The 57671-nt window shown below is 30.0% G+C and carries 59 protein-coding genes and 2 pseudogenes (1 of these 61 running past the window's edge); 23 read left to right on the forward strand and 38 right to left on the reverse strand.

All coding sequences use genetic code 11. The annotated features are described in order from the left end of the window. From CLCOS_RS03450 to CLCOS_RS03510, 16 genes are all read right to left on the reverse strand, one after another. Positions 1-496, reverse strand: a 496-nt coding sequence (locus tag CLCOS_RS03450; protein ID WP_193756602.1) for a PD-(D/E)XK nuclease-like domain-containing protein, incomplete at its 3' end; no start/stop codon positions are given. After that, positions 497-937 carry a YopX family protein gene (locus CLCOS_RS03455; protein WP_063601965.1) on the reverse strand — a complete coding sequence of 147 codons (441 nt, stop codon included), beginning with the start codon at positions 935-937 and terminating at the stop codon, positions 497-499. Then, complete coding sequence (locus CLCOS_RS03460) at positions 924-1724, reverse strand: RecT family recombinase (protein WP_063601966.1); 801 nt, start codon at positions 1722-1724, stop codon at positions 924-926. The genes CLCOS_RS03455 and CLCOS_RS03460 overlap by 14 nt, the downstream gene beginning before the upstream one ends. Before the next feature lie 10 nt (positions 1725-1734). After that, entirely contained in the window at positions 1735-1941 is a 207-nt protein-coding gene (locus CLCOS_RS03465; protein WP_063601967.1) for a hypothetical protein, read from the reverse strand. Between the two features lie 6 nt (positions 1942-1947). Beyond that, positions 1948-2136, reverse strand: a complete 189-nt coding sequence (locus CLCOS_RS03470) for a hypothetical protein (protein WP_063601968.1) — start codon at positions 2134-2136, stop codon at positions 1948-1950. Then, entirely contained in the window at positions 2129-2374 is a 246-nt protein-coding gene (locus CLCOS_RS03475) for a hypothetical protein (protein ID WP_063601969.1), read from the reverse strand. Before CLCOS_RS03475 ends, CLCOS_RS03470 begins: the two co-directional genes overlap by 8 nt. Before the next feature lie 41 nt (positions 2375-2415). Beyond that, entirely contained in the window at positions 2416-2916 is a 501-nt protein-coding gene (locus CLCOS_RS03480) for a helix-turn-helix domain-containing protein (RefSeq protein WP_063601970.1), read from the reverse strand. A 59-nt stretch (positions 2917-2975) separates the two neighbouring features. Continuing rightward, a complete protein-coding gene (locus CLCOS_RS22255) occupies positions 2976-3143 on the reverse strand; it encodes a hypothetical protein (RefSeq protein WP_156496388.1) in 168 nt (55 codons plus the stop codon). Further along, on the reverse strand, positions 3140-3328 hold the full coding sequence (locus CLCOS_RS03485; protein ID WP_063601971.1) for a hypothetical protein: 189 nt from the start codon (positions 3326-3328) through the stop codon (positions 3140-3142). The genes CLCOS_RS22255 and CLCOS_RS03485 overlap by 4 nt, the downstream gene beginning before the upstream one ends. Continuing rightward, positions 3322-3471 carry a hypothetical protein gene (locus tag CLCOS_RS22260; protein ID WP_156496389.1) on the reverse strand — a complete coding sequence of 50 codons (150 nt, stop codon included), beginning with the start codon at positions 3469-3471 and terminating at the stop codon, positions 3322-3324. Before CLCOS_RS22260 ends, CLCOS_RS03485 begins: the two co-directional genes overlap by 7 nt. Continuing rightward, positions 3468-3731, reverse strand: coding sequence for a hypothetical protein (locus CLCOS_RS03490; RefSeq protein ID WP_063601972.1), 264 nt, complete (start codon positions 3729-3731; stop codon positions 3468-3470). Before CLCOS_RS03490 ends, CLCOS_RS22260 begins: the two co-directional genes overlap by 4 nt. Then, positions 3728-3919, reverse strand: coding sequence for a hypothetical protein (locus CLCOS_RS03495; RefSeq protein ID WP_063601973.1), 192 nt, complete (start codon positions 3917-3919; stop codon positions 3728-3730). The genes CLCOS_RS03490 and CLCOS_RS03495 overlap by 4 nt, the downstream gene beginning before the upstream one ends. After that, positions 3912-4130: a hypothetical protein gene (locus tag CLCOS_RS03500; RefSeq protein WP_063601974.1), complete on the reverse strand. Its 219-nt coding sequence runs from the start codon at positions 4128-4130 to the stop codon at positions 3912-3914. The genes CLCOS_RS03495 and CLCOS_RS03500 overlap by 8 nt, the downstream gene beginning before the upstream one ends. After that, positions 4127-4300 carry a hypothetical protein gene (locus CLCOS_RS22265; RefSeq protein WP_156496390.1) on the reverse strand — a complete coding sequence of 58 codons (174 nt, stop codon included), beginning with the start codon at positions 4298-4300 and terminating at the stop codon, positions 4127-4129. The genes CLCOS_RS03500 and CLCOS_RS22265 overlap by 4 nt, the downstream gene beginning before the upstream one ends. A gap of 12 nt (positions 4301-4312) precedes the next feature. Beyond that, positions 4313-4714 carry a hypothetical protein gene (locus CLCOS_RS03505; RefSeq protein WP_063601975.1) on the reverse strand — a complete coding sequence of 134 codons (402 nt, stop codon included), beginning with the start codon at positions 4712-4714 and terminating at the stop codon, positions 4313-4315. Continuing rightward, on the reverse strand, positions 4707-5717 hold the full coding sequence (locus CLCOS_RS03510; protein ID WP_153042903.1) for a hypothetical protein: 1011 nt from the start codon (positions 5715-5717) through the stop codon (positions 4707-4709). The genes CLCOS_RS03505 and CLCOS_RS03510 overlap by 8 nt, the downstream gene beginning before the upstream one ends. A gap of 70 nt (positions 5718-5787) precedes the next feature. Between CLCOS_RS03510 and CLCOS_RS03515 the strand changes: the two genes are divergently transcribed. Beyond that, positions 5788-6189 carry a hypothetical protein gene (locus CLCOS_RS03515; RefSeq protein ID WP_063601977.1) on the forward strand — a complete coding sequence of 134 codons (402 nt, stop codon included), beginning with the start codon at positions 5788-5790 and terminating at the stop codon, positions 6187-6189. A 354-nt stretch (positions 6190-6543) separates the two neighbouring features. Here CLCOS_RS03515 and CLCOS_RS03520 read toward each other — a convergent pair whose 3' ends face one another. Beyond that, positions 6544-6753 (reverse strand): helix-turn-helix transcriptional regulator, encoded by a 210-nt coding sequence (locus CLCOS_RS03520; RefSeq protein WP_063601978.1) that lies wholly within the window; start codon positions 6751-6753, stop codon positions 6544-6546. A gap of 212 nt (positions 6754-6965) precedes the next feature. Between CLCOS_RS03520 and CLCOS_RS03525 the strand changes: the two genes are divergently transcribed. The 5 genes from CLCOS_RS03525 (at position 6966) to CLCOS_RS03545 (ending at position 10801) form a co-directional block, all read left to right on the forward strand. Further along, positions 6966-7409, forward strand: coding sequence for a helix-turn-helix domain-containing protein (locus tag CLCOS_RS03525; protein WP_063601979.1), 444 nt, complete (start codon positions 6966-6968; stop codon positions 7407-7409). 18 nt (positions 7410-7427) lie between these two features. After that, positions 7428-7865, forward strand: a complete 438-nt coding sequence (locus CLCOS_RS03530) for an ImmA/IrrE family metallo-endopeptidase (protein ID WP_063601980.1) — start codon at positions 7428-7430, stop codon at positions 7863-7865. Between the two features lie 80 nt (positions 7866-7945). Beyond that, positions 7946-9484, forward strand: a complete 1539-nt coding sequence (locus tag CLCOS_RS03535) for a recombinase family protein (protein ID WP_063601981.1) — start codon at positions 7946-7948, stop codon at positions 9482-9484. Positions 9485-9870: 386 nt separating this feature from the next. Further along, positions 9871-10233: a helix-turn-helix domain-containing protein gene (locus CLCOS_RS03540; protein WP_063601982.1), complete on the forward strand. Its 363-nt coding sequence runs from the start codon at positions 9871-9873 to the stop codon at positions 10231-10233. A gap of 1 nt (position 10234) precedes the next feature. Beyond that, complete coding sequence (locus CLCOS_RS03545) at positions 10235-10801, forward strand: hypothetical protein (protein ID WP_063601983.1); 567 nt, start codon at positions 10235-10237, stop codon at positions 10799-10801. 144 nt (positions 10802-10945) lie between these two features. On the opposite strand, the gene CLCOS_RS03550 is transcribed toward CLCOS_RS03545, so the two are convergent. Further along, positions 10946-11836: a LysR family transcriptional regulator gene (locus tag CLCOS_RS03550; protein ID WP_063601984.1), complete on the reverse strand. Its 891-nt coding sequence runs from the start codon at positions 11834-11836 to the stop codon at positions 10946-10948. Between the two features lie 511 nt (positions 11837-12347). Here CLCOS_RS03550 and CLCOS_RS03555 point away from each other — a divergent pair. From CLCOS_RS03555 to CLCOS_RS03565, 3 genes are all read left to right on the forward strand, one after another. Next, positions 12348-13535, forward strand: coding sequence for an MFS transporter (locus CLCOS_RS03555; RefSeq protein WP_063601985.1), 1188 nt, complete (start codon positions 12348-12350; stop codon positions 13533-13535). Positions 13536-13615: 80 nt separating this feature from the next. Then, entirely contained in the window at positions 13616-14740 is a 1125-nt protein-coding gene (locus CLCOS_RS03560) for an NAD(P)-dependent alcohol dehydrogenase (RefSeq protein ID WP_063601986.1), read from the forward strand. Positions 14741-14751: 11 nt separating this feature from the next. Further along, positions 14752-16701 carry an FAD-dependent oxidoreductase gene (locus tag CLCOS_RS03565; protein ID WP_063601987.1) on the forward strand — a complete coding sequence of 650 codons (1950 nt, stop codon included), beginning with the start codon at positions 14752-14754 and terminating at the stop codon, positions 16699-16701. A 368-nt stretch (positions 16702-17069) separates the two neighbouring features. Here CLCOS_RS03565 and ppsA read toward each other — a convergent pair whose 3' ends face one another. From ppsA to CLCOS_RS03600, 7 genes are all read right to left on the reverse strand, one after another. After that, positions 17070-19694, reverse strand: a complete 2625-nt coding sequence (gene ppsA / locus CLCOS_RS03570) for a phosphoenolpyruvate synthase (protein ID WP_063601988.1) — start codon at positions 19692-19694, stop codon at positions 17070-17072. Positions 19695-19757: 63 nt separating this feature from the next. Continuing rightward, the gene (locus CLCOS_RS03575) at positions 19758-20372 is read right to left on the reverse strand and encodes a TetR/AcrR family transcriptional regulator (protein ID WP_063601989.1); all 615 of its coding nucleotides are present in this window, start codon (positions 20370-20372) and stop codon (positions 19758-19760) included. Positions 20373-20975: 603 nt separating this feature from the next. Beyond that, complete coding sequence (locus tag CLCOS_RS03580) at positions 20976-22253, reverse strand: FtsX-like permease family protein (protein ID WP_063601990.1); 1278 nt, start codon at positions 22251-22253, stop codon at positions 20976-20978. A gap of 1 nt (position 22254) precedes the next feature. Continuing rightward, positions 22255-23007 (reverse strand): ABC transporter ATP-binding protein, encoded by a 753-nt coding sequence (locus tag CLCOS_RS03585; protein WP_063601991.1) that lies wholly within the window; start codon positions 23005-23007, stop codon positions 22255-22257. Positions 23008-23012: 5 nt separating this feature from the next. Beyond that, positions 23013-24074: a sensor histidine kinase gene (locus CLCOS_RS03590; RefSeq protein ID WP_013240462.1), complete on the reverse strand. Its 1062-nt coding sequence runs from the start codon at positions 24072-24074 to the stop codon at positions 23013-23015. A gap of 1 nt (position 24075) precedes the next feature. Then, positions 24076-24774: a response regulator transcription factor gene (locus CLCOS_RS03595; protein WP_063601992.1), complete on the reverse strand. Its 699-nt coding sequence runs from the start codon at positions 24772-24774 to the stop codon at positions 24076-24078. 96 nt (positions 24775-24870) lie between these two features. Then, complete coding sequence (locus CLCOS_RS03600; protein WP_063601993.1) at positions 24871-26868, reverse strand: serine hydrolase domain-containing protein; 1998 nt, start codon at positions 26866-26868, stop codon at positions 24871-24873. Positions 26869-27141: 273 nt separating this feature from the next. On the opposite strand from CLCOS_RS03600, the gene CLCOS_RS03605 reads away from it, so the two are divergent. The 4 genes and pseudogenes from CLCOS_RS03605 to CLCOS_RS03620 all read left to right on the forward strand — a co-directional run bounded on the left by CLCOS_RS03605 (position 27142) and on the right by CLCOS_RS03620 (position 31550). Beyond that, complete coding sequence (locus CLCOS_RS03605; protein ID WP_430392608.1) at positions 27142-29097, forward strand: serine hydrolase domain-containing protein; 1956 nt, start codon at positions 27142-27144, stop codon at positions 29095-29097. A gap of 149 nt (positions 29098-29246) precedes the next feature. Continuing rightward, a pseudogene (locus tag CLCOS_RS03610) lies at positions 29247-29942 on the forward strand (response regulator transcription factor). Further along, on the forward strand, positions 29932-31023 hold the full coding sequence (locus tag CLCOS_RS03615) for a HAMP domain-containing sensor histidine kinase (RefSeq protein WP_063601995.1): 1092 nt from the start codon (positions 29932-29934) through the stop codon (positions 31021-31023). The pseudogene CLCOS_RS03610 and the gene CLCOS_RS03615 overlap by 11 nt, the downstream one beginning before the upstream one ends. A 323-nt stretch (positions 31024-31346) precedes the next feature. Beyond that, positions 31347-31550, forward strand: a complete 204-nt coding sequence (locus CLCOS_RS03620; RefSeq protein ID WP_063601996.1) for a hypothetical protein — start codon at positions 31347-31349, stop codon at positions 31548-31550. 281 nt (positions 31551-31831) lie between these two features. Here the strand turns inward: CLCOS_RS03620 and CLCOS_RS03625 are convergent, their stop codons facing one another. From CLCOS_RS03625 to CLCOS_RS03635, 3 genes are all read right to left on the reverse strand, one after another. Further along, positions 31832-32596 (reverse strand): GDSL-type esterase/lipase family protein, encoded by a 765-nt coding sequence (locus CLCOS_RS03625; RefSeq protein ID WP_063601997.1) that lies wholly within the window; start codon positions 32594-32596, stop codon positions 31832-31834. Positions 32597-32685: 89 nt separating this feature from the next. Further along, positions 32686-34932: a M56 family metallopeptidase gene (locus CLCOS_RS03630; protein ID WP_063601998.1), complete on the reverse strand. Its 2247-nt coding sequence runs from the start codon at positions 34930-34932 to the stop codon at positions 32686-32688. A gap of 42 nt (positions 34933-34974) precedes the next feature. Continuing rightward, positions 34975-35358, reverse strand: coding sequence for a BlaI/MecI/CopY family transcriptional regulator (locus CLCOS_RS03635; RefSeq protein WP_063601999.1), 384 nt, complete (start codon positions 35356-35358; stop codon positions 34975-34977). A 385-nt stretch (positions 35359-35743) separates the two neighbouring features. On the opposite strand from CLCOS_RS03635, the gene CLCOS_RS03640 reads away from it, so the two are divergent. Then, on the forward strand, positions 35744-36082 hold the full coding sequence (locus CLCOS_RS03640; protein WP_063602000.1) for a PadR family transcriptional regulator: 339 nt from the start codon (positions 35744-35746) through the stop codon (positions 36080-36082). Next, positions 36075-36923, forward strand: a complete 849-nt coding sequence (locus CLCOS_RS03645) for a hypothetical protein (protein ID WP_063602001.1) — start codon at positions 36075-36077, stop codon at positions 36921-36923. The genes CLCOS_RS03640 and CLCOS_RS03645 overlap by 8 nt, the downstream gene beginning before the upstream one ends. 143 nt (positions 36924-37066) lie before the next feature. On the opposite strand, the pseudogene CLCOS_RS22745 reads toward CLCOS_RS03645, so the two are convergent. The 3 genes and pseudogenes from CLCOS_RS22745 to CLCOS_RS03655 form a co-directional block, all read right to left on the reverse strand. Then, a pseudogene (locus CLCOS_RS22745) lies at positions 37067-37183 on the reverse strand (AraC family transcriptional regulator); the annotation flags it as partial. After that, positions 37182-37631, reverse strand: coding sequence for a DUF2889 domain-containing protein (locus CLCOS_RS03650; RefSeq protein ID WP_063602002.1), 450 nt, complete (start codon positions 37629-37631; stop codon positions 37182-37184). The gene CLCOS_RS03650 and the pseudogene CLCOS_RS22745, both read right to left, overlap by 2 nt. A gap of 57 nt (positions 37632-37688) precedes the next feature. Further along, positions 37689-38219: a PadR family transcriptional regulator gene (locus CLCOS_RS03655; protein WP_063602003.1), complete on the reverse strand. Its 531-nt coding sequence runs from the start codon at positions 38217-38219 to the stop codon at positions 37689-37691. A 366-nt stretch (positions 38220-38585) separates the two neighbouring features. On the opposite strand from CLCOS_RS03655, the gene CLCOS_RS03660 reads away from it, so the two are divergent. After that, positions 38586-39527: a tRNA dihydrouridine synthase gene (locus CLCOS_RS03660; protein ID WP_063602004.1), complete on the forward strand. Its 942-nt coding sequence runs from the start codon at positions 38586-38588 to the stop codon at positions 39525-39527. Positions 39528-39716: 189 nt separating this feature from the next. Then, complete coding sequence (locus tag CLCOS_RS03665) at positions 39717-40301, forward strand: cyclodeaminase/cyclohydrolase family protein (protein WP_063602005.1); 585 nt, start codon at positions 39717-39719, stop codon at positions 40299-40301. A gap of 292 nt (positions 40302-40593) precedes the next feature. Here the strand turns inward: CLCOS_RS03665 and CLCOS_RS03670 are convergent, their stop codons facing one another. Beyond that, positions 40594-42372, reverse strand: coding sequence for a penicillin-binding transpeptidase domain-containing protein (locus CLCOS_RS03670; protein WP_063602006.1), 1779 nt, complete (start codon positions 42370-42372; stop codon positions 40594-40596). A gap of 225 nt (positions 42373-42597) precedes the next feature. Between CLCOS_RS03670 and CLCOS_RS03675 the strand changes: the two genes are divergently transcribed. After that, the gene (locus CLCOS_RS03675) at positions 42598-43308 is read left to right on the forward strand and encodes an alpha/beta hydrolase (protein WP_063602007.1); all 711 of its coding nucleotides are present in this window, start codon (positions 42598-42600) and stop codon (positions 43306-43308) included. Between the two features lie 71 nt (positions 43309-43379). Here the strand turns inward: CLCOS_RS03675 and CLCOS_RS03680 are convergent, their stop codons facing one another. From CLCOS_RS03680 to CLCOS_RS03690, 3 genes are all read right to left on the reverse strand, one after another. Then, on the reverse strand, positions 43380-44660 hold the full coding sequence (locus CLCOS_RS03680) for a sensor domain-containing diguanylate cyclase (RefSeq protein WP_063602008.1): 1281 nt from the start codon (positions 44658-44660) through the stop codon (positions 43380-43382). Positions 44661-45078: 418 nt separating this feature from the next. Further along, positions 45079-45468 carry a GtrA family protein gene (locus tag CLCOS_RS03685; RefSeq protein WP_063602009.1) on the reverse strand — a complete coding sequence of 130 codons (390 nt, stop codon included), beginning with the start codon at positions 45466-45468 and terminating at the stop codon, positions 45079-45081. A 26-nt stretch (positions 45469-45494) separates the two neighbouring features. Continuing rightward, the gene (locus tag CLCOS_RS03690) at positions 45495-46544 is read right to left on the reverse strand and encodes a glycosyltransferase family 2 protein (RefSeq protein ID WP_063602010.1); all 1050 of its coding nucleotides are present in this window, start codon (positions 46542-46544) and stop codon (positions 45495-45497) included. A gap of 197 nt (positions 46545-46741) precedes the next feature. On the opposite strand from CLCOS_RS03690, the gene CLCOS_RS03695 reads away from it, so the two are divergent. Next, a complete protein-coding gene (locus tag CLCOS_RS03695; protein WP_063602011.1) occupies positions 46742-48193 on the forward strand; it encodes an ArnT family glycosyltransferase in 1452 nt (483 codons plus the stop codon). On the opposite strand, the gene CLCOS_RS03700 is transcribed toward CLCOS_RS03695, so the two are convergent. Then, positions 48147-49655 (reverse strand): hypothetical protein, encoded by a 1509-nt coding sequence (locus CLCOS_RS03700; RefSeq protein ID WP_063602012.1) that lies wholly within the window; start codon positions 49653-49655, stop codon positions 48147-48149. The genes CLCOS_RS03695 and CLCOS_RS03700 overlap by 47 nt on opposite strands. A 289-nt stretch (positions 49656-49944) precedes the next feature. Here CLCOS_RS03700 and CLCOS_RS03705 point away from each other — a divergent pair, with 289 nt between their 5' ends. Genes CLCOS_RS03705 through CLCOS_RS03715 form a run of 3 tightly spaced genes read left to right on the forward strand, consistent with a single transcriptional unit; the run spans position 49945 to position 53715 of the window. After that, positions 49945-51615 (forward strand): acetolactate synthase large subunit, encoded by a 1671-nt coding sequence (locus tag CLCOS_RS03705; protein WP_063602013.1) that lies wholly within the window; start codon positions 49945-49947, stop codon positions 51613-51615. Positions 51616-51629: 14 nt separating this feature from the next. Next, a complete protein-coding gene (locus CLCOS_RS03710) occupies positions 51630-52745 on the forward strand; it encodes a 4-hydroxybutyrate dehydrogenase (protein WP_063602014.1) in 1116 nt (371 codons plus the stop codon). A gap of 19 nt (positions 52746-52764) precedes the next feature. Continuing rightward, a complete protein-coding gene (locus CLCOS_RS03715; RefSeq protein WP_063602015.1) occupies positions 52765-53715 on the forward strand; it encodes a LysR family transcriptional regulator in 951 nt (316 codons plus the stop codon). A 137-nt stretch (positions 53716-53852) separates the two neighbouring features. On the opposite strand, the gene CLCOS_RS03720 is transcribed toward CLCOS_RS03715, so the two are convergent. After that, positions 53853-54617 carry an SDR family NAD(P)-dependent oxidoreductase gene (locus CLCOS_RS03720; protein ID WP_063602016.1) on the reverse strand — a complete coding sequence of 255 codons (765 nt, stop codon included), beginning with the start codon at positions 54615-54617 and terminating at the stop codon, positions 53853-53855. A gap of 49 nt (positions 54618-54666) precedes the next feature. Next, on the reverse strand, positions 54667-56001 hold the full coding sequence (locus CLCOS_RS03725) for an APC family permease (protein ID WP_063602017.1): 1335 nt from the start codon (positions 55999-56001) through the stop codon (positions 54667-54669). 236 nt (positions 56002-56237) lie between these two features. Between CLCOS_RS03725 and CLCOS_RS03730 the strand changes: the two genes are divergently transcribed. After that, a protein-coding gene (locus CLCOS_RS03730) for a spore germination protein (protein WP_242866986.1) crosses the window boundary here: on the forward strand, positions 56238-57671 show its 5' portion. 243 nt of this gene lie beyond the right edge of the window; the window shows 1434 of its 1677 coding nt (coding positions 1-1434); it begins with the start codon at positions 56238-56240; its stop codon lies off the right edge, out of view.

Here is a 57671-nt window from a genome sequence, read left to right on the forward strand (position 1 = left end):
ATAAATAGTCATAGTGTGTTATGAAATTCTCATTTCCATTAAACTTTGAATGAATATTCCTTGTAGTCTTTAAATCCACGATAACTTTTTTCTGAGGGTTATATATATCAAACATGGCTTTCCATGGAACTCCGAAAAGCTCTGCTGTCTGAATAACTTCCTTTTGGCCTTCTCTTGCTTGTTTAACTAATTCATCATCCTTTAGAGTATTAATCATTTTATCCGCAATTAAAAATGTTGATTTTAGTTGGCCTTTAGTTTTGCCCCTAGAAGAATACATTTCAGGGTGTTTGGTTTTAAACTCTTCTAAAGTTCCTTCACTCCATGCATGAACATAACTACCTAATAAAAGAGCGTCTTTGTTGTCGTCTTCCCATTCACCATTGAGCTTTGCTATTGTTTTGGCTTCACACTTCTTAAAGGACTTAAACAAGCTCACGGACATATATTCTTTGTCATTTTCTGGTGTAAAATAATTTTCTTTAGTTACTGGCATTTACTCACCTACTTCCAAAAGTTCTGGATTTTGAAAGATATTACCTATAACTTCGACATATTTGTGTGGTACATCATTATCAAAGAAACAATCTGTACCATATTCTTCAAATAGGTTATATACTAAATGGAAATTAGAATATAAATATAAATCATTTCTGTTTTGCTTATATAATTCAATAGGAATAAAAGCATATGCTCCTATATCATCAAGGAATATACAAACTGATAACATATTTTGTTCTTTTACTATGTCACCCTCAAAAACCTCTTTACCATTTTTATCTTTTAGCCCTGTATATTGCATTAATTCAAATTCAACGCCATCATGTTCCATATTCCAACCATAAGGCAATATTTTTCCTGTTTTAAAGCTCATTTTCTGAACTCCAAACATCTTATGTTTTTCTTTATGCCATGCTCTAAATTTAATTTCCCTCAACGTTCTCACCTACCTCGGAAACATCTTCTTCAACCTCTGCATTAGCTTCAACTATTTTATCCTCGTCAATATCTTTTTTATCAAAGTTTGAAACCTCGTGTTGTTGATTTTCGAACTCAAAATCGGAAGTTTCATTGTAAACTTTTTTACACTCAACGCTATCAAAATCAAGTTCTATAAGCTTACATAATCTTCGGAGTACGGTTTTCTTGTACATTTCCCCTGGTGTCTTTGTCCATGCTGGGCTGTTTGGAGCTTTAGAAAAGTTCTTCCTTGTATTCTCAATTTCTTGTTTGGCCATTGTTTCATAAAGCATACTTCCATCTTGGAAGAGGCACACTGCAAATGCCCCTATAATCTCACCATTGTTAAATGGTACTGGCGTAAAGTTTATGGTTTGTTGGCCATTAACAATAGCCTCTTGAAAATCGTCACCCTGCCTTACTATTTTGGCGTATATGTCCTTTATTGGACTGAAGCTGTATTTTTTAGCAAGTTTAATTTCACCCTTATAATCTGTTTGAAATTGCAAATTATCTTTATATGGTATTGCGTAACATTCCTTATTAAAGAAGTCTAACCCTAGAAACGCACCCTTTAGCATTGTCCTTGCTACAGTTATAGGTTGACATTGTTCAATCCCCTTAGTATCCTGTAAGACCGTCATACAGTTCTGTAAGAACCTCGCCTTATTAAAATCCTTTGGTAGTGCCTCCTGCTTAGTCTCTAGTAATTTATTTAACATTGTGTGGCTTTCACTTAAAACCACCATTTTTTTATCTGCCATATTATCCCTCCTAAATTATTTCCTCTTCTTTTATGTCCTTTCCAACTGTTTCTAAATAACGATCTTTTAATGTGTTTCTTATAAAATCTCTATCGCCCATAGAAAGAGTTAGCATACTTATTTCAAAAACCTCGCCATCCTTTAGACATTCAGCTGTGATGCAAGTTACATCTGAATGTCTTGTGATGTGTAATATCTTAAATTTCAAATGATCCATGCTATATCAATCCTCCTTACAAGTAAATTTCAATTCATCATCCTGTGGATCATAAGCAACCTTTTCAATATAATATTCAGGATTCTCAACATCATAAAGCTTGTACCCTGCAACATTCAGCATTTGAATTTGGCTATTAATTGTTGCCACTAATGCTGTAAATGGCCTGTTTATCTCATTTGCTGACTTACTCATTTTCTTCAGCTTCTTTGGGCATTTCGTAAGGTATTTCATACCCTGTAGGATCAATTTCCAGTTCTTCATTACCTAAAAGCTCTATAGATAAATTCAACTTTACAGGATAGTCCTTATAATTCTTTAACTTAGGAAGGTTATTCCTAACAAGTTTTCCTAGGTCTATACCGTTTATGCTTGCACCATAATCATTTACTTCTAACAAACAATTTTCTGACTTTATATTTAATTTTTTCATTTTCATTCCTCCATTTAATTTTTAAGTACTTTTTGAATCTTCTATTTTTCAACCTCTTGGTCTTCTTTAAACCTAGGTAACTTATCCTCTAATTCTTGCTTAACTACAGGTACGCCAACTAATTTAACAAAAACTCTAGTTCTTGGAGTACTGAACCATGTGAGTCTTTGATCATTTAGCTTTTTCTCAAGTTTTAAAAAAGCCATTCTTTTGCTACTAGCTCTTGAATATAATTTAAAATTTTCACAATTTTCCATATACACAAGGTACAGACAATCGCCAACTTGACTATCTATTTCTGAATTGATTAAATTATTAACAGTCACATCTAACGTTTTCGCCAAACATTCAATTTCATCAAGCCTTATGCGATATTGAACAGCCTCAATTCTACTCAATCTGCTTAATCTTATTTTTGCTTTTTTAGCTAGTTCTCCTTGAGTTAACCCCAACTCTTTTCTTTTATTAACAATATTTATTGCAATATCACAATAAAAATCGTATCCTATTTTTTCTAAAGTCTCGTCTTCATAAAATTTCATTTCCATTCCTCCATTTGACTTATTTCCAATCCTATATTAAGATTGAACTATCGAATTTTTTATTTTTGACCCTCTGCAAAGGGTTCTTTTTTTACTTCAAAACTAAGATTGCAGGCACTATTTGTGCTCTTACAAGCATTAGGGCAATTTTTATTTTTTGTACAATAAATACAACATAAAGCTTCTTTTAACCCCCTTGGGTATCTTCCAACCTTACAATAAATCAACTTACCACCACCCTCTTTATTACCTTATAAGCTCTTAGAGCTATACGAGATACTTCATTTAAGCTTGTCCTTTTACCAAACTTAATGCGGCTCTCCCTTATATCATCCGTTGTTATTTGTAAAATTTCTTTAAACTCCTGGTCGTTTACTTCAATGCCTCCATTCTCAAATAATTTTCTTAGCATGATCTGACCTCCTTTAGTATTTTGGCTATATAGTTTTGTGGAACTCCTGTTCTTAAGCTTATGTTTCTATATGATTCTCCCTGTTCCTTAAGCTGTATCACTTCCTTTCTCATTATCTTTGTTACTCGACCAAATTTTTTCAATTCCTTTTCACCTTCTTTCTAAATGCCTTTAACCTCCTAAATGTGGCATTCATACTCATTCCATACATTTCACCAATAGCTCTGTATGTGAGACCTTGACCTCTTAATCTTTCCATTTCCATTAAATCTTTGGTTGTCAGCTTTACATACTTTTCCTTTCTGCCTGTAATTCTCTTTCCAGCATCTAAAATTTGAAATGCCTGCTCTACAGTAACCGGAAATTGGCTTGCTATTATTAAGGCATACCAATTCTCATTCAACTCTTTTTCCTCCTTTCAATTTCTTTCCTAACTATTGCAATCCTTGTGCTAACTTTCTGACCTTCTCTTTCTTCCTTAATTAAACTTGCAAGCAACATATACAATCTGAAAAGTTTGGTCTCATTCAAACCTTTCCTGAATTCTTTGCTTTCTACTGACTGCCTATACCATGGCTTGTCCTTATTCATGATTAATCACCTCCAAAAAATTCTCCAAACTATTATATCCTTGTAACCACTTAAGGCAATCGTTTAAATCTTTAAAACCTTCTGTCCATGCGTCTCCTGTCTGATTGTCTATGGCTGTAAATCCTACCTTGTCCAATACTAAAAACTGACCTATAGGCTTTCTAGTATCAATTACCTTACTTGCTTCTTTTTCTGAAATTATTTTAATCATTTTGTATCACCTGCCTTTATTAAATCATTCATGATTTTTTTAGTAACACTTTCTACTATAGGTTTGTAATATTCTTCTTCAGACATATCAACGTTTTCTATTATTTGAGAGCTGACTAATTTACCTGTTTTTCTATCAAGTATTTTCCTTGTAAGTTTATACAAATTCATCACATCCCCTAATTATTTAACTTCAATATCTTTTATGGATAACTGACCAGAAAGTATTTGCCTCCTAGCTTTTATTTTTTTCTTAGATTCATTCAACCCCTTATATTTCTTATTTAATTGGCTTTCTATAGCCTCAAGAGCATTAAGATTTTTAGTTTTATCTACATTCACATATTTAGAAACACCATCATCCTTGTAATTAAAACAGGTTCTTATCCCCTTATCATCCTTATACCTTCTCATTAAACTATTGGCAGTTCGCCTCAAAGCTTGATTCCTGAGCTTTTTAATATCAAAAATATAATGTGGCCTTATTAATTCCATTACAGCATCCGTTGTTATTTCTCCAAGTTCGTCCATCTGCTCAAGTATTACTTCCCTTGCTTTTTTTTCAAGACTAGAATAATTACTCATTTTTTTTCACCCCTTTGAAATAGTTTTGTATTCTCATCAAGTTCTTAAGTGCCATGTCAATATCTTCAAGCTCTATATTGACTTCCTGCTGAGTTTCCAATATACAGTTCCAAGCCATTAATGAATCCTCACTTGTACTTAACATTGTCACTTTATAAATAGTATCCTGATATTTTTTACAGTGTTTAAGGCATTTATCAAATTGTTCTTCAGTTAGATTATTAAAATCCTCAATCCCAAAAATATGCTTTTCCTTTGTTTTTCTGAATTTATCAAGTACAACTGCATTTTCAGGTAATGATTTTTCAAGCTCCTGCTGCTTTTTCTTTTCCTCCTTCTCATGTTCCTCTTTTTCAAGTTCTTCCTGATATTGTTTTTCAAACTGTTCATTTTTCTTTTTAGCCTCTACAGCTGACTTAGTAAGAACATAGGCGTTATTTATTGTCAGATCTCCAGCCTTGACTTGCTTTTTAATATCCTCTGGAGCCTGTTCCTCTATAACCTCAACTTTATGAATTGTGTCATGGCTTACTCCTGCTATTTTAGCTAATTCTTCTCTAGTATCTATAGGCTTAATACCTTTATCAGATTTCTGGCAAACCTTTTTATCTTTTGTCCGTTCCGCAGATTTCTGCAAAACGGTATTTTGCTTCAAAGTTGATAATTGATTTTCCTTTGCTTTAGCTTCTATTACAGGCTTGAACTTAAGAGCTATTTGAGCTAATTCATATTTGTTAAGATTTCTTCTATTTTTTTGGTTACTCCAAGCCCATTCCATAGCTTCAAGCTTGTCTTTAAAATCCATTTCTGTTAGGTCAAAAGGTATATTGTTTTTAGTGCAAATATCATACCTATGATGTCCATCTACTAAAATGTTGTTCCAAACCACTAAAGGAGTTAAGCAGCCATTTTTTATAATGTCTTTTTCAAGTTCTGATTTCTGTTCTTCTGTTAGTGGTGGCAATAAGTGTTTAAATTCAGTTTCAATTTTTATATCACTCAACTTTATATTTCTCACTTCCTTTTACTGTTTGTCCCCTTATGGTAAAATTTTGTTGAAAGGGGGTGTTTTTATGCCACAAGTTATTTCATCTAAATATTTGACTTTTGAAACCTTATCTCAACTTTTTAACAAAGAAAATCCTAATAACGATGATGGTGTTGCTCTGCTAACTGTATCTGGCTTAATTATTGGAAAGTTAAAAACTAAATTACAGTACAACGAAAGTTCTACAACATTAGTTCAAACAATAGATAGCATGAAAAGTCACATTACATCAATTAATACAAAAGATTTATTACAATCTTCTAATGATTCTATGATTACTGTTGAAGATGGTTTTTTAATTTTTCAAAATCAAATTGTTAAAGTTCCAGAAATCACTGTTTTTTGCGATAGTGTGACTGCATTTTTTCCAGTGAACGTTGCACATACTCTTGAAACTCTGGGGTATTCTCAACCTTACTGCCTATAGCAATTAAATTCCAACCGTTGCTATCACTATTAGTAACGGTTTCTTTTTTCTTAAGTTTTGTAAGTGAGTGAATCAAACTTTCTATTCTTACAGAAGTATCTGCAAGAACATTAAGTGTTCTTTCTGTGTAAGTAACATTTTCTTTTCTGCTTGTAACCTTCTTAATTAGTTCTTCTTGGACCTCTTCCAATTCTACGATCTGGTGCTCTAAAACTTTTACATAATCCATTTAATTTTCATCCTTCCTATTTTTTATTTGCCATTGCGGCACTATTGAAATGTAATATGTTTGATATGACGTGATAAGTTTTTTTTGGAATGACTAACTTTTGAATTGCTATTTTTTTAATTCTTTTAACTTACCTCTCTTTCCTCATTCAGTTTAAATACTCTTTCTACCCTCTCGCCCAACGCTGACGATATTTTCTGCATAGCTTCCAAGCTTGGATTAGTTCTTTTGCCTTTAGCTAAGTAGCATATATATGCTGGTGTTAATCCTGCTTCTTTAGCTATAAAACCATAGCTGAGACCTTTTTTTAATCTTATTACATCTATCCTATTCAACTTATTTCCTCCTTTTGTTTATCTGTGAGATAATAATATCATTATCTCACAGATAACGCTAATCTTATATTATCCCATAGATAATGATAAAAGTAAAATATTATTATCTTACAGCTAATTTCTCAATTTTTCTTTATTTTCTATTGATTTTTGTTAACTGTGAGATTATAATATTATCCATAAGATAATTGTTTATAAAGTGGGTGAACAGATTGAATGGAGAAAAAATAAAAAATATAAGATTATTTAAAAGATTAGGATTAAATGAAACAGCTAAAAAGGCTGGAATTAGTGGGAGTTACCTTAGTAATATTGAAAAAGGAATAAAAACTAATCCATCTACTGAAACATTACAAAAAATCGCTGATGCTTTAGGCGTTTCTGTAAATGAATTTTTCGATAGTGAAAATATAAGTAATGACAATATTAATAATACTAAACCTGAATTAAACAAAAGGGATTTAAGAGATATAGCTAAAGATGTTGATTCCATTATGGATAAATTGGATAAAAAAGAAGATGGACCAACTTATTATAATGACATAGAAATGAAAGAAGATGACAAAGAATTATTTCGGAGCGCCCTCGAATTAGCTTTAAAAACTATAAAGGTAAAAAACAAAGAAAAATATACTCCTAAAAAGTATAGAAAATAATAAAGGGGATGTTTGAGGATGCACTCTAGGATAAAAACAATAGTACGGGCTCTTGTAACAAAATATAAGACAAACAACGTGTACGAGTTAGCTAAATGCCTTGGTGTTGTTTTAGTAGTAACTAATTTAGGGTCTTCATGCGCTGGCTCATATATGCACTTACACCGTAGTAAAACTATATTTTTAAATTCTATCCTAAATGAATATGAAAGAATTGTTGTATTAGCTCATGAAATAGGACATGCTGTATTACATGAAAAAACTAATTGCTATTTTATGAAAAGTAGGACATTGTTTTTAACATCTAAAATAGAAAGAGAAGCTAATTTATTTGCCTCTGAATTCTTGATACAGGATGATATTTTAAATAAATACGAAGGATATACATTAGATGAAATAGCTCAAGCTGAAAATATTCTACCTGATTTATTAAAATTAAAGTTTGACATGATTTAAGAAAGGTGGCACGCATGTAGGTACTATATATTTTTTTAATTTCAAGTAGAACATAAGTTTGTATTAAAGGAGTTGATATTATGATATTGGCAGCCGCATATTGCAGGTTTTCGTCTGATAATCAAAGAGAAGAAAGTATAGATGCCCAAATAAGGGCTATAAAGGAATATGCCAAACATAATGACATTGAAATAACTAAAATTTATATAGATGAGGCAAAATCCGCTACAACTGACGATAGACCTCAATTCTTAAAAATGGTAGAAGATAGCAAGCTGAGAACCTTTAATGCTGTAATAGTACATAAATTAGATAGATTTTCTCGTAACAGATATGATTCTGCTGTCTATAAGAAAAGACTTAAAGATAATGGTGTAACGCTTATTTCTGTGCTTGAACATTTGGACGGAAGTCCTGAAAGTATCATACTTGAATCTTTGCTTGAAGGTATGGCTGAATATTATTCAAAAAATCTTGCAAGAGAAGTTATGAAAGGTATGAAAGAAACAGCGCTACAATGTAAACATACAGGTGGCAGTCCTCCCCTAGGTTATGATGTTAATCCAGATAAGACCTATGTAATAAACGAAACTGAGGCACAAATCGTAAAACTTATATTCAAAATGTATGTTAATGGATGTAGTTATACTAAAATAATTAACAAATTAAATATAGAAGGATATAGAACTAAAAAAGGTAAACCTTTTGGTAAAAATAGCATATATTCTATTTTAACAAACGAAAAATACAGTGGCACTTATGTATTTAATAGAAGCTCTAAAAAAATTAATGGGAAACGGAATAATAATAAATCAAAGTCAGATGATGAAATCATTAGAATTAAGGGCGGTATGCCTCGAATCATATCAGATGAAGTTTGGAATACTGTTAAAAATAAGATGATTGTTAATAAAAGGAAAAGTGCTTCGTATAGTGCAAAAGAAATTTACCTACTAAGTGGAATTATTTTTTGTGGTAATTGTGGTGGTGCTATGGTTGGTAATAGAAGATATGCAGGTAGAAATAAGACTTTATATTGTGCTTATGAATGTTCAACACGTAAAAGAAATCACACCTGTAATGCAAAATCTATAAACAAAGAATTTGTTGAGGATGCAGTAATAAATCAATTAATTCATGATCTTTTCACTCCCAAAGCAATGGATAACATTATTGATAAAATACTTAACTATGCTGGGACTCAATCAACTCAAATAAAAAGTGATATAAAACAATTTGAGAATGAATTAAATAGTATACAGCTTCAAATTGATAATATTGTTAATGCTATAGCTAATGGTATGTTTCATCCATCTATGAAAGAGAAAATGGATAATTTAGAATTTAGAAAATCAAAAATTTCCATGGAATTAGAAGAGGCTAAAAGGCAAGAAAAAACTAACTTACCGTCAAGAGAGTTAATTAAAGCTTATATACAAAAAGATGCTGATATAAAAGAAAAATCCCCTGGAGAACAAAAACATATAATACAAACATATGTAAAGAAAGTAATTGTATATGAAGATACTATTGAAACAAATACTATTGTGGATTTAAAATCGTGTCCCTCGCCTCCACCATACATAATGACCGTACTGGAATCCAGTACGGTTTTTTAATACAAGTTTATTGAATAAAGTAATTAGTGAAAGTATATAATTATTAATACCATATTGTAAATAGTATAGACTAGAAAATTTATAAAATAAATGATTTTAAATTGTGCAATGTATTATAATATAAATATAAAAAAGAAAAGCATTTGTTGATTTGAAAACTCAATAAATGCTTTATTTTTTATATTTGGAGGATCATAAGTTGATTTTTGTTTTGGAATTCTTAAGCGGAATTGTGGAAAGAATTCAGTCCCCAATAAACATATTGACTATACGTATACAATAACAAAAAAACGAATAGCAACGTTTCGTTGACAAATTTTCAGCACTTTTTGGTAGACTGCAACCTTTCATTTTCTATATAATTGAAGAATAGAGGGGGCGAGTTAATGAGCATATCTGAAAGATTACAGAAGTTAAGAAAATATGAAGGATATTCGCAGGAACAGTTAGCAGAAAAATTAGGAGTAACAAGACAAGCAATATCGAAATGGGAAAGTAACCAAGGTAAGCCAGATATCAATAATATTATTAAATTAAGTGAAATTTATAATGTTAGTACGGATTATTTATTAAAAGGTAAGGAGCAGATAAGTAAGCCAATAGAAATTAATTCTAAAGAAAATAAGGAGAATATTAAATCCGGAAAAACGTTTAATAAACTTTTATTTATTGCTGGTATTTCTGCTATTGCAATTCTGTTTCTTTTTACATTTACTTTTTTAGTAAAAACATTTTTAGGAGGTCATTAAAATGAAAACAAAATGTTTTTTAGTACTTGTTTTTGTATTTACAGTTTTATTATCTGCTTGTGGAAATTTATCAGTTGATGGCAATAAAACGACTGGTTTGTCATCAGAAAACTCTCCCAAACAAACTATACGAATTGCTTTTGAAGCACTAAAAAATGGGGATTCCAAGAAATTCAATCAACTTATTCAATATAAAGAGCGGCGGGAAGGTGTTCTCATATATAAGGATAATAAGCTTTTTGGCAATAATTTAGATGGCAAAGGGAAAGAGCTTATAAAGAGTACTTTTTCCAATTTTTCTTATGATATAGGGAAAGTGAATGAAAACAAAAATGTCGCAACAGCTCAAGTGAAAATTACTAACCGTGATTTATCAAATGTATATAAAAATATACCACATTATAAAGATGCAGATAATCCACTTATTGAAGCAATTAAAAATTCTGATAATAAAATGGTTACAACTAACTTGAAAATAACTCTTAACAAAACGGATGAGATGTGGAAAATTGAAATGGATGCGGCTTTGGCTGATGCTCTTTGTGGAGGTCTATTGGCTAAGTGGTAATAATAAAAATACCGTTTTTTATGGGAACATCTATTCAGTTACTCCTTCTCTACAAACATCAAATAAGAGGCTTAAACCTTCTCATCCAATTACTCATGTGATTTTGCTCTGCTATAATTATTCACTTGTTATAGTCATGTTTCATCATTTAATATTTCTACCTATTAACATATTAACTAGTTCTTTAACTTTGAGATTTTTTTGACTATGTTTATTAATAACTGCGCCTAATATAGCCGGAATACTAGGTGTAATCGGAATTAAAACAACATTATTAGCTAAATAAGAACTAGCTTGTTTACGTGTTATTAAAGCAGCAGTACCTTGGTTAGCTTGTACACAACTAAAAATAGTTTCTGGCCTACCCCTAAATATAATATTAGGAACAATACTATGTTCTTCAAAGAAAGTCTTACATAGATTAGCTACGCATGTATAAGATTCCATTAGCATAAGAGGAGTATTTTTTAATTGTTCTGTAGTAACATAATTTAATTGGGCTAAAGAGTTATCCTTATTAACAGCTAAAACGATTTCGTCTGTAGAAATAGGAATAAAGAAATTTTTACTATTAGCTAGATTTTGTTCATGCCAATAAGTTAATGCTATATCAAAACTATTACTTAGCAATCTGCGAAATAATTGCGGTTCTTCTAACTCTATAATATTGATTTTGAAAGAAGGATTCTTTAATTTAAATTGATTTATTGGAACATATAAGCCAAAGTAACCTATAAAAGGCAAAGATATTACTGTTATTCTATTTTTGTATCTAGGCTGCAACTTTTGTGCCATATATTTCAAACGACAAAATCCTTCTAATAACTGTCTAGCTTGAGGTAATAATTGCTTTCCTTCATCTGTTAATTCAATACGTCTATGCTGGCGATTAAAAAGTTGAATACCTAATTCATTTTCTAATGCTTGAATCTGTTTGCTAATAGAAGATTGAACAATATTTAGCTCCAAGGCAGCTTCTATGTAACTACCAGTATCTACTATAGTTACAAAATACCTCAATTGGTCTTCCGTCATAATATCTCACCTGCTTTATTTTTAAATTAATTATTTTAATTAGGCAATTTATTCTGAACTAAGTTTAATTATATAATATTTCAAAATTCATTACAATAATGCAACTACCGGTATCTATTATAGTTATCAATGAATCTTACTTAGTGGGAAAAGCAGATATTCCACATCTTTGATTTGGTGATAATCGCTTCCTCTTTAGAGTTTTGTTTCTCCCACTAAGTTAGATGAATTATCTAGGGGCGTAGCTACTGTTATCTCCAACTTTGGTAGAAGCTGGAGTATTACAGTAGATAGCCATCAGATAAAATATGCTAATTAGTCCCCTACCATAATATTTTTCTTATTCCATTTCTGAATTAGTTACATAATATTTGGAATTGATTGAAGCTGCTATTTTTTGATACTATTTTAACAAAGGTACCTTAATATTTTTTAACATGACTATTCAGTTAAGTGCTTATAGCTCTTTGTATGTAGCTAAAAATTCAAAAACGAAAGGAGAGAAAAGTTTATGGAGAACACAAAAGGTAAAATTAAATTAGGTATTTATGGTATTGGATTATTAATGATGGGTGTTATCGCAATTTCCAGCTCCTTAGCAACAATTGGGGCTAGGTTTCCTGAATTATCACAAACAATGATTCAGAATTTAATTTCAATATCATGTATCGTAATTATTCCTACAACCATAGTAGTAGGCAAGTTAATGCAAACATTTTCAAAGAAAAATATTGTTATGGCAGGTATTATTATTTTTATAATCGGAGGCGTGGCGCCGGCATTCATGACATCATTCACAGCTATTTTGGTTATGAGGGCAGTACTTGGTATTGGCGTAGGTGTATGTCAAGTTGTTAGTACTGCAATTGCTGTTGAAGAATTCAGTGGAACTGAGCAAGATAAAGTACAAGGTACATTACAATCAAGTCAAATGGTAGGTTTAGCTATTATGGTATTTACAGGTGGAAAATTGGCAGACATACAGTGGAACTATGTGTTTTATGTACACCTACTTGCTGTTTTAGCATTAATATTGGTGGCAATTATGATTCCTAATACAAAACCTAAAAAAGATACAGCATCAGGTGTAGTACAAAAAGCAAAATTTACAAGTGCTACCTGGGGATGGATTATATTCATGTTTGTCCTGTTTATTAATTTTCAAATATATAATGTTTCATTATCTTATCTTATAGCAGAAAAGAAACTTGGAACTGCTGCAGATGCGGGATTATCAGTAGCATTTTTCGCGGCTGGCGGTTTTGTAATGGGGTTATTATATGGAAAACTAGCAAAGATAGCTAGAAACTGTACCACATCAGTTGGTTGTTTGATGTTAGTAGTATCTTTTGTGATCATATCATCTGCTAGTAATTTGAATATGTGTTATGTGGGAAGCATATTCTTTGGAATGGCTATTGCATCAACTTTACCGGGTATTTTTATAAATACTGGAATGTCTGTAGATACATTTTCAGCTGGTATGGCAATTTCGGCCGTAACATGTGCACAAAATTTTGGTCAATTCATTTGTCCATTTATTGTTAACCCACTTTCTGCAGCAATTAGTAGAGGCAGTAATGTAATCACCTGTTTCATTATTGGAGCACTTCTGGCAGCTATTTTAACTATAATAATGCTGCTCTGGGGAATTAAGAAAAATAAAAAAATATCGCTTATTAAAAGTCCAAATTTGTAGAAGTAAATTAAAATGTTCAGTATTATTCTTGCAAAATTCCGTAAGGGATTAAAAAATAAAATATTTGAGGAGGATAAAAAATGAAAATTGAGGCAGCAGTTGTTTTTGAAAAAGGACAACCATTTCAAATTAAAGAACTAGAATTAGATGCTCCAAAATTTGATGAAGTATTGGTTAAAGTAACAGCTTGTGGTGTTTGCCATACTGATGAAGTTGCACGTCAACAAATTATACCAGTACCCCTTCCAGCAGTATTTGGACATGAAGGCTGCGGCATTATTGAAGAAGTAGGTCCAGGTATTACTAATTTTAAAAAAGGAGATCGTGTTGGTTTTTCTTATGGATATTGTGGTACATGTGAAGCGTGTCGTTCTGGTCATCCTTATGGCTGTGAAGTAAATCGTAAATTAAATTTCTTTGGAACACAATTTGATGGAACTAAACGTCTTCACTATAACGGTAAAGACGTATCCTCATTCTTTGGACAAGGCGCATTTGCAACATATGCAGTTGTTCATGCCAATAATTTAATTTCTGTACCAGATGATGTGGATTTAAACATGGTTGGTCCTATGGGATGTGGTATCCAAACAGGTGCAGGTGCGGTTTTAAATTATTTGAAGCCAGATCCAGCAAGTTCTATTGTTGTTACAGGAATTGGTTCAGTAGGCTTAAGTGCTATCATGGCAGCTAAAATTGCGGGATGTACAACTATTATTGCTGTTGGAGGCTCATCTAAAGCAAAATCATCTGATATTATCGATGCTAAATTAGAAATGGCTAAAGAGTTTGGTGCAACTCATACAATCAATAGTAGTAAAGTTGAAAGTGTAGTTGATGAAGTGAAAAAAATAACTCGCATTGGTGCAAATTATGCAATTGACTGTACAGGAAATGGCACATGTGTCCGACAATCCTTAAATTGTACTCGTTCTTTAGGTACATGTATTGTATTAGGTGCGACACAGGATCTTACAATTAACGTAGAAAATGAATTAATGGGAGCAGGAAAGAAATTGGTAGGAATTGTTGAAGGCTGTTCTATTCCTCAAATCTTTATTCCCGAATTATTAGAATACTATAAAAAAGGAATGTTCCCTTTTGATAAATTAATTACTTATTATAATTTTAAAGATATTAATAAAGCTTTTGAAGATGTGAATAAAGGTAAAGTTGTTAAAGCTATATTAAAAATGGAAAGCTAGGAGGGAAAAAAATGAATCAATATTATCCCAATTTAGGTAGTACAATTAAAATTGCTGGATTAACATTAAAAAATCGTATGATAGGTTCTCCAATTTCAATTCCAGAAATCGGTCCAGATGAAAACTTAACAAGAGATAACATTGCTTTTTATAGTTTAAGAGCAAGGGGTGGAGCAGCCGTTATCACAGTAAGTGAAGGAATTGTGCATAGTGCTACGGGTAAATCTCATACAAAACATATTCTATTAGACACTCGCATGAGTTTACCATCATTAACAGAATTAGCTCGTATAATTCATCGTCATAACTGCTTTGCTTCTATGGAATTATCACATGGCGGTAAATACGCTGGTAACCGCAGTCAATCAAATAAACAAGCTAAACGTTTTGGTCCTGTTGATGAAATTTGGCCAGATGGCACACATGTTTATAAAATGCCAGAAGAGTTAATTCTTGAAATCGCTGATAGTTTTGGTAAGGCAGCAGCCTTGGTTAAAGAAGCTGGTTTTGATATGGTATTAGTTCATGGTGGTCATGGATGGTTAATAAATCAATTCATGTCTCCTAACACTAATACAAGAACTGATAAATGGGGTGGAAGCTTTGAAAATAGAATGCGTTTTCCATTATTATGTGTTGAAAAGATTCGTGAAGCAGTTGGCCCTAATTTCCCAATTGAATTCCGTATGAGTGGAGCAGAATATACTGAAGGTGGTTATGATATTAACTATGGTGTTAAAATTGCTCAAGCATTAGATGGTAAAGTAGATTTAATTCATGTATCTGCAGGTGTTCATGAAAATAGAGGTGCATTTGTTATCACACATCCTTCTGTTTTTATTGAACATGGATGTAACGTTCATTTAGCAGCAGAAATTAAGAAACATGTTAAGACTCCAGTTGCTACACTAGGTGGCTTAAACGATCCTGATATGATGGAGGATATAATTGCTAGTGGTAAAGCAGACATTGTTGAAATGGGGCGTCAATTAATGGCTGATCCATTCTTCCCTGAAAAAGCTTTAACTGGAAGAAAAGATGATATTACTAAATGCTGTCGCTGCTTTAGCTGTTTTGGTGAATATATGACAACACGTACAACTGTCTGTGCATTAAATCCGGTGATTGGTAGAGAAAGAGAACATGAAGCTGCTTTTACTCCAACAATACCTAAAAAGGTATTGATTGCTGGTGGAGGTCCTGCTGGTATGTCAGCAGCTTTACAAGCATCAGCTCGTGGACATGAAGTTATTTTATTTGAAAAGAATAGTCGTTTAGGTGGCACGTTACTTTATGAAGAATATATTCCATTTAAACAAGATTTATTTAACTATTCTCAATTATTAGCAAAGAGATTAGTTGAAACAAATATAGAAGTACGTTTAAATACAGAATTAACTCCAGAATTAGCAAAAGAGCTGCATGCAGATATAATTATCTGTGCGGTAGGATCGGTACCTGTTGTGCCTCCAATCTTAGGAATTGATACTAGCCATAAAGTTGTAGGAATAGATGCTATTCATCAATCACAACCAGCTGTTGGAGATAAAGTTGTTATTTTAGGTGGAGGATTAATAGGTACAGAAACATCTATTTATCTTGATAGCCTAGGTAAAGATGTAACTGTTGTAGAAATGAGAAATGATTATGCTCCAGATACATCAGAAATGCATAAGATTGCCTTAGAAGTAACATTAAAGAAAGGACATGTTAAAATGCACTTAAATACAAGAGCTAAAGAAGTTACTGATGAAGGTTTATTATGTGTGGATGAAAATGGAAATGAAGTTTTATATCCTGCAGATACTATTTTGGTTGCTGCTGGTATGAAACCAAATTCAAGATCTGTTGAAGCTTTACGTTATGCCGCACCTAGATTCTTTCAAATTGGAGATTGTGTTAAAGTGGGTAAAGTATTAGAAGCAGTTCATGGTGGTTACTACGGTGCTTTAGATATTTAATATTAATAGAATGCTATTTGTAAATAAATATGCTAATTTAAAAAGAGACATTTTTAGTTTAAATGTCTCTTTTTAAATTAGCTATGCTTAAGAAGTAGGTTTATAAAAATAACTATTGAACATTACCTCTAGTATAATTTTCCACAACTTCTGAAAATGTATCTTTTATTATTGAATTCATGTGATCTAAAAACCTTAATATAGTGACCTTTTCCTCCATTACTTAGGTACATTATTAAATTATATTGATTATATATCTCTAGTTTCGGATATTAATCGCGCTCACTGTACTACTTTCATGTGAAGAAACATCCGCTATCAGAATAAATTGAGTCGCACATAACCCGAAAATACTAAATAATATTAATTTACTCAAGTATTTCCACGTACCCTTCTGTTCCATTTACACGAATTCTCTGTCCATCCTTTATAAACTTTGTAGCATTTTCCACGCTCACTACTGCTGGAAGTCCATATTCTCTTGCAACAACTGCTCCGTGAGTCATCATTCCACCAACTTCTGTAACTAATCCCTTGATAGATACAAATACTGGTGTCCAGCTAGGATCAGTAAAAGTAGTAACTAGTATATCACCTTCTTCAATATTTGCATCTTCGATTTTTAATATTATTCTTGCCCTGCCTTCAACAATACCTGCTGATACTGCCACCCCTGCTAAGGCACCCTCAGGAATCTTGCTTATATCATATTGACTGGAAATAACCTCTCCATCAGAAGTAATTACACGAGGTGGTGTAAGCTTTTGGTAAACCTCATAATCTTCTTGTCTTTTCTGTATGATGCTATAATCTAATTCATTAGTTTTAATCACTTTTCTCAATTCTTCATATTCAAGATAGAATATGTCACTTGCCTCCTTTATAAGCCCCTGTTGTATTAATCTTTCAGCTTCTTTCATAATAACCTGTTTCACAACCCATTCATACCAGACTAAGACATACTTGTTAAACTCACGATATCCTGCATAATTACGTAGGACACTGATTGCTTTTTTTGCCTTTTTAGCTTTTCCTCTACCTCCTGGCATCTTTTCAAGCTTTCTTAAAATTTCCTGCTCCTTCTCTTTAGCTTCCTTGAGTCCTTGATTGAATTTGATTTCATGAGAATTAGGAGGATAAACCTTAATATTGCCTAGAATCAATGGAACCAATATTGTTGGCTTTTCATTCCATCTAGTTTTGCTTATATCTATTTCAGCAGAACATCGCATCCCATATTTCTTCAGAAAGTTCTTTATTGCATCCTTTACTTCTATTCCTCCTGGAAGTTTAACAAGATCTTCAAAAAAGCTCTCATCCTTAGGACTTTCCAAATATTTAATTACCTCTGGATACTTTCTTACTACATCTGATACATCTAAAAGTTCAAGTCCCATATCTGAAGTAACATTATTGGATACGGATTGAGCTAACATATCTGCTGGATTCTTTTCCTTAAGCCATTTTCCCAAATTCTTGTTAATCCAGCTAGAGGCATAGGCTCCAGCAAAAACAACTCCATAAGTATCCATCATATTGTCCTTTATTTTAGTCATACTCTTCTCAATAAAATCAAATAACTCATTACCTGAAATTTTTTGTGACTGCTTCTCCAAATCCTTCATAATAGTCCTGCTGCGATCCATATAGAATTCTGCAATGGCAGGATCATTTTTCCTGTAGCATTCTATAGTTTTAACAAGCCACCTGAAAGCTAGTTTGATAGAAACCATTGGCTTTTTTGATTTATGAAGATTATTCATAATATCTTCTCGCTTTAAAATATTGTAATAAGCATTCTGCATAAGAACATCTACTGCTGCAAGCCCTTTTACAAAAGATTTCCTCATAATAGGTGAGCTTAATTCATTTGATGAGTCCACATATATTCTTCCACCTGCATAGTACATTGGTGTATCTACCATCATCTTAAACAAAACTGCAAAGAAGGTCATGCTTAAAGGTGACATTGCTTCAGTCATCATCTGCCTATGACCAAAGGAAAAAAACACATGAGTTTTATCATCTTTAACTTCTGGGACAGGATATAAAGTAGTAATAGGACGACTTTGAACAATATATATATTACCTTCATGGATACACCATTCTATATCCTGTGGTCGTCCAAAATATTTTTCTACTTTCCTGCCTATTTGTTCAAGCTGCAGAATCTGCTGGTCCGTTAAGGTTTGAATATTCTGTCTTTGATTCTCAATATCTCTTTGCTCAGTTCCACCTTGTTTAAGTCCATAAATAGCAATCTTCTTTGTAGATATCTTTTTATCTATAATCTTGCTTTCTTTAACTTTATAGATATCCGCATTCACAAGTCCTGACACTAGCGCTTCCCCTAGTCCATAACTTGCATCTATTGAAACAACCTTCCTATTTGCTGATATTGGATCTGCCGTAAACATAATTCCTGAAGCCTCTGGAAAAACCATCATTTGGATAACTACAGAAAGATATACTTTACGATGATCAAAGTTATTCTGCATACGATATATTACCGCTCTATCTGTAAATAGTGATGCCCAACACTTGCTAACATGATGAATAATAGAATCTTTTCCTATTATATTTAAATAGGTATCCTGCTGTCCTGCAAAGGAGGCCAAAGGTAAATCCTCAGCAGTAGCACTTGAACGAACCGCATAAGCATTCTTTTCACCAAACTTTTTAATAAATGTTGTTATACCTTCTTCTATATCTTTGGGAATAGTGATGTCTTCAATTAATTTGCGAATTTGGCCACTGATTTCACATATTTTTTCTCTATCTTCAACCTTAAGATGGGATAACTCTTCTAGAAGACTGTTGAAATTTTTATTATTCTCAACTACTTTTTTATAGGCAAAAGTAGTAATACAAAAACCTTCAGGAACTTGTATACCGTCAATTCTTGAAAGTTCTCCAAGGTTTGCACCTTTTCCTCCTACTACTGAAAGCTGTGATTTATCAATGTCTTTAAAGCCTAATAAATATGAATTCATTTTTATTCCCCTCTCATCACAATTCATTTAAAAAATCTTTCAACAGTTAACTTTGTATACATCCTACAAATATTCTTCTTTATAAAAATTATTTTTAAGCATATCCAAGCATTTGTTAAACTCATCCAGCATAATTTCAAAATTAATTTCTGTTTTATCTGACATCTGTTTTGTATACCCATCCGCCATCCACAGAAGCATTTTCATAAGTAACTTTAGATCCACCCCCTCTTTAAACCTAGAAGTATCCACGCCATCAAAAGCTATTCTATTTCTAAATTCATCTCCACTATTAAAGATATCTCTTAAGTCATCTTTTACCTCTTCATCATTTTCAAAGTATGCACTAGTTAAAAAGGAAGGTATTGCAGCATGCCTTTTCATTACGGAGATTTCTATATTAGATGACATTTTAATTCTGTCAAAGAAGTCAGTAATACTGTTATCAAACTTTTCATTAACTACAGTCATCATAATATTGCCGCATAGATTAACTAGATAAAGATATAATGCTTTCTTTGTACCAAAGTAATGAAATACCATAGCCTTTGATATTCCTGCTGCAGTAGCAATATCGCTTATGGAAGTCTTTTTATAGCCATTGGTTCCAAAGGTTCTAAGAGCAGCATCTATAATTACATTTTGTTTTTCCTTAGGTAAACTAAAAAATTTTTCCATACTTTCACCTTCTTACTATATAAACCGATTCGGTTTATATTATTATACCTTCATAAACCGATTCGGTCAATATAGTTTGATCTAAATTTGTATATTTGTTTTTTCCTCTGTAAGTGTCAAAGATTTGATACTTGCAATTCTGGTTCATATAAAAAGCATCTTATGAAATTTCATAAAAAATGAATTTAAGCAATGTGGGAGATTTTATAATATTGCTTAAAAAGATAACTTATATTTTTATGCATTCAGCAGAATATGAAATTTAAAAATATATAAAAAAGGTATCCAACGTATTGGACACCTTAATTTATGTTAGCTATTGATTTTACTTGCTTTAGTATATTAAAAAAATTCATGATACTTACAATATTTTATTTACAATTTAATATCATTTATTTTTATATATTTTACTTTTGGCACACGTACACGCCTTTCACACTTGCAGACAACCAAAAATTCTATCTCTGCTTTTGTTTCTGCTAAAGTTTCTAAGGATTTTTTTATTTTTGTTTCTTTTGCACGATTGTATATATCAACCTCTAATATTAATATTGTGCCCTCATTTGCAATAAATATACATATTATATAATTATTAACACTTTACTAGTTATTTAATATTGCTATTTTCTTTTTAGTAATAATGTATCCTAACAATTGAACGATAACATAATATGCCAATATTTTAAATGTATCTATCTTAAATTCTCCATTGGTATTTAAAACATAAATATATACAATACTTGTTAATACCGTTAAAAGTGCAGGTAAAAAAAATATTATTCTAATTTTATATGTTAACAAGGTATCTATTTCCTTATCAATTAATCCAATATAATATAATTTAGTCCTTTTAAGTTGCCAGCCGCAAAAATCTATCTTTGCTTTAAAATATAAAATATTAGAAGAAACAATAAAACTCAATAGTACAATAAACATATATATAAAATTGAAAGCGGACCCACGAAAAATGCTGTAAATATTAAAAAATGTTTTTACATTGGGCAAACTATACACTCTATTGCTGGTAATAAATATAGTGTTTAGGAAAATAATAAAAAGAATTATATATTTATTTTTTTTGAAGGAATCTTCTAGCTCATTTACTAATAAAATTCTCTTATAATAAAAGCTTTTACTTCTTTTTATAAAAACAACAAAAATTTTTATAAAAACTAAAAATAATATATAAATTACTAATGTACATATTAAAGAGTAGTCAACATAGTATCTAGATTGAAAGTTTACAAACATTCTTTCCTTAAAATTTATATAACACAGTACTAAAATAGAAATTATTGTTTTTGCGAGCTCTTCTTTCTTAGAATATTTTATATACAAATTTTTATAGTTCACTTCATTAATTACTGACAATTTATCGATAAATTTGAATGTCCATAAAATGAATATAACAGTAAGAAAAACATAGTATCCAATTGTAACTATAAAAACAATTAATTGAAATTTAAAAGTAAAAATAAGCATTCCCGATAATTTTAGTGCAAAAAGTACAATAATTTTTGAAAATGCTGCACCTAAAATCAATCCTATGGGCATATAGATAAAAAAAGTTAGCACATTTTCCATAAAAATTAGCATCTTAATTTCGCTGCATGTCATTCCTAAAGTCAAAAATGTTGTAAATTCCTTTTGCCTATATTTTATAAAGGAAATGTACGTAAAAATGCTCCACAACATTGTATTAAAAACTGCAATTGATGGGAGTATAAAAATATTTTTTAGTCCAATTGCTGTTACATATGAATTATAAAATATTAGCTCCGTAAAGAAGAATGAAACTGAAATTACAAGAGAGAATATATATGCAAAATATTGATCTAAATTTAATTTTATAGTTTGTTCAAGCATCTTTCTCCAATTCATATCACTCACCACTAATTACAGCAAGAGTGTCCAATATTCTATTAAAAAAAGTATGCTGATCTCCTTTTTTGTATATATCTGCAAATATCCTCCCCGATTTTATAAAGATAACCCTGCTGCAGTAGCTTGCAGCATATATATCATGTGTAGACATAAGAATTGTTGCTTTTTTTTGATCATTTATTTTTTTCAAATACTTCATAAACTTTTTTGAGGTATTTGGATCAATACTACTAGTTGGTTCGTCAGCTAAAATAATACAAGGATCATTTATTAGTGCTCTACATGCAGTTACCCTCTGTTGTTCACCTACAGATACATTATAGGGATATTTATTTCTAATATTGTATATATTAAAAAACGTAAAATATTCTTCTATTTTTTCATTAATCTTTTCTTTCCCCGCACCTTTAAATATCAATGGAAGTGCAGCATTTTCTGCAAGGGTAATATTATCAAGAAGATTAAAATTTTGAAATATAATTCCTAAGTTTTCTCGTCTAAAGATAGAACGTTCTGTTTTGTCTAGGGAAGTTATGTATTGATTCATTATCTTTACTGTTCCGCTGGTAGGCTTATCGATTCCCGACAAAATGTTAAGCAAAGTCGTCTTACCACTGCCTGATTGTCCCATAATAGCAGTAAATTCTCCACTTTCAATGCTTAGATTTATACCATTCAAAACATTAGTAGGATTAACTTCTAAATTCCATTCATAGACTTTAATAATATCCTCGGCACTCAAGATCTCCATTAGTATCACCCCGTTGTATTTAATTTTAATGGATAAGTAATTGAAAAAGTAGTCCCCTTATCAACTTCAGAATCTATATTTATATTGTGATTCAACTTTTTTGATATTAATTTACATATATATAGGCCTATACCCGTTGCATTACCTACTTTTCTCCCATTTTCTCCTGTAAAAAATGGTTCAAAGACTCTTTTTATATCATAACCCGGAATTCCAATACCTTCATCTCTAATTGTTAACTTTACTTCTTTATTATCTAAATATATATTAAAATATACATATTTCTTTTGTCTGCTATCTCCAGAATACTTAATAGCATTCGATATTATTTGTTCAAGCATAAACTTATTCCATTTTTTATCTGTAATAATTAATATTTTTTCATAATTAAATTCTATTTTAGGGAAAACATTATTATAAATAAACTGGTTTTTCTTACTATTGATAACTTCTTTTAATAATAAAACAAAATCTACCTCTTGAGGATCATAATCTTTAGAAAAACTATTTAATCTATCAATGTTTAGGATTTGATCTAAACCGCTTTTAACTTTATCATTTTCTTCTCTTATATCCAAGAATAATCTTAATATATCTGTTTGGTTTATTGTGGAATTTTCATTACTATATTTTATTCCTTTAGCAGCTTTTTGAACAACAAGATCAATTATTGAAGTGGGCGTCTTTATATTATGAATCCATTGGGATAAGAAGTATTTATTATCTGCATTTTGTGCATAAATTGTACTTATCTTATTTGTATAGTTTTCATGAATTTTAAATATAGTTTTAGCTATTTCTTTCTGTTCATTTGTTTTTGGATTTAAATCAAAGTATCTACTTTCTATACCTTCATTAAAGCTTCTATTGAACCTATAATATTTAATCCATTCATTAAATATTATAAATACATATATTATTATAGATATAAATAAAGGGTATATCACATCACTTTTGTTACTTATCAAATAACCATAAAAAAGAATTAAAATTGTATTAAGGAAATACCCAACAGTAAATGCTAATTTATCTTTTAAAAAGTTTACTAATACTTTTTTATTATCCATACTAATTCCCCTTATTTGCAGTTGTGTGGAATATATATCCTACACCTCGCTTGGTTGATATAGCTTCACTAACACCCAATTTTTTAAGTTTATTTCTTATTCTCGTTATATTTACTGTTAAAGTGTTATCATCTACAAAAAAGGAATCATCCCAAAGTTCTTCCAGAAGTTCTTCCCTACTGACTATTTTATTTTCATTTTTAATAAGCATATTTAATAGCTTGAACTCATTTTTGCTAAGTTCAAGTTCAATGTGATTATAAAGTATCTTAAAAGTGTCTTTATTAAGTTTAATGCCTCCATCACTTTCAAGTATATTTGATTCATTTGCATATTCACCATATACCCTTCTTATTCCAGCTTGTATCTTAGCTAGCAAAAAATCAAAGTTAAAAGGTTTTACAATATAATCATCGGCTCCTAACTCAATCCCTCGTATTTGTTCTTCATCACTGCTTCTTGAAGAAATAATAATTACAGGTATTTTTGATACTCTTCTAAAAGTTTTACATAATTGAAAACCATCATAATAAGGCAAATTTATATCTAAAAGAACTAAATCAGCATTTGATTTTTCTAACTCAGTATCTACATTTTTAAAATCTTGTATATTAACGACTTCATATTTATATCTTTGAAGATACTCTGTTATAAGGTCATTTAATTTAATATCATCTTCAACAACAAGTATCTTATACAAAGCAATTTCCTCCTTCTAAAATTATGCTATAGTAATTTTAATATAGCATAATTTTATTTGGGAGAAAAGCTAGGTTGAAATTTTGATATTTTTTAACTAAAATTTAAATTCTAAGAGATTCCAGTAATTTAGATACAGAGTAAAAGCTAAAAATATACAGTAAATTAATATATTGGGTATAATTGTGCCTAAATTAGATTTTTTATTATGCCAATATAAGCATATTGATATTATTAATCCAAAAGTAAGTATGGTAGTTATTATTGGGATCATTAACAGATATATAGCTGCCTTAGGCAATTCTGTTAAGAAAATCAAGGATGATAATAAAGTAATACATTCTTTAGCCATGCCAATTAAAAAAACTACATTCAAAATGCAAATAAAAGCTATAGCCCATCTATGATATTTAAAAATTAGAGGCTTTTTGTTGTTTCTATTTTTAAGATTGAATAGTATCATGGCAATAGCCATAGACAAAAATAATACTAAAAAAAACACGAAAATAATTTTATGCAATGTAGGATTCTCATACCAGTGAATTTTATTCATAACATCATTTGAACCAGCATTAAGCATATAAGATATCTTCCCTTGCTTATTTGCTGTAAAGGTAAGACTATTTCCCATAACATTTTTAAAAAGTAAAGGGGATGTTTCTTTGTAAGCATCTTGTTGTCCATTAGGGTATTGTATAATCAATGTATCCTTAGTACTTTTTACATTTATAGGCTGAGACATTAACATCAATAACTTTCCTATTTCTCCTCTTGGATACCTGCTAGGAATATAAGCACCTTCCAAATTTTTTAAGTTGCTTTTATTGAAGTTAGCTGTATTATTCATATTTGCCTGCGGCTTAGTTTGAGGATAGTATCTATTCATAAATTGTCCAGCTACGTCACCACAAATTTTGGCTCCATTGTCACCATTAGTTGATATAAAAAAGCCTACATTGCTGCCTGGTATTAAATATAACATACTATGAAAACCATAATCATCTCCACCTTGACCAAGTACTCTTGTACCATTCATATAATTTTCCGCAAATCCATAGCACATGCATGGTATATTTTTATCTAATGGAAAATGTTTTTTATGTATATCTTCTATGGAGGCTTTGCTCAATATAGAAGTATTATCATAAGTGCCGTTATTTAAATGCGCAATCATAAATTTACTCATATCATCTGCTGTAGTTTTTAAGCCTCCTGCTGGTAAAAAGGTATTTCCATACATAGGTACTTTTTTGTAAACTCCATTTTTATAATCATAACCTTGTGATAAATTAGCTAGTGTTTTCTTATCAAAGGCAAAGCTGCTGTCATTCATATGGAGAGGTTTTAATATGTTATCTTCCATATACTTATCAAAAGTAGTGCCTGATACACTTTCAACTGCATATCCAGCTACAGCCATACCATAATTACTATACTGTATTGCTTCACCTGGTTCTCGAATTATAGGACGAAGACGAGCTGTTAAGGTATCTTTAAGTGGTTTTTCCTGGCGATAGTTATCTAGTTCTGATTCTCCTATAATTCTTTCATCAAAACCACCTGTATGAGTTAAGAGATTATCAAGAGTAACAGGCTTAGAAAAGTTATCCTTTATCTGAAAGCCTTTTAAATAATTATTTACATTTCCATTTAAGTTTATTTTACCTTTTTCCTTAAGCTGCATAACAGCTGTAGCGGTAAAAAGCTTAGAAATGGAAGCAGCTCTAAAAACTGTTGTTTTAGGGTTAACTGGTGTTTTTTTATCTATGTCAGAATATCCATATCCTTTTTCAAAAAGTACATGATTATCTTTAACAACAGATAAAACAGCTCCTGGCACATTAAATCTTTTTAATTCTTGGTTAAAAATAGTATCAGCAAATTTTTGTACATTGTCTTTGTTTAAAGTTTCTGTAGAACTATTATTTAACAAAGGCGCTGGAAATTCTTTCTTATTTTCTTTTGCTGAAACAGTTGCGTTACTATTAACAATATAGCGAAAGCTACATATTGAAGCGCATAGCGTTGGGAAAATATATGCAACAAGCGAAAAACAAATTATAAATCTTTTAATATAAGTAATAAGTTTTTTCATGGTTAGTAACCTCCTTAAACTTCTTAAGTTGACATTTTCTCTTCACATTTCATCAGATAAATAGATTTTATATGAATTAAGAAAAGCAACAAATCGATTTATATAAAAAAGCCTTACAATTTTGTAAGGTTTTACTGTTTTCAAAGGTTAGTTTTGATATTATTCTTTAGAAAAAATATATAAAAGCTTAAAATTTTCGTAAGAAAAAAGTTAAAATTAGAAATGTATATTCAGGTAAGATTTAACTATAAAAAAGTTAAGGAGTTGAATCTTGTGAATATAAGTTTAAAGAGAGTAATTGGCATATTATTAATTGTAATCTTAGCTTCAGTAGGATTAAGTAATAACCTTAATATAGGTGAAGTAAAGGCTGAAGGAAAATTAAGTAAAGCACATGGAAATATAAATAATACTCAAGACATTAAGAATTTTATGAATAATTATTTCAGTGAAAAAATGAAAAAGTATTCCGTGCCGGGAGTATCAGTTGTTGTAGTTAAAGATAATAAAGAAATGTTTAAGAAGGGGTATGGATATAGTAATTTGAAATCTAAAACTCCAGTTGATCCAGATAAAACAAGATTTCCAGCAGGTTCTGTAAGCAAGTTGTTTACAGCAACGGCTATAATGCAGTTATATGAAGAAGGAAAAATTGATTTAGATAAAAATGTTAATGATTATATAAATCCATATAAAGTAATTAATAAATATGATAAGCCTGTTACATGCAGAAATCTACTAACTCATTCAAGTGGACTTGATGAAGAAAGTGAACTTAATGTGTCTACCACAGATGTGAATTCAATAAAACCACAGGAATATTATTTTGATACTCATTCTCTTAAAGTTGTTACAGAACCAAATACTGTTTGTAGATATTCAAATATTGGATATAACCTTCTAGGGTATATAGTAGAGAGAACTTCTGGAATAAGCTATGAGAAGTATGTAGAAGAAAAAATATTAAAACCTTTAAATATGAATAATAGCTCAGTTAGATTAAAAAGCGGTAGTACTGCTGCAGGTTATGTATATGATAATGATAAGTATGTTGAAACTCCATTTGCATACCAATATACTTCAGGTTCATCTGGAATAATTGCGACAGCTAAAGATATGGAAAATTTCATTATAGAAAATTTAAATAATGGTAAATTTAATGATAATAATATTTTAAATCAAAAGACACTAGCAATGATGCATGACAAACAATTTTCTAATTCAAAATCCTTACCGGGAATTGGATTTGGATTCATTAGAAGTTATAGAAATGGGCAGGAAATAATAAAACATGAGGGAGGTTTACCTGGATATACTACTACATTATTTTTAATTCCAAAAGAGAATTTAGGAATATATGTTGCAACTAATACATTAGGTGCACTTCCGTTTAATTTTGAAGAGGAATTTCTGAATTATTTTTATTCTGAAAATAGTAATAATTTTAGTGCGGCTAAGAAAAATGCAAACAAAGATTATAGTAAATATGAAGGAACTTATAGAAGTTATGATGGAACTTCAAAAAATAATATTATGAAATTAAATGTATTGTTTGATCCCACAATGGATATGAAAATTAAAGATAATAAAGATGGTACATTAACACTTGATGAATTTACACCAGCTAAAGAAGAAATTACAACTACACTTGTTGAAGTAAAAAATGGAGTATTTCTAAGACAAGATGGAAGAGGAAAATTTGCTTTTAGAACTGATAAGGAAGGAAAGGTAACCTATGCATTTAACGACATAAGTGAGAATTCCTTTGAGAAAGTCAATTTTTATAATGAGAGAGAATTTATTATGTCTGTTTTAAGTATTTCAATAATTATGTTTATTATAAATCCAATTTTATTTGTAATATTGTTCATTAGAAGAAAAAGCAAAAAATGCAAAGAGCCTAAAAAAATCAGATCTATAAAGGTTCTTAAGCTGCTGAACATAATTATAGAAGTTTTTAATATTGTTGGAGTATTAGGAGCAGTGAGTTTAGAAATGATGATGATTAATAATTATGATTTTAGCTTCAAATATTTACTTTACTTTTTCTTAACCTTATTAATTGTATCAACTGTAATTGTTCCTTTTAGTTTAGCTCTATTGGTTTATTTTTTAGTCAAGAAAAATGGATCGATAAAAGCAAAAGGGTATTATATATTTTTAAATATAACAAATTTAGCTTTTATATGGATTTTATATTACTTCAATTTTTTAGGTTATAAAATATAATAGCATACCGTAATAATTGAATTTTGTGCAATAAAATAGTTTATATATTCAACTTGTTTTTCCTTTTTAATAATGGATATATAGACTATTTCTTGTTATGGTTATATATAGTAAAATGTTATTATATTTAAAGATTTGGAGATGATAATATTTTTAATATATTAATTATAGATGATGAAGCCGAAATAGTTGAACTTATGGAAGTATACTTGATTAATGAAGGATATAAGGTTTTCAAAGCTTATAATGGTATTGATGGAATTAAAATAATAAATGAAGAGAATATTCATCTCGTCATTTTAGACATAATGATGCCAGGTATAGATGGTTATCAAGTATGTATGAAAATCCGAAAAGATTATAATATACCAATAATAATGCTTAGTGCTAAAAGTCAGGACATGGACAAGATACAAGGATTGTCAATTGGAGCAGATGACTATATGACAAAGCCATTTAACCCCATGGAACTCATTGCTAGAGTTAAATCTCAAATAAGGAGATATATTTTTTTAAATGAAAAAAGCAATAAAACTAGTGATAGTGATATTGTTGAATTTAAAGATATAACTATAAATAGAAAAAATCATAAAGTATGTAAGTTAGGTACAGAGTTAAAGTTGACTCCAATAGAATATGAGATTTTGCTATTATTAGCGAATAATTTAGGTAAAGTATTTAGTGCTGAGGAAATATTTTAGGAAATTTGGAAAGAAAAATACCTTGAGGGAAATAATACTGTTATGGTTCATATGTGGAGGCTCAGAGAAAAGGTAGAACAGAATCCAAAGGAGCCAAAAATAATAGAAACAGTATGGGGAGTTGGATATAAAATTGAGGAGTAGAAGTATAAAATACAATATAATTATTAACCTCTTTTTTAGTGGGGTACAAGCATTTGCAATTACCATGTTAATATTTATTTCAGGTTTTGGAATACTACATATTTTATCTTATAACCTTTATGTAAGTTTTGCAATTGCTTATAACAATAGCAGGATAGTTGGGACAATTTGCACCTTAGTGATTTTTTTCATATTTATATGTTTGGCATGTTTTATATTTATAAAAAAAATGAATAAAATTACAGATTATATAGAAGAAATTTCGAGAACCTTGAATTTATTGGCTGAAGGTAATATGGAAGTAACTATTCCTATTAGAAGAAAAGATGAACTTGGAACTTTAGCAAGTGATGTAAATAAAATGGCTTACGATTTAAATGAATTAATGCAAAAGGAGAGGCAATGGGAAAATCAGAAGAACAATTTGATTACTAATTTATCACATGATTTAAGAACTCCATTGACTTCAATTCTGGGATTCCTAGAGCTAATAGGAAAAGGTACTAATAATAATGAAAAGTTAAAACATTACTGCAATATTTCATTAGAAAAAGCTAAAAAATTGAAAAGTTCCATAGATCAGCTTTTTGAATTCGCTAAAATAAATAATATGGATTTGAAGTTAAATAAAACTGAAATAGGCATAGAAGAACTAATTGAACAGGTAACTATGGGATTTATACCGTCTTTTGAAGATAACAATATGGAATATAGAATAATTTCAAAAAGTAAAGGCTTAAAGGTAAATGCAGATCCTATTTTACTAGCTAGAGCATTTGAAAATATAATAAGTAATAGTGTTAAGTATGCTAGTGAAGGAAAATATTTAGATATAATCATAGATAAAGAAAATGATAATGCGATAATTCAGTTTGTGAATTATGGAGAAGAAATAAAACAAGAGGATTTAGCAAATTTATTTAATAAATTTTATAGAGTAGAAAAGTCCTGTGACAAAAGAGAAGGAACAGGGTTAGGTTTAGCAATTGTAAAGACAGTTATGGAATTGCATTCTGGAGAGATAAATATTTCAAGTTCTAAAGAAAAAACACAATTTCAATTTAAATTACCTATTTGTTAAAGAACAACCATAGAATCCTTTTTCTTCTACTATTCTTGAGATATAATTATCCCATTGCTTAGGATATTGCATTGGATTAGCTTTCATATCTAAATTTGGTTTTAGCATATTGTACGGTAAAATTGAAATTAATGATGCTGTAACTCCAATTACATATCATTGATATACAGATGTTTTGAAAGGCTCATATATGGGTTGGGTTGGTGGGCAAAATCAAAACATGTAATTCCATAAGCTTTGTTGGGACTTGAGAATTTCTATATTGCTGGACAATTGACTCAAGCTAGTGGAAGAGTTTCAGGAGCAATGATGAGTGGTAGATCATGTATAAACATAAAAATATAATACCTGATTCAAATTGCATAACAATTGACAAGTTTTATAGACAGTTTTTAAATTCTGCTAAATCTATAGAAGATATGACTACTGTACTTAATACAAAAACGATAATATATTCACCTGTTCCACCAAAATATAATAAGCTTCATAATATATTTGCGATAAAAATGGAAATGCACTTATTTTAGAAACTGCGGATGAGAAAAATGATATCATTAATAACTTTTGTATATTTATTAGAAAATGTTTAAACATAATTTTGAAAAGAACCCTATTATGCAGTGATATACAGCTCATGCAGTACTTGCAATTGATGAGATGAAGAGTAATTTTAAACAAATATTTAATACAGGAAAAGAATTAGGAATGGTTATAGATTTGTGTAAAAAACAAACCCACACCCATTCCCATCAAAAAGCAAAACTGCTAAATAACACAAAACGCCTCCAATTATAATCACTTCATAGTTTTACTGTAAATAGGGTTTTAAGGCATCTCTCCATACTCTATAACCATCTCCGTTTACATGTAATCCACTTACAGTATATTTATAAGATAATTTATTTTGATTAGGTAATGTAAAGAGATGATATAAATCTATGTATTGAACATTTAAGCTTTTACAAAGCTTATTTAAAGATATATTTAAATCTGTTATCTGTTTTTCACTTGTATTAGTTTTAAATAAATCCTTATTTATTGGAAGAACACTTTCTGCATATATTCCAGTATTAGGTAAGTCTTTCTTAATCCTTCCTAATATTTTAGAATAGTTTTTAGTAATTTCATTAGTAGATAGCCCTTTACCGATATCATTTATTCCTATCATAATAAAAATTTTTCGAGGATTTAACTTTATAACCTCACTTAAACGATTTAAAACTCCAGAGGTATTATCTCCACTGATTCCACGATTTAATATGCAAGGATTATTTAGTAATTCATTCCACTGCCCGATATCTGTAAGACTATCCCCTAAAAATACTATTTGGCCTTGTTTATTATCTGAATTCATATACATCGTAACTTTTTGTATGTAATAGTCAGAATAAGTTTTTTGATCTAAGCTTATATCTCCAACTTTTTTAGGCAGCATTTTATTTTCTGGTACAGTAGTATTATTTAATATACCTACAGCTTTAGATGAATGTAAAAAAAATTTAAAATACGAACATAAACACAATATAATAAAAAATATTATTGTGATAATTATTAATAGTTTTCTATTTTTCATATATGTCCCCCGTCAAATATTTAGGCATGATATATAAAGTGTCCCTCAACAAGTGCGAGGGACACCTTATATTAACACCACGTATGTTTCTAATTTTCACTTTGCTCAAATGTGCTTGAACCTACAACAAGATTAACTAATTCATTCAATTCATTTTCACTTAAACCATTTTTGTTTGAAGAACTAGAATCAAACTTGTAGCAAACACCATTTTCACTCCAAATATAAACTGTTTCTTTATTACCTTCACTATTTTTTAATTCATATTCATATTTAAAGACTTGTTTCCCTGCAATATTTAATAACTGTGTCTTATTTTTTGTTAAGTTTCCACCTAGTCCTGCAATAGTAACATATCCTGTATTTCTTGCTTCCTGATACTGTTTATAATCTTTTGTTTGAAGCAGATTTCCCACTACAGCATTATTCTTGCAGTATTCTATACCAAAATATTTATTCTCTTTGGACACAAAAGCACTTGAAATCTTTATATCTTTATTTGCACTATTCGGGAACTTAAATTTAAAACCAAGTACATTTTCAGCTGCTTTTAAATCATCTTTATCATAAATCTCATAATCTGAACTTTTACCTGGAGTATTATAATCTAACTTTTTTACTTCCTCTGGATATTTTATGGATGATGCTATTTTTTCTATTTCATCTTGAGAAAGATTTACAGACTCTATTCCCTGGTATATACCACTATATTCTAAGCTATACCAGTTGCCTTCATCCTGCCATATAAAATACTTACTAACACTTTGAGTATCTTTGCCTTGGCTATTTTGGGCTGGTGTAAAAAATTTTGCAGTAACACTTGTTCCATTTATCTCCCCAAGCTTCATAGGTTGTTCTGACGTTTCGACTTTACCACCATCTTTTTCAAATTGAGGATCTAAATCTACCACTTTCTTTAGTACCTCTGTATAGTTTGTATGAAAAACTTTAAATGAAATACGATCTATTGGTATATTAGGCATATTATATTTATCATTAAAACTTATGGATAAAAAATTATCGTTATCTGAAATTTTTTCCACTTGAAAATAATTAATAGCTTTATAACCTGCAGGCATATAATCTGGTACCTTGAATTTGAAACCAGCTACTGTTTGTGCTTTTGCTAAGTTATCATATTCTTTTACTTGTGAATCAACAAGAAACTGAATTTTTTGAGCAGAACTCATAGTGCTATTAGAAGTTACAGCAGGGATAGCATTGTTTCCCACAGCTTTAACACTAATACCATTTGCAAGTGTTAATCCTCCAACTAGTACACAACACAAAACAGCCGATGCAGACATTTTATAAGATCCTTTTTTGAATTTTGTTATCATTTTTATTCTCCCTTCGATTTGACTCTCAGTTTCAAAAAAAATTGCTGCTTGAGGATACCTAGCTAAATTTAGAGACTTTCTTGAAAAATTAATTAGTGTCATACCATAATCTACAGTCTCTTTTTCTCCAAGTATTTCAAGTACACAAGCATCACAAGCGCATTCTCTTTGCAACTTCATTTTATTCATAGCAAACCATACCAAGGGATTAAACCAATGTATTAAAACAGCAACTATACTAAGCGAATTATAAAATAGATCTTTTCTTTTATAATGAACTAGCTCATGTAAGATAATATATGAAAATTGTTTGAGGTTGTCCATATTAATTAGGCCTTGTGGTATATAAATTTTAGGTTTCAAAACACCTAATATACAAGGACTTTTAAAATTGTCATATACATAAATAGGAATATCTATATTTATATCAGCTTTTTTCTTACATTCCTTAATTAGTGTTAATACTTCCGTATCATCAAGGGTTTTCAAGACCTTAAATTTCTTCTTGGACTTTACTAAAACTAATAAAAATATGGAAGCTATAATAAGCAATCCTAATAGCCATACACAAGAAGCTGCCTTATATATATTCACAACTAACTTATTTTTATCTATACTTTGCCATTTATCTTTTATATACATAACTTGCTTATTTTCAATGTTGTTGTTATAATGAGGTTGACGTTTAGTACTATTCAAATTTGATTGGTTTAACCCTGAAAGATTCAAGGGTAAGCTATGTCTTTTTTGGATAGTATTTTTATTTTGTGAAGTACTTTGTTCATTTCTCGTAAAAATACTAAACAAATTTATTTGATTTTGTGAAATTACAGGTATAATAAGTCTTATAAGCACTATAACCCATAGTGCATGCTTAAACTTTACACCAATATGGTTATTGAATAACTTCAAAATTAAAGTAATTATCAGTATTGCAATACTTGCTGTTAAGGAAGTTTGCAAAACCCATAAAAAAATCCTTTGTAAGATTTCCATCTCTAACATTCCTCTTTCATAATAATCCAGAAACTCTTAAAATTACTTCTTTTCTTCTTTCTTACTTTTAAGAAGCTTTTCAAGATGTTCAATTTCTTTTTCTGATAAAGACTCTTCTTCTAAAAACTTCGTAAAAAGGATACTTACAGCTCCATCATATACTTTATGAAGAAAAGATTTGTTTTCAACTTTAATACACTCATCTTCTGAGATCAACGGATAGTAATTATAAATTCTACCTGACTTCTGAAACCCTATTATTTCCTTTTTTACAAGTCTTGCCAAAAAAGTTTTAATTGTTTGGGCTGACCATCCCATTTTATCAGATAAAGAATTTATTATTTTTTGAGATGTCAATGGGTTTTCCTTCCATATAACCTTCATTATTTCCCACTCAGCTGCTGATATTTTAGGAATATCTCTCATAATATACACCTTTTCCTTTTATAATCTACAATTGTAAACCAACAAGTATAGTCTACAACTGTAGACTATACTTGTCAAGATATATTATTAATTTTTTACCTTCCAATAAATATTTGCAATAAAATAAATATTCGCTACAAATTTCTAATTATTTTTTATCTAATTTTTTTCTGTTGTATGTATGATTGCTAATATATCAAAGATGTTATTAATTATTATGGTTTTCGTAAGATAAGTTCTTAATTTTAATATACAGGACAACATATTAATTATAACTATAACAATATACTTTTTAGCTATTATGCTTTACATAATAGCTGAACTATCGTATAATAATAAAAACGCTAATATGTAATACATAATAGTCGAAGCAAGGAGTGATAATTTGAAGCAGACTCAACTTTTAAAAGGCATACTGGAAGGATGTGTCCTTTTAGTTGTTTTAGAAAACGAAGTGTATGGATATGAAATGATTCAAATGCTAAAAAAATATGGGTTTAAAGAAATAGTTGCGGGTACTGTATATCCCCTGCTTCAAAAATTAGAAAAGCAAGGATATCTTTCAAGTACAATAAAGCCTTCACCAGAAGGCCCTGATAGAAAATATTATTGCATAACTACTGAAGGAAAAACTCATTGTAAGGATTTTATTGAACAGTGGAAGGACTTAGAGTCCAAAGTTGATAATTTAATATGCTTGAAAGGAGAAAATTTATATGAATAGAAAAGACAATTCTGTGAAAGAAATTATTGAAAGAAATAATGAATTGCGCAAAAAGTTAACGGATGAAAATAGAGAATATTATGAACAGCTGCTGATATACATTCGCACCGCTGGATTATTTTATGACGATCATGAGGTAGAAAGCTTATTGATGCAGATTTTACAGGATATAATTTCCGCCCAAGAAAATAATCAATCTGCCGAAGAATTCTTTGGAAAGAATCAACAGTTAGCAGCAGACGAATTGATTCACAACCTTGGTAAATCCAGCAAAAAAGAGACATTTAAATTAACTGTTCTTGTCTTTGGCATCAGCTCTTTCTTTGAAGTACTGAGTGCATTAACTGCTCCAGACAAGGGAATAAATATTCTTATACTAATCATAAATGGTTTATTGAGCTTCTTAGTTGTAGAAATTGTATTTTTTATACTGCATAAAAGTATTTATACAAAAATCATAAAAGGAAAGGTTGCCGCTTTTTTATCTATATGGCTCCTTGTTTCTTTGATAATTGGTTTGTTTGTATTGATTGATTTGTTTACTCCTCACCTGATAACTATACATTTGTCAAGTTTGTTGGGAATTTTTATTATATCTATATTACTTATTGCTGCCGCTTTCTTTATATTTAACTGCGACAAGCAGGAACGTCGTATATGGTGGCCTTTTCTACCACCTATATTTATTCTTTGTTTCATTGGAATTACATTAAGAATACCATTAACAAAAAATTGGATGTCAAGCGGTAATGGCAAAATTGCAGCAGTTGTATTAGTTATATTTGGGTATATTCTTTTCTTAGTGCTAAGTTACTTTGGTTCTAAAGGTAAGAAAGAATAGTATTTTTTATATGAATGACAAATCTCTATCTAAAAATATTTAACTCATAAAAAGTTATTTATTATACTTCAAATTCACTAATAAAATCAATTAATACATAACCGTACTGGACAAACCCAGTACGATTTTTTCATAATATCAACCTACCGAATGTCGATATATAAATAATAATGCGATTTTCCATCTTTCGTATATTCACTTGGAACGGTACTCTCATAATCTTTAGTAAAAACTCTCTTTATATCTCCCGATTTTTGTTCAATTACTCATTATTGTATGAGCTACACATGCCTTAGGAAGTTTTTCTTTGCAATAATCCCACCATTGCTTTTCTGTCATATTTCCTATTTTAATTTGATGCGGAAAATAATTATAGATTACCCCAGGAACAGAAGTTCCAAGAAGCATTCTAACATTGCCGCACCCCATTTCACTAGAAAACAATTCATCACATTTAGAGCGAAATTCTGAAATAACATTAACACCTATTAATTCTTTTATCCTATCCTTAATTAAAACACACTCTCTCATTGGATAACGTAATAATTCTACCCTGGCATCCAATATAATCATATCTGGCACAGATACATCTACTATTACTTGAATATCATGTTGATTATCCATTAGATGTGAGGTAGTTCTCCAAATATTATCCTCCACTTCATAATAGTTAACTTCAAAATTTCTTGAATAAAGACTCTTTTCCATAAATATACCTCCATAGTTATACTCAGTACTGACTATAATAACATTTTTTTGGAACTCTTAAGAGAGTTCCTTCAATGTTTCATTTATCCATTTTAATTCAGTTTCTAAATGATATATATGATGATTAAATATGCTAATACAGTAAATTCTGTAATCAGGTAACAATTTGCTTACTGTATTATCTTTATTTCTAGCTAATTCTTTCAGCTTATTTTCTATATACTCTTTTTGTCTATTTAAATTTTTAATAACAGTATCTTTATCAGCAAAGTCAGAAAAATATAATACTCCATCAAAATCAAATTCTACACTATAATTTTCAGCTAAAATTTTATTAAGCAAAGAATTAAAATAAGCAATTCCTAAATCAGTAATAGAATATACTGTTTTTTCAGGCCTATTGCCATCCTTTTCGATAACAGAATTTATATAACCTTTTTCAGCAAGTTTATCTAAATGATAATAAATTGTAGGAAGTTTAATTTTAGCAAAGGCTGCTATGTTATCTGATACTATTTGTTTTATACTATATCCATGTTGAGAACCATATCTCATAAGAATCCCTAGAATATATAATTGTACTTTCATTTGTAATCTCCTTATACTCAGCACTGACTATAATTATATCATATTTTGGGGTAGTGTCAACAATATGTACAGATTATGTAATTAATATAGCATAAAAATCAGCACTTTTCTAAAATGACGCAGCACAACATTATAATTTATTAATTCACAAGTTATCCACAGATTATCCACATTATCCACATAGTATTCTATCTATGTGTCCTACTTTTAGTTCAGCTAGTTCGTTATGGAAGATTTATCTTAATATCTGTTTCAGCAGATGTAGGAAACTAGATTTGAAATAGTAAGTGACAATAAAGTATAATATTTGTTATGAACATATGAATGTAGCAATAGCACTACTTGAATAAAGGAGATTTTAAACATATGAATTTTTATTTCGCACCTATGGAAGGTTTAACTGGGTACATTTATAGAAATGCCCATAATGCCTTCTTTAATAAAATAGATAAATACTTCTCACCTTTTATTGTTGCAAATCAAAGTGATAGGTTTAAAACAAAAGAATTAAAGGATATTTTACCTGAAAACAACCAAGGTATAGTTTTGATTCCACAATTACTAACAAACAATGCAAAAGATTTTATACATACTTCAAAGAAAATAAAGCAAATGGGATATACTGAGGTCAATTTAAATTTAGGATGCCCTTCTGGAACTGTAGTCTCAAAAAATAGAGGATCTGGATTCCTTTCAAAAACAAAAGAACTTGATGCGTTTTTAGAGGAAATTTTTTCAGAGGCTGCATCAAAAATCTCAGTAAAAACTAGAATAGGAAAAGACAGTCCAGAAGAATTTTATAACTTAATTGAAATATTTAACAAATATCCTATAGAAGAACTTATCGTTCATCCTAGGATTCAAAAAGATTTTTATAAAAATAAGCCTAATCTTAAGGTTTTTAAAGATGCCTTATCTTTAAGTAAAAATCCTGTTTGCTATAATGGTGACATTTTTACAGTTAAAGATTATAAGAAATTTACAGTTGATTTCTGCAGTGTAAAAACTATAATGATTGGCCGTGGATTATTAGCCAATCCTGGATTGATTAATGATATTAAAAATAATACTAAACTAGATAAAAAATTACTAAAAGATTTTCATGATAAAATTTATGAAGATTATAAAAAAGTACTTTTTGGAGATAGAAATGTCTTGTTTAGAATGAAAGAATTATGGTCTTATATGATTCAGATATTTTCTAATAATGCAAAATATGCAAAAAAAATTAAGAAATCAGAAAAATTATACGATTATGATGCGGCAGTTTTAAGCCTATTCAGAGAACAGACTATTTTAGAAAATTAGTAAAATTAAATTTATCTATTACATTTCTAATTTCGTTTAGACTTTATATCCATGGGCATACTAATTTCATCAGGTGATTCTTAGGCTCAGGTAGAGTTTGGTTAAAATGATTGGAGTATTACAGATGGTATCTGTTAAATTAAATACCATATTTTGCTTCTTAATATTAGTTTATAGGTAGGTGATTAAATGCTAAGTGATAAACCAATCAATTCTTTCTTAGAAAATATAGCTTCTAAGCCATTAACTCCAGCTGCAGGAAGCATAGCCGCCTTGAGCGCAGCCTCTGCAGCAGCATTGACTGAAATGGCTGCTAACCTTACCTCAAAAAAACCTAAATATCATGATATTTCAGCTAAAATGAAAGAAATAGCTGAGAAATGTTCTTCCTATAGGGAGATTTTTCTTAATGATATTGATAAAGATACAAAAGCCTTTAAAAAAGTAATAGATTTGTATTTAATACAGCCAAATACACAAGCCGAGAAAGAAATTCAACAAAAGGAATTGCAAAATAGTTTTAAAACAGCTATAGAAATACCTCTAAGTATGGCCCATAATATTGTAGAGTTAATTTATGCTATAAGATTTGTTAATAAACATGGGTGTAAAACATCAGCATCAGATGTAAAGCAAGCTTATATTCTGGCAGAATCTGCAGTCCGTTCATCAATTTTTCTTATAAAATCAAATCTTGTCTTTGTCCATGATGAGGATTTTCAAACCTATATTTCAAAAAAAATTGATGAATTAGAGGCAGACTTAGAAATGTAATAAATAATATATTTATTACGAAGCAAAGCTTCGTAAGTTAAGAATTACTAATGAAAAATTAATAGTGAAGGATGATTTTTAGCTGTTGCAAAAAATCTTTAAATTTATGTAAATCAGCAATGTTTCGCTTTAGCGAAATGAGTGGTGAAAAGTTTAATTAAAGATTTTTTGTAGTGTAACGGAAAAAAGCCCACATTAACTATTAATTCTTCATTCTTAACTATTAATTAAAATATTGCTCCGCATTATTTTTATATTAATTCAAGATTTCATATGTGCGAAAGTTGAGCTATTAATTTAACACACTTTTCTCACCTTTAATACCAATATAATTAAATATCTCTTGAAACAAAGTTTTTGCCACAGGTGCTGAAACATCTGAAGCATAATAATTTGATCCATTAGGTTCATCCACACTTACAAGCAAAGTTATTTTAGGATTCTCCTCAGGAGCCATACCGGCAAAAGAAGACATGTATTTTCCCACTGCATAACCTCCTGTTTTAGGATCAGCTACTTGAGCCGTGCCAGTTTTACCTGCAATATCTAATCCCTGTAAAAAGGCATTTTGTCCTACCCCTGAAGTAACTACTTTAGTTAAATCATCTCTTAACTCAGATGCTAATTTAGCATCATACACAGTTTTTTTACCATAATTACTATATTTTTTATCTACAACTTCATTATTTGTATCATCAATATGTGCAATACTTTTCATAACATGCGGTCTTATCCATGTTCCTCCATTCGCTATTGAATTAAAAGCAGCCATGTATTGAACTTGATTGACTGCAACTCCTTGTCCAAAAGCAAGCTCAGATAAATCAAATCGGTTAATTTGATCAGGGCTTCTCAAAATACCCGCTGATTCTCCAGGTAAATCTATCCCTGTTTTTTGACCAAATCCCATTTTTTGTGCAGTAGCAACAAGCTTGTCTTTACCTAGTTTATTTCCTAACTCTGCAAAACCTACATTACAGGAATTTTTTATTATATCCACAAAACTTTCGCTGCCATGCCCATTCAAATTCCAGCAGTGAATGGGACTTTTATCAATTGTTATGCTGCCATCACATATATAGGTATCATTCAATCCAATATTGTTTTCTAAAGCACTTGCTGCAGTAACAACTTTAAATATAGACCCTGGTTCAAAATTATCTTGAATAGAAGGATTTTTCCAAAGCATTTCAGCATCTTTAGAATTTTTGGCTATACTTGCTGCGTTGTTAAGATCTACACTAGGCTTATTTGCCATTGCTAATATTTCTCCATTTTGAGGATTCATAACTAAAATATTAACTGCTTTCGCATTATTATCTTCTAAAGCTTTTTGGGCTGCTTGTTCAGCATATTGTTGAATAACTGAATCTATTGTTAAAATAACATTTTTACCATCTACCGGTGGAGTATATTTTTCAGATTCATAAGGTAATTGATTATTTTTTGCATCTTTTTCATAAGTCATACTGCCAGGCGTACCTGAAAGTTCTTTATCATAGCTCATCTCTGCCCCAGAAATTCCATTACCCTCAGGATTTACCAATCCTAAAATACTTGTCATAAAATTTCCATTTACATAATACCTTTTAGTGTCTGGTGAAATAATAATTCCTTTAATATTTAACGCTTTAACCTGAGTCATTACAGGTTTGTCAATCTGCCTTTTCAGTAAAGCTGAATTAGCAGGCAATCCATTAGGTAGTGTTGTACCTAATACTTTTAAGATATCGCCAGATTTCATATTAAGTATGGGAGACAATTTATCAGCTAATTGAGAAAAAGACATTTTTTTCTCATCTAAAGTTTGCCTTAATGTTTTTAAATCCAGGTCAACTCTGTAAATACTTTCATTTACTGCTAACTCATTAGAATTTCTGTCTAGGATTTCTCCTCTTTTAGCACTAATTGGTATTGTAGTTGTTTGTTGCTCTATAGCCATTGATTTATATTCAGAACCCTTTGCTACCATTAAATACCCTAACCTTCCAACTAGTCCTAAAAATACAATAATCAATAGTATACCAGCAAATATAAATTTATTTTTTTTAACAAATTTTTTTGTTTTCATCCTTCGCCTCTTTAGTCTTTCAGGCAATTTTCCCATTTAACTAATCGCCATTTTATAATATTATTTCTTATATGCTATATAGATTATTATATTAAAAGCTGTAATCATATTCAACTATAAGTAATCATGATAGGCAAGTTTATTACATAATTGTTTGTGAACTAGATAAATTGCAAAATGCAATGGTATAATTTATTAGTAAAAGGATATGAAGGAGAATTTTCAGTGATTAAACAAGATTTAAAAATAAAAAATATACCTGCAATCTTGTGGGGTCTCAAATCAGATAAACTATTTATAGCAATTCACGGTAGCATGTCAAATAAGACAGATGATAACATTGTGGTATTTGCAGAAGAAGCACTAGCAAAAGGTTATCAAGTTCTTAGTTTTGACTTACCTGAGCATGGTGACCGCAAGGATGAACCCTATGCCTGCAAAGTTCAAAACTGTGTTCAAGACCTTAGTACCATTATAGATTATGCAAAATCACTATCACATAATATAAGTATATTTGCCTGCAGCATGGGAGCATATTTTAGTTTACTTGCTTACAGCCGTGAACCATTGAAACAGTGTTTGTTTCTCTCTCCTGTAGTGGATATGGAACGCATCATAAATAATATGATGACATTGTTCAACATAAGTGAAAGCAAACTAAAATTAGAAAAAGAGGTACCAACGCCTATTGGACAGACACTATATTGGGATTACTACTCCTATGTAAAAGAACATCCTATCATCACTTGGAATTGTGCTACTTCGATTCTATACGGCTCAGAAGATAACTTGTGTGAGTTTGATGTGATATCTGCATTTGCAAAACACTTTAATTGTAACCTACAAATAATGGAACATGGAGAACATTACTTTCATACAAAAGAACATCTTGAATTCTTTAGAAAATGGGTGAGAAAAAATATATTTTATAATTAAAAAGTTTTATCTCAACTTTATTTAACTCTCACTCTACATGTGGGACTTTTAGCCTATAATGATTTATTCTGTTATTTTCGCTTTTGCACTTTATTTTTATACATATTGTTATCTGCTATCTCTATTAAAGTATCAATATCAACCTTTTTTATATTATTATATTCTGCAAAACCATAGCTAAAATCCACTTTATAATTAAAAGAGCTGCCTGCATTAAGCTTGTCCATATCACTTCTTATTCTATTAATAATTAATTCTGCATCTTTTATAGCAATATTAGGAAATATAATAAGGAATTCATCTCCACCTATTCTACAAACATAGTCAGAATTTCTTACATTAGAGACTAACAACTTGACTACATTTAAGATAAGGTTGTCCCCTTCAATGTGACCATAGGTATCATTTGTCTTTTTTAAATTATCCACATCTATAAAACATATTGTTAGATTATTTTTGTTTCTCAATGCATTTTTCATTTCTTTATCCAAGAACTCCATACCTGCCCTTCTGTTGTATAACTTCGTCATTTCATCAGTGGCAGCTGTTTTTTCTAATTCATTTTCTTTGTCTGTTAATTCTTTGAATATAGTATTATAAGGCTGAGTAATACAGGTTATTATAACTGCCTTATATATAAGATAAAAAGATATTATCTTAAAATAATGCCCTAACAAGTTTGAAAATGCATAGTTATTTATATATAAAGTAAACTCAAATTCAGATATTATAGTAAAAATAATAGACCCAAACAAGTACCCATAAACTTTATTATCAAATTTATTTTTGTTCTTCCTTAACAATATGATATCAGTTGTTAATATTCCACATATAATATATTCGCTAATTATTTTAAATAGGGTTTGTCCTTTTCCTTGAATAAAACATATAGGGAATACCTTGAAATAAAAAATTGAAGCTATAATACTTGACGTAACTACGGTATAAATTCCAAAGGTTAAATATGGTCTCAATTTTCTCTTAAAATGTATGAATATAAATGGTATAAACAAAGAAATGCTTTCAAGATAACGTGCTCCTATCCATAATTGATTGGCATAAAAATTATATCCTCTAAAAATGTTCATGCCGTGGTATGACAGCGTATGTAGTAAATCTAAAAATGCTACAAACACATATGCAATACCTATAAATACAAGGTAATCAAAATATTTTTTCGAAAAATTTTTTGAATTCCATGCTACTATAAATAAAGTAAATCCTATTATTACACTAAATAATTCTGCAAGGCTGTGAAACAATAAATAGCTATATAGGTTGGTCATATATAAAGCTGCTATCACAATTAATAAAATAATAACTTCAAAAATATAATTTTTATATTTATACATATGAACAGCCTCCCAATAAAATAATAATTACATATAACAAATACTTCAAATAATTTTATCATCTAGATATAAACTATTAAGTACATTATATTATTAAATAATAAAAAAATCCAATAAAACAATATTTAAAAATATTATTTGTCGAAGAAGCCTATGTAAAAAGTCTAAATTTGAATTAAAAATAGCTCATTAGAATATGTATCTGTATTGGACGAACCCAGTACGGTTATATATTCTAATGAGCTATTTTTAACAGCCTTCTTAGTGCTTTATCACTTAGAAGGCGTTATCGAGGCGCATAACAGTGTTTATCCCCCGCTTTGATAGAAAAGCAGATATCCCAAATCTTTGATTTGGTGATAGTCGCTTTCGCTGTGTGCGATGGGGGTGTTAGCAATGGTAGCTATCGGATAAATATTTAATTTGAACTTTCATTAATACTACGAAATACAATAAGCTTACTTCCAATATAGTTTGAAATAATAGAAAAACCCGTAGCAAAAACTTGAGAAAGAAAAGTATCAACATACAATTTGCTCACTAGTAAATGCATAATAATTAGGTTTAATGATAAGGATACTACATTTACCATAGTGAATTCTATAAGTTGAAGAACTATCCTTTTATCCTTATCACAGAAAGTCCACTCTTTGTTTAAAATATAACTATTTAGCATACCTATTGAATACGAAACTACTGTACTTAAAAGATAATTAATGAGCAAAATCTTGTTAAAAAGATAAAAAGAAAGCAGTGTTATAGTAGTATTAGCAGCCCCAACTATACAAAATTTTATTAGTTTAATCATAAAATTTTCCTATTATAAAATATTCTTTATTTAGCATGACAATCTTTACCTTCACCTCTGACATCATTAACTACATATAAGTTTTTTTGGGGACTTTTATATAACTTTATGGAACTATTAGCAGGGTTTGCTAGTTTGTCATCTAAATTTATTTCTTTATCTATTATGTACAGCGGTCTACATTTACTTTCATCATAAATTCTAGCAATATATTCGCCCACAATTCCTATAGAGAAAAGTTGTATACCTCCTATAAAGCATGCTATAGTCAATGTTGTTATCCATCCTATAGAATTTACATCAGTTCCTCGTAATATCTTTACTAAAAGATATGCAAAAGTTATTAGTGATAGTAAAATAGTTTGAAGGCCTAAATGTTCAACTACCTTTAATGGTTTTGAAGAAAAAGAGATTATTCCATCTAGTGCAAATCTTATCATCTTTTTTATGGGATATTTTGTCTCTCCTGCAAAACGTTCTTTTCTTTCATACTCTAAAGGTACTTGTTTGAATCCAATCCAACTCCACATTCCTCTCAAGAACCTATTATGCTCAGGCATTTTCTTTATGACTTCAACTACCTTTCTATCAATAAGCCTAAAATCTCCTGTGTCTACAGGAATTGCTACATTGCTCATTTTATTTAAAATCTTATAGAATAATTTTGCTGTAATAAGTTTAAATACGCTTTCACCATCACGCTTTTTTCTTTTTCCATATACTACATCATTTCCCTGTTCCCATAACTTAATCATTTTAGGTATAAGTTCAGGTGGGTCCTGAAGATCTGCATCCATTACAATTACCGCATCACCATTAGACTTATTTATTCCAGCAGTAACTGCAATTTGATGGCCAAAATTTCTAGAAAAGCTTATAACTTTCACATGAAAATCCTTTTTGGCAATTTCCTTTAAAATATTAAAGGTTTTATCCTTACTTCCATCATTAACAAAAATTAGCTCATAATTTAAATCATTTTTTAAAGCTACATTGCTTAACCGGGTATAGCACTCACTAGCAACTTCTTCTTCAAAATACATGGGAACAACTATTGAAATAAGTTTATGGTTCATAATTTACCTCCCCAAAATATGCTTAATAAATAGTAATTATTTAACTTTATCTATATTGATTATTTTTCGTATAAGCCCAGTTTTCTATTCCTATCTTAATAAACTTTATTAAGATTTTTTGTTTATTTATGAATATTTTTACGTCAGGTCTAAAAAAATAAAATAAAGATTAGTATGAAAACATAAGGAGAAGGCCTATGAATTTATCTAATACAAAATCAGTAGATAAAATAATTAATTTCATTGAGAAAAACTATTATTTTTTTTTAATGATAATTTTATCTGTATCATTGTTTAATATATTTTATAACTTAGGTAGTACACCTATAAATAGCTGGGATGAGGCAAGGCACGGAGTTAATGCTTATGAAATGATTAAAAGAAATAATTACATAGTAAACACTTATGCATATAGTAATGATTACTGGAACTTGAAGCCACCAGTAAGTTATTTATCAATAGTTTTAGGCTTTAAGATAGCAGGCTTTAATGCCTTAGGTCTAAGATTGTTTTCCGCTGTGGCAGGTGTGTTAACAATACTTATAGTAACTATATTCGTTTTATATAATTACGGGAAAATAGCCTCTCTAATTTCAACATCCGTATTAACTACTACATCACCCTTTATTCTTGATCATTGTTCTAGAAGTGGAGATGCAGATTCCCTATTTATTTTATTCTTCACATTATCTATAATATGTTTAACTTTAGCTAAAAAAAATATTTTATGGTTTTATGGTTCTGGTTTTATTTCTGCATTAGCATTTCTTACTAAAAGCTGGCATGCCGGCAGTATAGGAGTTATTATAGTCATATATTTAACTATAAACAGATCAATGATAAATAAAAAAGATATAGCTATATTTATACTAAGTACTTCATTCCCAATTTTAGTTTGGTCATTGTTAAGATACAGTCAAGATGGTTTTACATTTTTTAAAAACATGATATCATATGATTTAATGGCTAGAACCTCCAGAACTTTAGAAGGTCATATTGGCGGCATGTGTTACTACATTGAGCATTTTCAGTGGTCTTATTTTTATTGGTTTCTTGTTTTCACAAGTACTGCGCTTACAATCATTACAATAACCCTTCCAGAAACTTTAACTAGTGATGATAAAAATTATGTTTTATGCACAGCTTTGTGGATAACTATACCCTTTTTGCTTTATACAATGGCAAAAACTAAAATTTGGTGGTACATATTCCCCATCTATCCTGCAATGGCCATAAGTATTGGTACGACTTCAAGTATACTTCTAAAATCAAAAAAATCAAATATTATTATGCCAATTTTGCTAAGCGGAATGATACTGTTTTCCGCAGGGAAAAATCAGCTATTAATTATGGAAAAAATTTCTCATGTCAAAACAGACCCGATTCAAATTCTTTTCAAGGATCTAGAAAAGCACCCTGAATACAAAGGCAAAAAAATCTACATCAATCACTTTGAACAGAGTTACTGGCTGTGTGCTGAATTATATGGTGACTTAATTCCAACTTCTGGTGGTATAAATGGATTTTTAAAAGATAATAATAGCTGTCTGCTTTTTATTACAAGAGATAAAATAAATCTTTTAGGAAATAATATTTCTAATTTCAAGATAATAATTCAAAATAAAAACGCTTGTATTTATAGTAAGTAGCTACTAGTTTATCAAAAATCCAGGTACACCCAACTAAAAAAGTAATATCAAAAGTATAGTTAAATAAAAAAAGCTGCTTTGCAGTATCAGCTTCCCCATTCCCTATATAGGGCATAGGAAATTGTACAATACCAACAAACATGATCATCCATAAAATTTCTATTTGTAAAGTAATTTTCTCATTCTTTTTGTTTTTAATATACTCAATAAAGGAAACTAAAAACACTAAAGTATAAAAAACTACTATGAAAGATAGAGTCTTCGGCAGTTTTAAATTTCTAAAGTTTGACCAAAATGTGAAACGATTAAATTCAGGATTATATTTTGACACCTTAGATCTTTCATATTTACCTAAGGAGGTTTCGGTATGAAAGCTCTTAGATGCAGTATATTCCATGCCTTTTAATAACCTATCAGGATGTAAAATATAGAATTTTGCAAGTTTTATATTGCTAATCTTTTGATTAAATTCTTTATTGGTTATATCTGACCAAGGAATATATTTTACATATGCACTTTTAGGTAAATAAGCATGCTTTCCTGCTTCCACAGATAAATCTGGAGATAATCCAAGCATAACCAAGTCTTTTTTTGGACTTTGTGAATTTTTCAAAATACCATAAAAAACTGAATTAAATTTTGTATCTACACCACAAGAGTTATCAATTTTACAATATATTCCTTTTACATAAAAAACTATTGTTAGAGTAGTAATAACAAGAAATATATTAGTTTTATTGAAAATTTGTTTTCTATCAATTTTCACTATCCTTAACATAATAAAAACTACAAGTGGTAATTCAACAAAGCATTGAGCTTTAGCTCCAAGAAATAAAATGGACGAAATAAATATAAATATAAATTTTTTATAAGACCTATCTTCTCTATGTTTTAAAAAGTAAATAATACTTGAAATAAACAAAATAAAACCTACAATCATCATTGATTCTCCATAAAGGCTGTTAAACCATACAATATAGTTTCCATCTACTAATATTATTATAGATAATATACTAAAAAAAACTGCTGCAGCTATGTTTTTAAAATGAATACAGCTAAAACATATATATAATCCTGTCATATACAAAATTAAGTAAATAAAAGCTAAAATTCTAGTGTTAAAATAATTATAACCAATTATTTTGCATAATAATTTTCCAAATGTAATAGGATAAATCATGCTTGTGGTTGGAATAATTCCTAAAAGCCTTGAAGAACTGGTTGGAAGCATTTTATATTCCGTTACAACATACTTAAACCAGTGAGCTGAATCTTGCCCTTTAGCATCCGTTAAACCAGTAACCTTCATTACCCTTTGAAAATCTCCTTGATCTGCTATACCTGGCATAGGAGGATAAAAAAGTATAAATAAAGCTGCTATGAAAGCTCCTAGGATACTAATAATTGGTATATATCTACATAAACTTGAATTTTCCCTAAGAGACCACCTATTTTCTTTCATATTTTAGTAATAACTCTCCCCTTTCCTGGGACTTATCCAAAAAGATAACATATCCATATAACCAAAGTATTTCCACAAATTTAGGAATTAAACCTAACCTACAAATAATAAACTTTTTTTAAAGATTAGTCACAACCATTTTATTGTGATAAAATAATAAAAAAGTGTTTGAAAAGTGTCGCTAATTGAAGTATGATGATTGATACAATCACAAATGTGAAATTATTTAATTAAAATTATGAATTTTAATTCGTTTAATAAAATCTATAAAGATCAGAGGAAGTTTTATATGAATAGAGATATAAAAAAAGAAGTCCAACTAAATACAGCTCAAATGCTAGTAAAATGTTTAGAAGCCGAAGGAGTAAAGTACATCTTTGGTATTCCTGGTGAAGAAAACCTAGAAATAATGAATGCAATTTCAGATTCAACTATTGAATTTATCACAACCCGTCATGAGCAAGGTGCTGCATTTATGGCCGACGTTTATGGACGTTTAACAGGAAAAGCAGGTGTTTGCCTATCAACACTAGGACCAGGTGCCACTAACTTAGTAACTGGTGTAGCAGATGCTGATAGTGATGGTGCTCCGGTTGTCGCTATTACAGGTCAAGTAGGTACTGAAAGAATGCATATAACATCGCACCAATTTTTGGACCTTTGCAAAATGTTCGAACCAATCACAAAGAGAAGTAAACAAATCGTTCGTCCCGATACTGTAAGTGAGATTATAAGACTTGTTTTTAAATATGCTGAAAGTGAAAAGCCTGGAGCATGCCACATTGATTTACCTGTAAATATTTCAAAAATGCCAGTAGGTGCTTTAGAAAAGCCTTTGGAAAAGAAAATTCCACCAAAGGAACATGCGGATTTATCAACAATTGAGGAAGCTGCAAGTGAAATCTTCAAAGCAAAAAATCCTATTATCTTAGCTGGAAGCGGTGCTATAAGAGGAAATTCTTCAAAAGCTGTTACGGAATTTGCAACTAAATTGAAAATTCCAGTAATTAATACAATGATGGCAAAAGGTATTATTCCGCTGGATAACAAATATTCAATGTGGACAATAGGTATTCCACAAAAAGATTATGTAAATAAAATTATTGAAGAAGCTGATTTAGTAATTACAATTGGATATGATATTGTAGAATATGCCCCATCCAAATGGAATGTAAATGGAGACATTAAAATTGTACATATCGATGCAAGACCATCACATATCAATAAACTTTATCAGCCCATAGTAGAAGTAGTTGGTGATATTTCAGATGCTCTATACAATATATTGAGAAGAACTTCTAGCAAAGATGAACCAGTAAAAGCTTTGGAGATTAAAGCAGAAATGCTAGCTGAACATGAAAGCTACGCAAATGACAATGCTTTTCCAATGAAACCCCAAAGAATTTTAAATGATGTTAGAAAAGTAATGGGACCACATGATATTGTCATATCAGATGTTGGTGCCCATAAAATGTGGATTGCCAGACATTATAACTGCTATGAGCCCAATACATGTATTATTTCAAATGGTTTTGCTACAATGGGTATTGGTGTTCCAGGTGCAATTGCAGCCAAATTAATTAATCCAGATAAAAAAGTATTGGCTATTGTTGGTGATGGCGGTTTCATGATGAATAATCAAGAATTAGAAACAGCCCTACGTATTAAAACTCCAATTGTAGTTTTAATATTTAATGATAGTAACTACGGTTTAATAAAGTGGAAACAAGAAGAACACTATGGTAAAAGCTGTTATGTAGATTTTACTAATCCAGACTTTGTAAAGCTTGCAGAAAGTATGTATGCAAAAGGATATCGAGTAGAAAGAGCAGAAGATTTAATTCCAACTTTAGAAGAAGCCTTTAAACAAAATGTACCTGCAGTTATTGATTGTCAAGTTGACTATGGTGAAAATATAAAGCTTACAAAGCATTTAAAAGAAGTTTATGAAAATATGTAAAGTGGAGGAATAAAATGAAGGCATTATCTATTAAACCAGAAATCTACACCTTTGATACATGTAAAGAATTTATAGAAAAATTTAAAATAGGAAAAGAAGATTTAATTATTACAAGTGAGCATACTTATGTTTCATATTTTTCTAAATATGACCTTGATACCAATGTAATCTTTATTAGAAAATACGGCACTGGAGAGCCAAGTGATACAATGGTAGAAGCAATTTGTAAGGATATAAAAGATATTACTTATAAAAGAGTAATTGCCATTGGCGGCGGAAGTATCCTTGACGTTTCAAAATTGTTTGCATTAAAGAAAGTTTCGCCAGTACTTGATTTATTTGATCACAAATTAGAATTTGTAAAAGATAAGGAATTGATCCTAATTCCAACAACTTGCGGAACAGGCAGTGAAGTAACTAATATTTCTATTCTTGAATTGAAGTCAAGACATACAAAATTAGGTCTTGCTATAGATGAACTATATGCAGATTTTGCTGTTATGATTCCAGAACTTCTAGAGAATTTACCCTTTAAATTTTTTGCAACTAGCTCCATTGATGCCTTGATTCATTCCATTGAATCCAGTGTTTCACCAAAAGCTACAAGCTATACAGAAATGTTTTCCTATAAAGCAATGGAAATGATTTTAAAAGGATATCAGGAAATTTCAAAAAATGGACCAGACGCTAGATTTTCCTTGCTAGATAAATTTTTACTTGCAAGCAATTATGCTGGAATTGCATTTGGTAATGCAGGGTGTGGTGCAGTACATGCTATGAGTTATCCTTTAGGTGCTAATTACCATGTTCCTCATGGAGAAGCAAATTACCAAATGTTCATTGGAGTATTTAAAACTTATTATCGTTTAAAACCACAAGGTAAAATTACAAAACTAAATAAATTCTTAGCATCTATTTTAAATTGTAAAGAAAGTGAAGTTTATACTAAAATAGAAGAGTTATTAAATATATTGATTCCTAAAAAACAATTACGTGAGTATGGAGTAAAAGAAGAAGAATTAAAGGAATTTACACAAAGCGTTATGACTAAACAAGGTCGTTTAATGGCAAATAACTATACAGAATTAAATGAACAAACTGTATATGAAATATATAAATCCTTATATTAAAGTAGAGTTGATTTAGATTATGATAAATTTTCTTAATTTGGAATACTTTTTAGTTGCATCAGAAGAATTAAACTTTACTAAGGCAGCAAAAAGATTGTTTATCTCTCAACAATCATTAAGTTCTCATATTTCAAAGTTAGAGCTTGACTTAAATGCGACATTATTTAATCGCACCTCACCTTTAACGTTGACACCAGAAGGAAAAAGTCTGGCAAAAAACACCATAAAGATATTGAACTTAAAAAAGCAATCTCTAAAAGAACTGTCAGATATCAAAGATTTTAAACGAGGTGACTTATATATTGGTATATCCCCTACAAGAGGACTATCATTTTTGCCGGAGATACTGCCTGACTACAGCGAAAAATTTCCTAATATTCATCTACATTTATTTGAAGGTAATTCAAAAGAATTAGACCTTGCATTACTTAACGGTGATGTAGATTTAATAGTTGCAATGTTACCTTTCAATGTAGAAAATGTAGAAACAATACCTCTTTGTAATGAAGAAGTTCTTATGATTGTTCCAGATAGTATATTAGTAAAATACTTTCCTAATAACTATGATAAAGTTAAAGCTCAACTTGAAAAAGATGTAGATTTAGCTTTATTGAAAGATTGCCCTTTTTTAATGTTTAATACAAGACATATGGTTAGGCTTATTGCAGATGAAATGTTTAGTGAAAAACAGATAAAGCCTAATATTATTTTAGAAACAGATAGTATTGAAACAGCATTGGCACTTTCAGTAAAAGGGATGGGAATTACTTTTTATCCTAAAACTCTAATGAGTAACAAGAATTTAGTATTTGATAAAGACTCCTTTGCAAGTACTAACATATACCATATGCGATATAATAAAACTCATAGAACGCTGGCTATCGGCTATCAAAAAAATCGCTATATATCTCAAGCAGTAAAGGAGTTTATCAAGCTAGCAAAAGAAAAATATGAAAATTTAATTCAATGACAGATGTAGATTTAATCATTATCTTTACCTACTCCATAATAATAAAACAAATAACCGCATACCTGTTAAATTCAGGTATGCGGTAGTTTTTTTAATAATATCTTCTTATTTTTAAAGTCTGATTTGAGGTAATATTATTAAACTCCTGCTGTGATACCACCATCTGCAATAACAGGTGAGCCTGTCATACAAGAAGAATCATCTGAAGCTAAAAATGTAGCAATTTTAGCAATTTCCATTGGAGCAATAGGTCTTCCAATAGGTTGTACGGATGCAAGATCATTTAATACAGCTTCTCTACCTCCAAATAACTCAGCATGAGCATCATTAAAAGTTGTATCAACCCAACCAGGACAGATGCAATTTACTCTAATATTATCTTTTGCAAAATCTAGTGCCATTGCTCTTGTTAACATTAGAATAGCTCCTTTGGATGCTACATAAGCAGAAAGCCTTGGTTCTGCAACAAAACTATTTGCTGATGCAGTATTTACTATTGAACCTCCCCCTGCTTTTTGCATAACAGGAATAACATGCTTAGATACTAAAAAGTGAGATTTTACATTTACATCCATTGTTTTATTCCAAATATCTTCTGTTAACTCAATAACAGAACCAGGAATATTAACAGCTGCATTGTTACATAGGATGTTAATTGTTCCAAACTTTTCAACAGTAAATTTAACAAGCTCTTGTATGTTTTTTTCAGAAGAAACATCTGTTTTAAAAAAATAAACAGAATAACCCTTCTTTTGCAATTCTTCCGCAAGGGCTTGTCCTTCAGTTTCTAAAATATCAGAAATAATTACTCTTGCTCCTTCATTTACAAAATCTCTAACAATTGCTTCTCCAATTCCCTTTGCACTTCCAGTCACAATGGCTACTTTATTTTTTAATCTCATATTCTTTTCCTCCCTACTAAATGTAATTTATTTTAGTTCATACATTTTCTTATATATTATCAATTATAGGTCCTTCCTTTTTATATCCTTTTGATTTGATAAACCCAACAATGACACCTATGAAAATCCAAGAAAGGCCTACAATTTTAGTATTTCTATCAAAGCCTGACCATACAAAAGCACAAACAGCAAATCCTATAAGTGGAAATAATAAATGAAACAAAAATCCCTTCACTCCACCTTCTTTTTTCTTGAAAAAGAAATATGCAATTACAGATAGATTTAAAATCATAAATGCTGTTACTGCACCAAAGTTCACGAACATTAAAATGGTTGTTAACTTTAATGTTAAAACAAGAGTAATGGATACAATCATCGATAATATAATTGCATTTGCCGGGGTCATATATTTAGGGTGAACTTTCTTCAATACATTAGAGCCAGGAACAATGTTATCTCTACCCATAGCAAATAGAATACGGGCTACTGCTGATTGAATATTAAGAGTAACAGCAAGTCCAACTGCAACTACATTTATAAGAAGCATAGCCACATAAAAATACTGTCCTCCAATTTCCTTTGCAATATCAAACATTGCCATATCTGGATTTAAGTTTGCATAATTACTGTGAGCTAAACAAGCCAAATAAGTTTGAACTAAGAATATTAAAGCTGTCGTTACTAATGCTAAAACAGTTGCTTTTCCAACTACCTTTTCAGGCTGTTCCACTTCTTCAGCTAATGTACTTATTCCATCAAATCCAACAAATCCTAATAGAATCATAGAAGTTGCAGTTGCAGCAAATTTCAAATTAACATGTTCTGGTTGAAAAATTGGAAGTAATGAAAATTTTCCTATTCCTAATCCTTCAATAAATACAAATTTAATAGCAAAGCTTACAAATAAAATTAATGCTATAATCTGCAGTATAAATAAAAATGTGTTTACTTTAGCGTTTAATTCTACTCCCCGAATGTTAATAAGACCAGTTATAATAATGAATATGATAGCTAAAACTTTTGGATCAAGACCTGGAAAAATACCTGTTAACCATAAACCTGAAAATAAACACATAAGAGCAGGCGCAAGAATATAATCTGATAAAATAGTCCAACCAGCTATAAACCCAATATGGGGATTAAATCCTTTTCCTACATATGAGTAAACTGACCCTGCATATGGAAATTCCTTACTAAATCGAGCATAACTCAATGCAGTAAAAAGCATAAGTACTGCCCCAATTAGATATACCAAAGAGACCATTCCATAACTTGCTTGAGCAGCTGTACCAAACACTTGAAAAGGTGCAAGAGGTGACATCGTAATCATACCGAATATAATTAAATTTTTCATGGTAAGTGTTCTTTTTAATTCTTGTTGCATACAAATTCCTCCTATTCATCTTTAGTTAAATAAAGTGTATTACGTCTATTATAATATCGCTTGTTTAAAAAAGATAGTATTTTTTTATTTATTATGTATAAATATCGCACTTTTTTTAGAACTTTAGCAAATTATGCAAATTATATAGTTCATTACTAAAGAAATACTTTAAAAAACTCCTCTTATTTCCATATCTGTACTTTCTTTAACTTCTTCTAAAAATCTTCATTTTATGTGTGAATAATTTTAATCATATTAAACATACTAAATCTGTATTTAATTGTTCTAAAGGAGGTTTTATTACGTCAATTTTAAAATATTTCCATAATTCTAAGAAATCCAAAATTAAAAAACAAGATCAAAAAACTGAAAAAAAGTTACCTCCGCAAATAAAACTCTCCCTAGATTTAGCTTCTAATATTGAGATAATAAAAAAAGTACTTGGTTTCTCAAGTGACATAACAGTTAGGCAATTTACCATTACTCCAAATGCTGAAATAAAGGCAGCAGTTATCTTCATCAAAGGTTTAGCTGAAAAAGAACTCATAAATGAACAGGTTATTGGAGCATTGATGCTAAATGACAGATTTAATGGCTACAAAAATACTAATGAGTTTTTTCAAACGATAAAAGAATATGGTTTACCTAACACCTACGTAAATGAAGAATCTGATATTAATAATATAGTAACTGAATTGATTGATGGCAATACAATTCTTTTGTTGGACAAAATAGACAAAGTTCTTATAGTAGGAAGTTCAGGCTGGAAAGACAGGTCAATTTCTGAACCAAGTAGTGAAAATTCGGTAAGAGGACCAAAGGATTGTTTTACAGAAAACATTGAAAATAATACTGCTCTAATAAGGCGCCATATCAAAAGTTCTGACTTAAGGATAGAATCATTTAAAATAGGTACAAAAACTAAAACAACAGTATTGATAGCATATCTTAAAGGAATAGCAAGAGAAGAAATAATAAACGAAGTTAGAGAACGACTAGGTCGAATTGAAATTGACGGCATACTTGAGAGCGGTTATATTGAAGAATTAATAGAAGATACCCCTTCATCTATGTTTCCTCAAATAGAACACAGTGAAAGGCCTGATAAAATTTCTTCGGCAATCTTAGAAGGTCGAGTGGCTATTCTTGTAGATACAACTCCTTATGTGCTCATAGTTCCTACAATTTTTGTTCAGTTTATTCAATCGGTAGATGACTATTACCAGCGTTTTCCTGTAGGATCTTTTGCAAGATTCATTCGAGTTATGGCTTATTTTATTTCAGTTCTTCTTCCTTCACTGTACATTGCTTTAACAAGCTTTCACCAAGAAATGATACCTACTACACTGGCCTTGTCAATTGCAGCTTCCCGTGAAGGTGTACCTTTTCCCAGCATAGGAGAAGCCTTTATGATGGAAATTACTTTTGAAATTCTAATGGAGGCAGGCCTCCGTTTACCCAAACAGGCAGGTCAAGCCGTAAGTATAGTTGGCGGTCTTGTTATAGGTCAGGCTGCAGTTCAAGCAGGTATTGTTTCACAGGCTATGGTAATCGTGGTAGCCCTAACAGGTATAAGTTCCTTTGCCATTCCAGCTTTTAATGCATCATCTTCAGGCCGTCTACTTCGATTTCCCCTAATGATAGTGGCTTCTATACTCGGCTTACCCGGT

The sequence above is a fragment of the Clostridium coskatii genome, from assembly GCF_001675205.1.
GTDB classification, from domain to species: Bacteria; Bacillota; Clostridia; order Clostridiales; family Clostridiaceae; genus Clostridium_B; species Clostridium_B ljungdahlii.

Coding starts and splice junctions, on each gene's coding strand:
- CLCOS_RS03460 (WP_063601966.1), bottom strand. CDS start 1,724: ATGGCAGATAAAAAAATGGTGGTTTTAAGTGAAAGCCACACAATGTTA.
- CLCOS_RS03465 (WP_063601967.1), bottom strand. CDS start 1,941: ATGGATCATTTGAAATTTAAGATATTACACATCACAAGACATTCAGAT.
- CLCOS_RS03470 (WP_063601968.1), bottom strand. CDS start 2,136: ATGAGTAAGTCAGCAAATGAGATAAACAGGCCATTTACAGCATTAGTG.
- CLCOS_RS03475 (WP_063601969.1), bottom strand. CDS start 2,374: ATGAAAAAATTAAATATAAAGTCAGAAAATTGTTTGTTAGAAGTAAAT.
- CLCOS_RS03480 (WP_063601970.1), bottom strand. CDS start 2,916: ATGAAATTTTATGAAGACGAGACTTTAGAAAAAATAGGATACGATTTT.
- CLCOS_RS03485 (WP_063601971.1), bottom strand. CDS start 3,328: ATGCTAAGAAAATTATTTGAGAATGGAGGCATTGAAGTAAACGACCAG.
- CLCOS_RS03495 (WP_063601973.1), bottom strand. CDS start 3,919: ATGAATAAGGACAAGCCATGGTATAGGCAGTCAGTAGAAAGCAAAGAA.
- CLCOS_RS03500 (WP_063601974.1), bottom strand. CDS start 4,130: ATGATTAAAATAATTTCAGAAAAAGAAGCAAGTAAGGTAATTGATACT.
- CLCOS_RS22265 (WP_156496390.1), bottom strand. CDS start 4,300: ATGAATTTGTATAAACTTACAAGGAAAATACTTGATAGAAAAACAGGT.
- CLCOS_RS03505 (WP_063601975.1), bottom strand. CDS start 4,714: ATGAGTAATTATTCTAGTCTTGAAAAAAAAGCAAGGGAAGTAATACTT.
- CLCOS_RS03515 (WP_063601977.1), top strand. CDS start 5,788: ATGCCACAAGTTATTTCATCTAAATATTTGACTTTTGAAACCTTATCT.
- CLCOS_RS03530 (WP_063601980.1), top strand. CDS start 7,428: ATGCACTCTAGGATAAAAACAATAGTACGGGCTCTTGTAACAAAATAT.
- CLCOS_RS03535 (WP_063601981.1), top strand. CDS start 7,946: ATGATATTGGCAGCCGCATATTGCAGGTTTTCGTCTGATAATCAAAGA.
- CLCOS_RS03540 (WP_063601982.1), top strand. CDS start 9,871: ATGAGCATATCTGAAAGATTACAGAAGTTAAGAAAATATGAAGGATAT.
- CLCOS_RS03545 (WP_063601983.1), top strand. CDS start 10,235: ATGAAAACAAAATGTTTTTTAGTACTTGTTTTTGTATTTACAGTTTTA.
- CLCOS_RS03550 (WP_063601984.1), bottom strand. CDS start 11,836: ATGACGGAAGACCAATTGAGGTATTTTGTAACTATAGTAGATACTGGT.
- CLCOS_RS03555 (WP_063601985.1), top strand. CDS start 12,348: ATGGAGAACACAAAAGGTAAAATTAAATTAGGTATTTATGGTATTGGA.
- CLCOS_RS03560 (WP_063601986.1), top strand. CDS start 13,616: ATGAAAATTGAGGCAGCAGTTGTTTTTGAAAAAGGACAACCATTTCAA.
- CLCOS_RS03565 (WP_063601987.1), top strand. CDS start 14,752: ATGAATCAATATTATCCCAATTTAGGTAGTACAATTAAAATTGCTGGA.
- ppsA (WP_063601988.1), bottom strand. CDS start 19,694: ATGAATTCATATTTATTAGGCTTTAAAGACATTGATAAATCACAGCTT.
- CLCOS_RS03575 (WP_063601989.1), bottom strand. CDS start 20,372: ATGGAAAAATTTTTTAGTTTACCTAAGGAAAAACAAAATGTAATTATA.
- CLCOS_RS03580 (WP_063601990.1), bottom strand. CDS start 22,253: ATGAATTGGAGAAAGATGCTTGAACAAACTATAAAATTAAATTTAGAT.
- CLCOS_RS03585 (WP_063601991.1), bottom strand. CDS start 23,007: ATGGAGATCTTGAGTGCCGAGGATATTATTAAAGTCTATGAATGGAAT.
- CLCOS_RS03590 (WP_013240462.1), bottom strand. CDS start 24,074: ATGGATAATAAAAAAGTATTAGTAAACTTTTTAAAAGATAAATTAGCA.
- CLCOS_RS03600 (WP_063601993.1), bottom strand. CDS start 26,868: ATGAAAAAACTTATTACTTATATTAAAAGATTTATAATTTGTTTTTCG.
- CLCOS_RS03620 (WP_063601996.1), top strand. CDS start 31,347: ATGTATAAACATAAAAATATAATACCTGATTCAAATTGCATAACAATT.
- CLCOS_RS03625 (WP_063601997.1), bottom strand. CDS start 32,596: ATGAAAAATAGAAAACTATTAATAATTATCACAATAATATTTTTTATT.
- CLCOS_RS03630 (WP_063601998.1), bottom strand. CDS start 34,932: ATGGAAATCTTACAAAGGATTTTTTTATGGGTTTTGCAAACTTCCTTA.
- CLCOS_RS03635 (WP_063601999.1), bottom strand. CDS start 35,358: ATGAGAGATATTCCTAAAATATCAGCAGCTGAGTGGGAAATAATGAAG.
- CLCOS_RS03645 (WP_063602001.1), top strand. CDS start 36,075: ATGAATAGAAAAGACAATTCTGTGAAAGAAATTATTGAAAGAAATAAT.
- CLCOS_RS03650 (WP_063602002.1), bottom strand. CDS start 37,631: ATGGAAAAGAGTCTTTATTCAAGAAATTTTGAAGTTAACTATTATGAA.
- CLCOS_RS03655 (WP_063602003.1), bottom strand. CDS start 38,219: ATGAAAGTACAATTATATATTCTAGGGATTCTTATGAGATATGGTTCT.
- CLCOS_RS03660 (WP_063602004.1), top strand. CDS start 38,586: ATGAATTTTTATTTCGCACCTATGGAAGGTTTAACTGGGTACATTTAT.
- CLCOS_RS03665 (WP_063602005.1), top strand. CDS start 39,717: ATGCTAAGTGATAAACCAATCAATTCTTTCTTAGAAAATATAGCTTCT.
- CLCOS_RS03670 (WP_063602006.1), bottom strand. CDS start 42,372: ATGAAAACAAAAAAATTTGTTAAAAAAAATAAATTTATATTTGCTGGT.
- CLCOS_RS03680 (WP_063602008.1), bottom strand. CDS start 44,660: ATGTATAAATATAAAAATTATATTTTTGAAGTTATTATTTTATTAATT.
- CLCOS_RS03685 (WP_063602009.1), bottom strand. CDS start 45,468: ATGATTAAACTAATAAAATTTTGTATAGTTGGGGCTGCTAATACTACT.
- CLCOS_RS03690 (WP_063602010.1), bottom strand. CDS start 46,544: ATGAACCATAAACTTATTTCAATAGTTGTTCCCATGTATTTTGAAGAA.
- CLCOS_RS03695 (WP_063602011.1), top strand. CDS start 46,742: ATGAATTTATCTAATACAAAATCAGTAGATAAAATAATTAATTTCATT.
- CLCOS_RS03700 (WP_063602012.1), bottom strand. CDS start 49,655: ATGAAAGAAAATAGGTGGTCTCTTAGGGAAAATTCAAGTTTATGTAGA.
- CLCOS_RS03705 (WP_063602013.1), top strand. CDS start 49,945: ATGAATAGAGATATAAAAAAAGAAGTCCAACTAAATACAGCTCAAATG.
- CLCOS_RS03710 (WP_063602014.1), top strand. CDS start 51,630: ATGAAGGCATTATCTATTAAACCAGAAATCTACACCTTTGATACATGT.
- CLCOS_RS03715 (WP_063602015.1), top strand. CDS start 52,765: ATGATAAATTTTCTTAATTTGGAATACTTTTTAGTTGCATCAGAAGAA.
- CLCOS_RS03720 (WP_063602016.1), bottom strand. CDS start 54,617: ATGAGATTAAAAAATAAAGTAGCCATTGTGACTGGAAGTGCAAAGGGA.
- CLCOS_RS03725 (WP_063602017.1), bottom strand. CDS start 56,001: ATGCAACAAGAATTAAAAAGAACACTTACCATGAAAAATTTAATTATA.